At 70.1% G+C, this 55358-nt stretch carries 53 protein-coding genes and 2 tRNA genes (1 of these 55 running past the window's edge); 16 read left to right on the top strand and 39 right to left on the bottom strand.

Annotation, left to right across the window (positions count from 1 at the left end; all coding sequences use genetic code 11):
• Positions 1-449, top strand: the final stretch of a protein-coding gene (gene nhaA / locus C8P69_RS20460) for a Na+/H+ antiporter NhaA (protein ID WP_108179311.1). It extends 757 nt beyond the left edge of the window; only the last 449 of its 1206 coding nucleotides appear in the window; the start codon falls outside the window, past its left edge; the stop codon is at positions 447-449.
• Between the two features lie 4 nt (positions 450-453).
• Here nhaA and C8P69_RS20455 read toward each other — a convergent pair whose 3' ends face one another.
• From C8P69_RS20455 to C8P69_RS20445, 4 genes are all read right to left on the bottom strand, one after another.
• Positions 454-1677 (bottom strand): glycosyltransferase, encoded by a 1224-nt coding sequence (locus C8P69_RS20455; protein WP_108179310.1) that lies wholly within the window; start codon positions 1675-1677, stop codon positions 454-456.
• Positions 1674-2879 (bottom strand): glycosyltransferase, encoded by a 1206-nt coding sequence (locus C8P69_RS20450; protein WP_108179309.1) that lies wholly within the window; start codon positions 2877-2879, stop codon positions 1674-1676. The genes C8P69_RS20455 and C8P69_RS20450 overlap by 4 nt, the downstream gene beginning before the upstream one ends.
• Positions 2876-3052 (bottom strand): hypothetical protein, encoded by a 177-nt coding sequence (locus C8P69_RS23960; protein WP_170118321.1) that lies wholly within the window; start codon positions 3050-3052, stop codon positions 2876-2878. The genes C8P69_RS20450 and C8P69_RS23960 overlap by 4 nt, the downstream gene beginning before the upstream one ends.
• A gap of 140 nt (positions 3053-3192) precedes the next feature.
• The gene (locus C8P69_RS20445; protein ID WP_108179308.1) at positions 3193-5082 is read right to left on the bottom strand and encodes an extracellular solute-binding protein; all 1890 of its coding nucleotides are present in this window, start codon (positions 5080-5082) and stop codon (positions 3193-3195) included.
• 268 nt (positions 5083-5350) lie between these two features.
• Between C8P69_RS20445 and C8P69_RS20440 the strand changes: the two genes are divergently transcribed.
• The gene (locus tag C8P69_RS20440; RefSeq protein WP_108179307.1) at positions 5351-5779 is read left to right on the top strand and encodes a hypothetical protein; all 429 of its coding nucleotides are present in this window, start codon (positions 5351-5353) and stop codon (positions 5777-5779) included.
• A gap of 20 nt (positions 5780-5799) precedes the next feature.
• Here the strand turns inward: C8P69_RS20440 and C8P69_RS20435 are convergent, their stop codons facing one another.
• Positions 5800-6261: an Lrp/AsnC family transcriptional regulator gene (locus tag C8P69_RS20435; protein WP_108179306.1), complete on the bottom strand. Its 462-nt coding sequence runs from the start codon at positions 6259-6261 to the stop codon at positions 5800-5802.
• Between the two features lie 147 nt (positions 6262-6408).
• Between C8P69_RS20435 and C8P69_RS20430 the strand changes: the two genes are divergently transcribed.
• A complete protein-coding gene (locus C8P69_RS20430) occupies positions 6409-8799 on the top strand; it encodes a transketolase (RefSeq protein ID WP_108179305.1) in 2391 nt (796 codons plus the stop codon).
• A 757-nt stretch (positions 8800-9556) separates the two neighbouring features.
• On the opposite strand, the gene C8P69_RS20425 is transcribed toward C8P69_RS20430, so the two are convergent.
• The 5 genes from C8P69_RS20425 to C8P69_RS20405 all read right to left on the bottom strand — a co-directional run bounded on the left by C8P69_RS20425 (position 9557) and on the right by C8P69_RS20405 (position 13824).
• Positions 9557-10285, bottom strand: a complete 729-nt coding sequence (locus C8P69_RS20425; RefSeq protein WP_108179304.1) for a ribonuclease T2 family protein — start codon at positions 10283-10285, stop codon at positions 9557-9559.
• Between the two features lie 96 nt (positions 10286-10381).
• On the bottom strand, positions 10382-10924 hold the full coding sequence (locus tag C8P69_RS20420) for a hypothetical protein (protein ID WP_108179303.1): 543 nt from the start codon (positions 10922-10924) through the stop codon (positions 10382-10384).
• A 105-nt stretch (positions 10925-11029) separates the two neighbouring features.
• Positions 11030-11608, bottom strand: a complete 579-nt coding sequence (locus C8P69_RS20415) for a Smr/MutS family protein (protein WP_108179302.1) — start codon at positions 11606-11608, stop codon at positions 11030-11032.
• A complete protein-coding gene (gene mltA, locus C8P69_RS20410; RefSeq protein WP_108179301.1) occupies positions 11605-13080 on the bottom strand; it encodes a murein transglycosylase A in 1476 nt (491 codons plus the stop codon). The genes C8P69_RS20415 and mltA overlap by 4 nt, the downstream gene beginning before the upstream one ends.
• 21 nt (positions 13081-13101) lie before the next feature.
• Positions 13102-13824, bottom strand: a complete 723-nt coding sequence (locus C8P69_RS20405; RefSeq protein ID WP_108179300.1) for a Tim44/TimA family putative adaptor protein — start codon at positions 13822-13824, stop codon at positions 13102-13104.
• Between the two features lie 233 nt (positions 13825-14057).
• Here C8P69_RS20405 and C8P69_RS20400 point away from each other — a divergent pair, with 233 nt between their 5' ends.
• On the top strand, positions 14058-14345 hold the full coding sequence (locus C8P69_RS20400) for a PilZ domain-containing protein (protein ID WP_170118320.1): 288 nt from the start codon (positions 14058-14060) through the stop codon (positions 14343-14345).
• Between the two features lie 40 nt (positions 14346-14385).
• Here the strand turns inward: C8P69_RS20400 and C8P69_RS20395 are convergent, their stop codons facing one another.
• The 10 genes from C8P69_RS20395 to C8P69_RS20350 form a co-directional block, all read right to left on the bottom strand.
• Positions 14386-14664: a hypothetical protein gene (locus C8P69_RS20395; RefSeq protein ID WP_108179298.1), complete on the bottom strand. Its 279-nt coding sequence runs from the start codon at positions 14662-14664 to the stop codon at positions 14386-14388.
• 111 nt (positions 14665-14775) lie between these two features.
• Positions 14776-14860 (bottom strand) — tRNA-Leu (locus C8P69_RS20390).
• Positions 14861-14931: 71 nt separating this feature from the next.
• Positions 14932-15855 (bottom strand): tRNA pseudouridine(55) synthase TruB, encoded by a 924-nt coding sequence (truB, locus tag C8P69_RS20385; protein WP_108179297.1) that lies wholly within the window; start codon positions 15853-15855, stop codon positions 14932-14934.
• Positions 15852-16268 carry a 30S ribosome-binding factor RbfA gene (rbfA, locus tag C8P69_RS20380; RefSeq protein ID WP_108179296.1) on the bottom strand — a complete coding sequence of 139 codons (417 nt, stop codon included), beginning with the start codon at positions 16266-16268 and terminating at the stop codon, positions 15852-15854. Before rbfA ends, truB begins: the two co-directional genes overlap by 4 nt.
• Positions 16269-16353: 85 nt before the next feature.
• Positions 16354-17046 carry a nucleotidyltransferase family protein gene (locus C8P69_RS20375; protein WP_108179295.1) on the bottom strand — a complete coding sequence of 231 codons (693 nt, stop codon included), beginning with the start codon at positions 17044-17046 and terminating at the stop codon, positions 16354-16356.
• A gap of 17 nt (positions 17047-17063) precedes the next feature.
• Positions 17064-18572 carry a tRNA (adenosine(37)-N6)-threonylcarbamoyltransferase complex ATPase subunit type 1 TsaE gene (tsaE, locus tag C8P69_RS20370; RefSeq protein WP_108179294.1) on the bottom strand — a complete coding sequence of 503 codons (1509 nt, stop codon included), beginning with the start codon at positions 18570-18572 and terminating at the stop codon, positions 17064-17066.
• A complete protein-coding gene (locus C8P69_RS20365; protein WP_108179293.1) occupies positions 18569-21097 on the bottom strand; it encodes a sensor histidine kinase in 2529 nt (842 codons plus the stop codon). Before C8P69_RS20365 ends, tsaE begins: the two co-directional genes overlap by 4 nt.
• Positions 21098-21262: 165 nt before the next feature.
• Positions 21263-21766 (bottom strand): GNAT family N-acetyltransferase, encoded by a 504-nt coding sequence (locus C8P69_RS20360; RefSeq protein WP_108179292.1) that lies wholly within the window; start codon positions 21764-21766, stop codon positions 21263-21265.
• Positions 21763-22440 carry a tRNA (adenosine(37)-N6)-threonylcarbamoyltransferase complex dimerization subunit type 1 TsaB gene (gene tsaB / locus C8P69_RS20355; protein WP_108179291.1) on the bottom strand — a complete coding sequence of 226 codons (678 nt, stop codon included), beginning with the start codon at positions 22438-22440 and terminating at the stop codon, positions 21763-21765. The genes C8P69_RS20360 and tsaB overlap by 4 nt, the downstream gene beginning before the upstream one ends.
• Positions 22441-22502: 62 nt before the next feature.
• On the bottom strand, positions 22503-23063 hold the full coding sequence (locus C8P69_RS20350) for a NifU family protein (RefSeq protein ID WP_108179290.1): 561 nt from the start codon (positions 23061-23063) through the stop codon (positions 22503-22505).
• A 172-nt stretch (positions 23064-23235) separates the two neighbouring features.
• On the opposite strand from C8P69_RS20350, the gene C8P69_RS20345 reads away from it, so the two are divergent.
• Positions 23236-24579, top strand: coding sequence for a hydrolase (locus C8P69_RS20345; protein WP_108179289.1), 1344 nt, complete (start codon positions 23236-23238; stop codon positions 24577-24579).
• A 19-nt stretch (positions 24580-24598) separates the two neighbouring features.
• Here the strand turns inward: C8P69_RS20345 and C8P69_RS20340 are convergent, their stop codons facing one another.
• A complete protein-coding gene (locus C8P69_RS20340) occupies positions 24599-25096 on the bottom strand; it encodes a universal stress protein (protein WP_108179288.1) in 498 nt (165 codons plus the stop codon).
• A 163-nt stretch (positions 25097-25259) separates the two neighbouring features.
• On the opposite strand from C8P69_RS20340, the gene lepA reads away from it, so the two are divergent.
• Both lepA and C8P69_RS20330 read left to right on the top strand, forming a co-directional pair.
• A complete protein-coding gene (gene lepA / locus C8P69_RS20335; RefSeq protein ID WP_108179315.1) occupies positions 25260-27065 on the top strand; it encodes a translation elongation factor 4 in 1806 nt (601 codons plus the stop codon).
• Positions 27066-27140: 75 nt separating this feature from the next.
• Positions 27141-27749: a hypothetical protein gene (locus C8P69_RS20330; protein ID WP_146167392.1), complete on the top strand. Its 609-nt coding sequence runs from the start codon at positions 27141-27143 to the stop codon at positions 27747-27749.
• A gap of 7 nt (positions 27750-27756) precedes the next feature.
• Here C8P69_RS20330 and C8P69_RS20325 read toward each other — a convergent pair whose 3' ends face one another.
• Both C8P69_RS20325 and C8P69_RS20320 read right to left on the bottom strand, forming a co-directional pair.
• Positions 27757-28833, bottom strand: coding sequence for a class I SAM-dependent methyltransferase (locus tag C8P69_RS20325; protein ID WP_108179286.1), 1077 nt, complete (start codon positions 28831-28833; stop codon positions 27757-27759).
• Positions 28830-29693, bottom strand: coding sequence for a type 1 glutamine amidotransferase (locus tag C8P69_RS20320; RefSeq protein WP_108179285.1), 864 nt, complete (start codon positions 29691-29693; stop codon positions 28830-28832). Before C8P69_RS20320 ends, C8P69_RS20325 begins: the two co-directional genes overlap by 4 nt.
• Positions 29694-29862: 169 nt before the next feature.
• Here C8P69_RS20320 and C8P69_RS20315 point away from each other — a divergent pair, with 169 nt between their 5' ends.
• Complete coding sequence (locus tag C8P69_RS20315) at positions 29863-30597, top strand: IclR family transcriptional regulator domain-containing protein (protein WP_108179314.1); 735 nt, start codon at positions 29863-29865, stop codon at positions 30595-30597.
• Positions 30598-30862: 265 nt separating this feature from the next.
• Complete coding sequence (gene mutS, locus C8P69_RS20310) at positions 30863-33586, top strand: DNA mismatch repair protein MutS (protein ID WP_108179284.1); 2724 nt, start codon at positions 30863-30865, stop codon at positions 33584-33586.
• Here the strand turns inward: mutS and C8P69_RS20305 are convergent.
• The 13 genes from C8P69_RS20305 to trpS form a co-directional block, all read right to left on the bottom strand.
• Positions 33555-34346: a hypothetical protein gene (locus C8P69_RS20305; protein ID WP_108179283.1), complete on the bottom strand. Its 792-nt coding sequence runs from the start codon at positions 34344-34346 to the stop codon at positions 33555-33557. The two genes, mutS and C8P69_RS20305, sit on opposite strands and share 32 nt — an antisense overlap.
• A 63-nt stretch (positions 34347-34409) precedes the next feature.
• Entirely contained in the window at positions 34410-34967 is a 558-nt protein-coding gene (locus C8P69_RS20300; protein WP_170118319.1) for a tetratricopeptide repeat protein, read from the bottom strand.
• Positions 34968-35081: 114 nt separating this feature from the next.
• A complete protein-coding gene (locus tag C8P69_RS20295; protein WP_108179281.1) occupies positions 35082-35546 on the bottom strand; it encodes a PTS sugar transporter subunit IIA in 465 nt (154 codons plus the stop codon).
• 91 nt (positions 35547-35637) lie between these two features.
• Positions 35638-36225, bottom strand: coding sequence for a ribosome hibernation-promoting factor, HPF/YfiA family (hpf, locus tag C8P69_RS20290; protein WP_108179280.1), 588 nt, complete (start codon positions 36223-36225; stop codon positions 35638-35640).
• Positions 36226-36450: 225 nt separating this feature from the next.
• Entirely contained in the window at positions 36451-37368 is a 918-nt protein-coding gene (locus C8P69_RS20285; RefSeq protein ID WP_108179279.1) for an ABC transporter permease, read from the bottom strand.
• Positions 37368-38444, bottom strand: a complete 1077-nt coding sequence (locus tag C8P69_RS20280) for an ABC transporter permease (RefSeq protein ID WP_108179278.1) — start codon at positions 38442-38444, stop codon at positions 37368-37370. The genes C8P69_RS20285 and C8P69_RS20280 overlap by 1 nt, the downstream gene beginning before the upstream one ends.
• On the bottom strand, positions 38441-39946 hold the full coding sequence (locus C8P69_RS20275) for an ABC transporter ATP-binding protein (RefSeq protein WP_245902158.1): 1506 nt from the start codon (positions 39944-39946) through the stop codon (positions 38441-38443). Before C8P69_RS20275 ends, C8P69_RS20280 begins: the two co-directional genes overlap by 4 nt.
• A complete protein-coding gene (locus tag C8P69_RS20270; RefSeq protein ID WP_108179276.1) occupies positions 39946-40425 on the bottom strand; it encodes a nucleoside deaminase in 480 nt (159 codons plus the stop codon). The genes C8P69_RS20275 and C8P69_RS20270 overlap by 1 nt, the downstream gene beginning before the upstream one ends.
• Positions 40426-40680: 255 nt before the next feature.
• Positions 40681-41898: a CaiB/BaiF CoA transferase family protein gene (locus C8P69_RS20265; protein WP_108179275.1), complete on the bottom strand. Its 1218-nt coding sequence runs from the start codon at positions 41896-41898 to the stop codon at positions 40681-40683.
• Between the two features lie 83 nt (positions 41899-41981).
• On the bottom strand, positions 41982-43052 hold the full coding sequence (locus tag C8P69_RS20260; protein ID WP_108179274.1) for an amino acid ABC transporter permease: 1071 nt from the start codon (positions 43050-43052) through the stop codon (positions 41982-41984).
• On the bottom strand, positions 43049-44203 hold the full coding sequence (locus C8P69_RS20255) for an amino acid ABC transporter permease (protein WP_108179273.1): 1155 nt from the start codon (positions 44201-44203) through the stop codon (positions 43049-43051). The genes C8P69_RS20260 and C8P69_RS20255 overlap by 4 nt, the downstream gene beginning before the upstream one ends.
• 91 nt (positions 44204-44294) lie before the next feature.
• The gene (locus C8P69_RS20250; protein WP_108179272.1) at positions 44295-45332 is read right to left on the bottom strand and encodes an amino acid ABC transporter substrate-binding protein; all 1038 of its coding nucleotides are present in this window, start codon (positions 45330-45332) and stop codon (positions 44295-44297) included.
• 126 nt (positions 45333-45458) lie between these two features.
• Positions 45459-46496 carry a tryptophan--tRNA ligase gene (gene trpS / locus C8P69_RS20245; RefSeq protein WP_108179271.1) on the bottom strand — a complete coding sequence of 346 codons (1038 nt, stop codon included), beginning with the start codon at positions 46494-46496 and terminating at the stop codon, positions 45459-45461.
• Between the two features lie 173 nt (positions 46497-46669).
• Here trpS and C8P69_RS20240 point away from each other — a divergent pair, with 173 nt between their 5' ends.
• Positions 46670-46918, top strand: coding sequence for an AbrB/MazE/SpoVT family DNA-binding domain-containing protein (locus C8P69_RS20240; protein ID WP_108179270.1), 249 nt, complete (start codon positions 46670-46672; stop codon positions 46916-46918).
• Positions 46915-47316, top strand: a complete 402-nt coding sequence (locus C8P69_RS20235) for a type II toxin-antitoxin system VapC family toxin (RefSeq protein WP_108179269.1) — start codon at positions 46915-46917, stop codon at positions 47314-47316. Before C8P69_RS20240 ends, C8P69_RS20235 begins: the two co-directional genes overlap by 4 nt.
• Before the next feature lies 1 nt (position 47317).
• Here the strand turns inward: C8P69_RS20235 and C8P69_RS20230 are convergent, their stop codons facing one another.
• Positions 47318-51049, bottom strand: coding sequence for a PAS domain-containing sensor histidine kinase (locus tag C8P69_RS20230; protein WP_108179268.1), 3732 nt, complete (start codon positions 51047-51049; stop codon positions 47318-47320).
• Between the two features lie 261 nt (positions 51050-51310).
• On the opposite strand from C8P69_RS20230, the gene C8P69_RS20225 reads away from it, so the two are divergent.
• The 4 genes from C8P69_RS20225 to C8P69_RS20210 all read left to right on the top strand — a co-directional run bounded on the left by C8P69_RS20225 (position 51311) and on the right by C8P69_RS20210 (position 53641).
• Positions 51311-52150: an ion transporter gene (locus C8P69_RS20225; RefSeq protein WP_342750213.1), complete on the top strand. Its 840-nt coding sequence runs from the start codon at positions 51311-51313 to the stop codon at positions 52148-52150.
• 84 nt (positions 52151-52234) lie between these two features.
• Positions 52235-52615: a phasin gene (locus C8P69_RS20220; RefSeq protein ID WP_108179267.1), complete on the top strand. Its 381-nt coding sequence runs from the start codon at positions 52235-52237 to the stop codon at positions 52613-52615.
• Positions 52616-52776: 161 nt separating this feature from the next.
• On the top strand, positions 52777-53319 hold the full coding sequence (locus C8P69_RS20215; protein ID WP_245902157.1) for a phasin: 543 nt from the start codon (positions 52777-52779) through the stop codon (positions 53317-53319).
• Positions 53320-53564: 245 nt separating this feature from the next.
• Positions 53565-53641, top strand: a tRNA-His gene (locus tag C8P69_RS20210).
• 150 nt (positions 53642-53791) lie between these two features.
• Here C8P69_RS20210 and C8P69_RS20205 read toward each other — a convergent pair.
• Entirely contained in the window at positions 53792-54040 is a 249-nt protein-coding gene (locus C8P69_RS20205) for a hypothetical protein (RefSeq protein WP_108179266.1), read from the bottom strand.
• Positions 54041-54435: 395 nt separating this feature from the next.
• Here C8P69_RS20205 and C8P69_RS20200 point away from each other — a divergent pair, with 395 nt between their 5' ends.
• Complete coding sequence (locus C8P69_RS20200) at positions 54436-55059, top strand: pyridoxamine 5'-phosphate oxidase family protein (RefSeq protein WP_108179265.1); 624 nt, start codon at positions 54436-54438, stop codon at positions 55057-55059.
• A 39-nt stretch (positions 55060-55098) separates the two neighbouring features.
• On the opposite strand, the gene C8P69_RS20195 is transcribed toward C8P69_RS20200, so the two are convergent.
• Positions 55099-55358 (bottom strand): aldehyde dehydrogenase family protein (locus tag C8P69_RS20195; protein WP_146167391.1); only part of this gene is annotated, 260 nt, incomplete at its 5' end.

Here is a 55358-nt window from a genome sequence, read left to right as displayed (position 1 = left end):
ATCATTCGCCGCTGCACACGCTGGAACATGCCATCCAGCCCTGGGTGGCCTTCGCCATCGTGCCGATCTTCGGCTTCGCCAATGCCGGCGTTTCGCTGGCCGGCTTCTCGCTCGCCTCGCTGCTGGCGCCGCTGCCGCTCGGCATTGCCGCCGGCCTCTTCGTCGGCAAGCAGATCGGCGTCTTCGGCACGACCTGGGCGGCGGTTCGCCTCGGCTGGGCCGACCGACCGGAGCATGCCACCTGGCCGCAGGTCTATGGCGTCGCCCTGCTCTGCGGCATCGGCTTCACCATGAGCCTGTTCATCGGCCTGCTCGCCTTCCCGTCCAGCGCCGTGCTGCAGGACCAGGTGAAGGTCGGCGTCCTCGCCGGGTCGATCCTGTCGGCGGTGGTCGGCACGCTGGTCCTGCTGGTGGCGAGGCGCGAGGCGGTCCCCACCCCCAGCCGCTGACGGCTCAGGAGAGGTCGCGCTCGAAGGCGGCCAGCACCGCGTCGAAGCTCCCCGGTTCCGGCACGGTGGAAGCCCGGCGCGGCACCGGCGCCGGGCGGCCTTCCCGCCAGTCGGCATGGCGGGCGCGGATCACCGCCAGCAGCGCCTCGAACTCCTCCGGCGGGTCCACCGGCAGATGCGCCAGCGCCGCCTCCTCGCGGAAGGCCGCGAAGTCGGAGACCACCACCGGAATGCCGAGCGCCTGGGCGCGGGCGAGCGTGCCGGAGGTCTCGCCGCAGGAGGGGAAGCGCAGGTTCACCTGCAGGTCGAGCCGCTGCTGCCAGGCGGTCAGCGCGTCCTCGTCGACATAGCCGGTGAAGGTCACCCGGTCGCCGATGCCTGCGGCGGTGGCATGGGCCGTGGCGGCACCGCGCTGGTCCTCGTCGATGGCGCCGACGAAGACCAGCCGCGCCGCTGACCGCTCGGCCGCGGGCAGGCCGCGCAGGAAGGCGGCGAAGGCGTCGATCAGCACGTCGTTCCGCTTGGTGGGATTGAAGAAGCCGACCGACCCCACGGTGAACGGCGCACCAGCCTCGCGCTCCGGCACGTGCGGGGGCACGGCACCGAAGGGCGCGGGGTGGCGCGCCACGCGCACCGGCGGCAAGGGCTTGCCGGCGATCCGCTCCGTTTCGAGCCGCAGTTTCGCATAGTGGGAATGGACGATGAGGCCGGAGGCCTGCCGCGTGGCGAGCCCGAGCCCGAGGACGAAGTAGCGCGCGGTTTGCGGCAGGGCATCGAAGCCGGCGATGAGCCGCGCCGCTCCCGCGCCATGCTCCTCCATCAGGGCCGCCTGCTCGTCGGCGGGCCCAAGTCCGTGCAGCCCCGCGCGGGAGAGGCGCCGGATCAGCGGATAGGCGCTGAGGTCGTGGATGACGGCGATGACCGGCACGGGCAGGCCGCGGGCGAGGGCCCCCCAGATCCAGCCATGGAACATGTTGGCCGCGAGGAAAACCACGGCGAGGTCGCCCGGCGCCATGGCCCTCGCGCCGAGGCCGTCCGCGGGCTGCACGGGCAGCGGTCCGGCGCGGGTCATCAGGCCGGGATGGTCCGGGCCGACCTCGTCCCACAGCACGAGCCGTGACACGACATCCGGTCCGCGCGCGGTGATCAGCTCATCGACGAGCTGGCGCAGATAGTCGGCCGTTCCGGTGGGGGCCGGTGGCACGGGGGAGATGAGATGCAGCCTCATCGTCCGCCCCGCAGCACCGCGGTGATCAGCGGCTCCGCCGCGGCTGCAGCCAGCACGGCGTCCCAACTGCAGGCGACGACCTGCGGCCGGCGCGTCGCGGCCCGGGCGCGGATCGCGGCGCGGTCGGAGAGGTCGAGCGCCGCCAGTCGCGCGGCGAAGGCGTCCGGCGGGACGCAATGGACCCCCGGCGCGCCTGTCCGCTCCTCATGGCCGCGGAAGGCGATGGGCGTGCCCACCACCTCGCTCGGTCCGAGCAGGGCCTCGGCGGTCTTCAGATTGGTTCCGCCGCCGGTGGTGAGGGGGAGCACCACTCCATCCGCGAGGCGGAAGGCCGCGCTCCGTGTCGCCGCATCGACGCGGCCGAGGGCGTGGACGTTAGGCATCGTGCAGCCCGTCTGCCGCAGCCAGTCGGCATAGAGGCGGCAGACCTCGCCCATGATCAGGAGCTGGAAGCCGGCGAGCGGCCCGCCGGGCCGCATGGGCGTGACCACGAGGTCGCGCAGGCCGATCCAGTTGGGCTGGTAGTGGGCGCCGATGAAGGCGAGGACCGGACGGGCAGGGTCAAGCCGGGCCCGCAGCCGTGCCAGCGCCGCGGCGTCGCTGTCGTCCTCCACGACCGGCGGATCGGCGCCGTTCGGCACCTGCACGATGGCGGTCGCGCCCATGGCGGCATAGCCCGCCGCATCGGCCTCGCAGCAGGCGATGACCAGATCGGCGCGGGCGATGAGGGCGCGCTCCATCCGTGCCAGCTGCTCGACGACGGCCGGAGCGGTCCGGCCGAGGCGGGTGAGGAGGTCGCGGCGGGCGCGCCATTCGACATTGTGACCGCTGTAGACGACCCGGGTCGCGCGATCCTCTGCGACGGAGGCGACCAGCGGCCAGAGGAAGGGCTGCTCGCACCAGAGGATATCCGGCGCCAGCATGTGCAGGCGGGCGGCGAGCCTCTGGCGCAAGGCCGGGTCGCGCCGCACGGCATCCGCCAGGCGCAGCTCGAAGGCCTGGGGATCGGCCATCACCCAGAGGTCCGCATCGGGATCCAGGGCGATGTCGTCAGCGCCGACATCGTCGCGGTGGGGCGTCACGCAGACCGGCCGGCGATCCCCGCCCAGTCGGTCGATCAGGCTGCCGAGGCGGTCAACGCGGATCTGGCCGCCGGTGACGATCTCCCGAAGCGGAAAATTCGCCAGCTGGACGACGGTCATTGCCGCGCCATACGGGCCTCGCCACCGCCATCGGCTGCCGCGCGGGCCTCCATCTCGGCAAGCCGGGCGGTCAGCTGGTCGATCCGGCGCTCATACAGGGCGCTGGTGGCGTCGAGCCCGTGGCGCAGGTGCTCGACCTCCGCCTCCAGCCGTGCCATCCGCATCGACAGCACGCGACGGCGCCGCAGCCATCGTCGTCCCCGGCGCAACTGGTGTCGCAAGAACCCGATCACGCGGCGGCATGCCCTCTGTCCATGCAGGGTCGATAAGCCCAAACCAGAGCGGTTTGCAACTCTGGGGCGAGTGGCGCAGATCAGCTCCGCTCGATCCGCGCAGCCTTGGCCGGGTCGAACCACCAGGTGGAGGGCACACCCTTGGCATAGCGCGGCTTGGTCTCGGGGAAGCCGAACATGTCCCAGTAGGCCAGCCAGCTCGACGGCTTGTACCAGTTGGGCACCCAGTAGCGGCCCGACCGCAGCACCCGGTCGAGGCAGCGGCACAGCACGGTGAGCTCGGCGCGGCTGTTGGCGGCGAGGATCTTGTCGATCAGCGCGTCGATGACCGGGTCGGCGATGCCCGCGAGGTTCTGAGAGCCCGGCTGCCGGCCGCTCTGCGAGCCGAAGAAGGTGCGCAGCGACTCGCCCGGGGTCAGCGACAGCGAATAGCGGCGGATGGTCAGGTCGAAATCGTAGTCCTTGAGCCGCGCCTGGTACTGGGCCGAATCCACCCGGCGGATGTTCGCCTCGATGCCGAGGCGGCGCAGGTTGGCGACGAAGGGCTGGGTGTGGCGCTCCAGCGAATTGTCGAAATCGAGGAACTCGACCGTCATGGGCCGGCCCGCGGCATCGAGGAGCTTGTTGTCGCGCAGCGTAAAGCCGGCCTCGCGCAGGAGCTGGGTGGCCTGCCGCAACAGGTTGCGGTCCTGGCCCGAGCCGTTCGACACCGGCGGCACATAGGGCTCGCCGAAGACCTCGTCCGCCACCTTGCCGCGGAAGGGCTCCAGCACCGCCAGCTCCTCCGCCGAGGGCGCGCCGGTCGCCATGAGCGGCGAGTTCTGGAAGAAGGAATGGGTGCGCCGGTAGCTGTCGAACATGACGTTCTTGTTCGTCCATTCGAAATCGAAGGCGAGGCCGAGCGCCTCGCGCAGCTTCGGATGGGCGAATTTCTCGCGGCGGGTGTTGATGAACCAGCCCTGTGCGCCGGACGGCGTCTCGTCGGCAATCTCGCGGCGGACGACGCGGCCGTCCTTGGCGGCGGGGAAATCGTACTGCGTCGCCCAGGCGCGCGAGGTGAACTCCTCGCGGAACGTATAGGTGCGGCTCTTGAAGGCCTCGAAGGCGACGTCGCGGTCGCGGAAGAACTCGAGGCGGATGGTGTCGAAATTGTTCTGGCCGAGCCCGACGGGCAGTTTCTCGCCCCACCAGTCCCTGACACGGTCATATTCGATGAAGCGGCCGGCCTCGAACCGCCCGACCTTGTAGGCGGCCGAGCCCAGCGGAACGTCCATGGTCGAGGCCTCGAAATCGCGGTTCGCATACCAGGCCTTCGAGAGGATCGGCAGGCCGGCGACGGTGAGCGGCAGCGAGCGCGAGCGGCCGGGCGCGAAGCGGATGACCACCACCTTCGCGCTCTCCGCCTCGGCCCCGGCGAGGTCGCGCAGCACGACGCGCAGCAGCGGGTGGCCCTTCTCCTTCAGCGTCAGGAAGGACCAGGCGACATCCTCGGCGGTGATCGGCGTGCCGTCATGGAACCGCGCGACGTCGCGGATGGTGAAGCGGTAGGTGAGGCCGTCGGCGCTCATCCGCACGCGCTCGGCGACGAGGCCGTACATGGAATCCGGCTCGTCGCCCGACCCGGTCATGAGGCTCGCGAAAATGCCGTCGAGGCCGGGCGGCGCGTCGCCGCGCAGCACCAGCGTGTTCATCGTGTTGAAGGTGGTCGGGTTCTGGTTGAAGGCCCAGCTCGCCGCGGTGTGGACGAAGGTGCCGCCCTTGGGCGCCTGCGGGTTCACATAGTCGAAATGGCGGAAGTCGGCCGGGTATTTGAGGTCGCCGAAGGAGGACAGGCCATGGCTCTCGGTCTCGGCCTGGGCGCGCAGTGCCTGCGGTCCGAGGAGGCCGGCGCCGGCCGCGCCGGCGGCCAGGGTCAGGACGGTGCGGCGGGACAGGCGCGGGGTTCGGCGCGGAAGGATGGGTCGCTGCATGGTCGCTCGGCCTCCTGATGCGGTGAGCGAGAGGGTAGAGCCTGAAGGCGCGCTGTCAAAGGCGAGGGCCTGCGGCGCCGAAACGCAGCCTGTCTCATTGGAAACACAGCCTATTCGGTAACGGCACGGACGCACAGCGTTGCGCTGGCATAAGGCGATGCGTCAGGGGGGCGGTGGTCTCCACGGCCGATGCGGGGATCGACCCGCACGCGGCGGTGGAGGCGACCGTCGGGGACCTCGGACACCTCACCCGCAAGGACCCTCGATCATGTCATTCACGCGCCGCTTCTTCGCCACCGCCGCCGCCTTCGGGCTGGCCCTCGCCGTCCTCTCCGGCGGCCAAGCCCTCGCCCAGCGCGACCCGCCGGCGCCGCCGGCCACCCAGGCCGAATTCCGCACCTTCATCGCCGAGTTCCGCCAAGCGCTGCGCGCCAATGATGCAAGCGCCGTCGCCTCGCTCACGCGCATGCCGATCTACTATGACGATGCCTTCCGCGACCGGGCCTATTTCGAGACCCGGATCTATCGGCGCATGTTCACGCAGCGCGACCGCAATTGCCTGCAGACGGCGCGACCCGTTTACTACAAGGACGGCGAGGGCACCGAGGGATTCTCCCTGTTCTGCGGCCGGACCATTTTCATCTTCACGAAGAAGACGGACGGATTCCGCTTCGAGGGGACCCATCCTGACGACTGATGTCCCTCGGCCCGAGGCCCTCACCCGATCGGCAGCACGTTGGTGTGCTTCACCTGGGCGAGGGCGAAGGAGCTCTCGATCGAGGCGATGCCGTCGAGGCGGGTGAGCCGGGCCTTCAGGAAACGCTCATAGGCCGGAAGATCCGCGCAGACGACGCGCATCAGGTAATCCCGCTGGCCGGTCATCAGGTAGCACTCCATCACCTCGGGCCAGCGGGAGACGGCCTCGGCAAACCGGTCGAGGTCCTCCTCGCGCTGGCGCTCCAGCTTGATGGAGATGAAGACGCTGACCGGCAGGTCGACCGCCTTCTGGTCCACCACCGCCACATAGCCGCGCAGGATGCCGGCCTCCTCTAGCCGCTTCACCCGGCGCAGGCAGGGTGTCGCCGACAGTCCGACCTTCTCGGCCAGGGCCTGGTTGGTGATGCGCCCGTCGCGCTGCAGTTCGGCGAGGATGCGGCGGTCGATGGCATCAAGCGTCATGGCGATCTTCCACTCATGAGAGGCTCAAAATTAGCAGGATCTGCTGATTGTGTCCCATCTGTCGGATGATCTTTGGTGGGAATGCACCGGCGGCGCTTGGCATGATCGCGCACCCCCGCACCTCCCCGCCGCCGCCCGGAGACCGCCGTGACCGACCGCCTGAAGGCCCTCGCCGCGCTCGAGCAGAAGATCCTCTGGCTCGCCTCCTGGACGATCCACAATGCCAACCATCTGCGCGACAACCGCGACGGGCTGAAGGTCGGCGGCCACCAGGCCTCCTCCGCCTCGCTCGCCACCATCATGACGGCGCTCTACTTCGCCGTGCTGCGGCCCGAGGACCGGGTGGCGGTGAAGCCCCATGCGAGCCCGAACTTCCACGCCATCCAGTATCTCCTGGGCAACCAGACCCGCGAGAAGCTGGAGAATTTCCGTGGCTACAAGGGCGCGCAGAGCTATCCCTCGCGCACCAAGGACGGCGACGACGTCGATTTCTCCACCGGCTCGGTCGGCCTCGGCGTCGCCCAGACGCTCTTCTCCTCCCTCGCCCAGGACTATGTCCGCGCCCATGGCTGGGGCACCGAGCGGCCGGAAGGCCGCATGGTCGCCCTCATCGGCGATGCCGAGATGGACGAGGGCAATATCTACGAGGCCCTCATCGAGGGCTGGAAGCACGGTGTGAGGAACACCTGGTGGGTGGTCGACTACAACCGCCAGAGCCTCGATGCCGTGGTGCGCGAGGGCCTGTGGGAGCGCTTCGAGGCCATGTTCCGCAATTTCGGCTGGGACGTGGTGATCCTCAAATACGGCAAGCTGCTGGAGGCCGCCTTTGCCGAGCCCGGCGGCGAGCGGCTGCGCCAGTGGATCGACACCTGCCCGAACCAGCTCTATGCCGCGCTCTGCTACCAGGGCGGCGCCGCCTGGCGGAAGCGCCTGCAGGACGATATCGGCGACCAGGGCGCGGTGACAGCGCTGCTCGACCGGCGCTCGGATGCCGAACTGGCCCGGCTCATGACGAACCTTGCCGGCCATGACATGCCCTCGCTGCTCGAGGCCTTCGAGAGCATCGACCACGACCGGCCCGTCTGCTTCATCGCCTATACGATCAAGGGCTTCGGCCTGCCCTTCCAGGGCCACAAGGACAACCATGCGGGGCTAATGACGCCGGCGCAGATGGAGGCCTTCCGCACCGCCATGAATGTGCGGCCGGGGAAGGAATGGGAGCCCTTCGAGGGCCTCGCCGTGCCGGAGGCGGAGCTCAGGGCCTATCTGAAGCGCGTGCCCTTCGCCGCGCGCGGCCGCCGCCGCTTCTCGGCGCCGAAGCTGCCCGTCCCGGCGCGCCTGGCGGTGCCGGCCCAGGCCGCCATGTCGACCCAGCAGGGCTTCGGCCTCATCCTCAACGAGATCGCCAGGGGCAGCGAGCCCTTCGCCGAGCGCATCGTCACCTGCTCGCCGGACGTGACCGTCTCGACCAATCTCGGCGCCTTCGTCAATCGCCGCGGCCTCTTCGCCCGTGAGGCGCTGGCCGACACCTTCCGGCAGGAGCGCATTCCCTCGACCTTCGCCTGGGACTTCTCGCCGAAGGGCCAGCATATCGAGCTCGGCATTGCCGAGATGAACCTCTTCATCCTGCTCTCGGCCCTCGGCCTCACCCATTCCATCCACGGCGAGCGGCTGCTGCCCGTCGGCACGCTCTATGACCCGTTCATCCAGCGCGGCCTCGATGCCCTCAACTATGCCTGCTACCAGGACGCCCGCTTCATGCTGGTGGCGACGCCGTCCGGCGTGACCCTCGCCCCCGAGGGCGGCGCCCACCAGTCCATTGCGACGCCGCTCATCGGCATGGCGCAGGACGGGCTCGCCGCCTTCGAGCCGGCCTTCGTCGACGAGCTCGCGGCGATCATGCGCTTCGGCTTCGACTACATGCAGCGCGACGGCGAGGGCGATCCGGACGAGGAGACCTGGCTGCGCGACGAGACCGGCGGCTCGGTCTATCTGCGCCTGTCGACCCGCACCATCGACCAGCCACAGCGCGCCATGGACGAGGCCCTCTCGGCCGATGTCATCAATGGCGCCTACTGGATGCGCAAGCCCGGCCCGAACGCCTCGGTGGTGATCGCCTATATGGGCGCCGTGGCGCCCGAGGCCATCGCCGCCGCGGGCCTTCTCGCCGAGACGCATCGCGATGTCGGCGTGCTCGCCATCACCTCCGCCGATCGGCTCAATGCCGGCTGGACGGCGGTCGAACGCGCCCGCCAGCGCGGCCATCACGGCGCGACGAGCCATGTGGAGCGACTGCTCGGCGGATTATCGCGCGATTGCGGCCTCGTCACGGTGGTCGACGGCCATCCGGCGACGCTGGCCTGGCTCGGCGCCGTCCACGGCCATCGGGTGCGCTCGCTCGGCGTCGAGCATTTCGGCCAGACCGGCACGATCGACGACCTCTACCGGCACCACGGCATCGACGCCAACGCCATCCTGCACGCCGCCCAGGCGGTGATGGGCGCCCGTCCCGTTCGCTACCTGCGCCAACTCGCCTGAGCGGTCCCGGAGCGGGACGCAAGGGTTAACCGGCAGGCGGGGCGGCGGGGCTCGGCGCGTCGGCACATTGTTCCGGATGGCCCGATCCGGCCAGATTGGGCCGGGGGCAAAGCCGGAACGCGGCCGTTCTCCTGATTCGGACGCGATTCGTTCGCCGGCTGATCGAAGGGTTAACGGCGACGGGAATCGTGGGGTTGTCCGTCTTGCCCTGCGAGCCGGCGGCCTCACGCTTGCTCAGATGCCCCTCACCCTTCCCTCTCCCCGCAGGCGGGGAGAGGGGGCGACAGCGTCGCGCGTGTTCCGATCCGTCCGCTGGCAAGGCCCGCGCTGTCACAGACACGCCCACGCCGAAACGCTCTTCGCGCTGGCGGGTAGATGCGCCGACACGATCAAGCCTCACCGCCAACGGGCTGGGCCTGGCGTGACGCCTGTGGGCAGGACGGGACGTCGTCGTCCCCTCTCCCCGCCTGCGGGGAGAGGGAAGGGTGAGGGGCCGTGAGCCGCCTCCTCCCCGGCGACGCGCGCTTTCCGCGAACCTGCGCGCCGGTGCGTTGCCCCGAAACGGCACGCGCCGGTCATCTCCGGCAGGAGCACAAGCGCTCGTCCGCGCACCACACCCCGCGACACCCGTCGGCGAGCGGCCCGAAACCCCCGGCATTCCGCCGGAACGAAGCGCGATCCGGATCATGTCCGTGATTCGGACGGGATTCGTTCACCGCCCGGTCCGGAGGTTAACGCGCCGCGTCAGGTCGCCCTGTCAGCTGCGGCCCGACCGCACCGGCGGCATGACGAGGCGCTGCGCCCGGCATGCCCGCCGGTCGATCTCCTCGCAGGCCGTGAAGTTCATGTCGCGGCCGATGCAGATGCGCACCTCGCGCAAGCGGCGCTGGTCGCACTGCACCGCCACCATGTCGCGGCCAAGCCCGGGATTGGCGCGGATGAAGGCCTCCTCGACCTCGTCCGGCGTCACCGTCTTCGGCTCGGCGAGGGCCTCGAACTCCTGCGGGATGCGGATCTTGGCGCGGGCCTGGCGCACCAGCTCGAAATAGCTGCGCGGCGAGCGCGCATCCGCACAGGTGCCGTGCTTGGCCCACTGGTGCCGCACGAGGCCCGGTGCCGGCATGATGTCGAGCATGCCGTTGATCACCGAGCGGTCGAGATAGGGCGGCGGCACCTGGCAATATTCCGGGAAGCCGCGGGTGCGCTGCGGCCAGAGGCCGTGCACGACGAAGGCATAGGGCCTCTCGCCGGCGCATTGCATGGAGCGCTCGGTGCGGTCGGCATTGGCCTCACAGAACGAGGGCGACCAGGACAGCGCCAGCACGAAGAAGTCGAAGGAGCCGGGTGCCGCGCCTGGTTGGGCCTGGGCCCGGGCCGGTGTGGCGGCGGCGAGCCCCGCCGTTAGGCCCGCGGCCAGGAGCGCCGCCAGAAGCACGGCCGACCAGCCGCCACGCACTGCCCTCAGGACCTGCCGAACACCGACCATGGAACACCTCCCACGCTGCCGGCAGTCTCGCCGCTAGTCAGGAACGAAACAAGAACGGACTTTTCCGGATGCAGCTCAGCCCCGGCCGGATCGCGGTCAGGGCCGCGCCATCCGGCAGGCCGGGTCGAAGCTGCGGCCGCGGTCGAGGCCGGAGACGCACCATTCGACGCCGAAGCTCGCCCCGATGATGCCCTGGTCCTCCATGATCGCGTAGTCGATGCGGCGCACGCGGCCGTCGGACAGCACGGCGCGCGCGGTGCAGAAGCGGCGCGGGATCAGGTTCTGGTTATAGGGATTGGTGGTGACCAGCCGCACATGGTCGAAACCGCGGATGGAGAGGCTCGAATTCCAGAACCGCTCCTCCTTCTCGGCAAAGCGCCGCTGGATCTTCTCCAGCGCGGCGGTGTCGTCGCAGGGCAGCAGCTGGTTCTGGTAGCGCGGATCGCGGAACAGCAGTACGCCCGCCACGCCGCGCATCCTGAGGTCCTCGCCGAGGCCGGCAGCGTCGCCCGGCACGCGGCTCGTCGACCAGGTCGTGCCATTGAGGCCGCGCGGGCCGGCGGTCTGGGCCTCGGCCGGCGCGCCGGTCAGCAGGCCGGCGGCGAGGGCGACGAGGAGGGCGGAAAGGCGCGGGCGCATGGGGCGGCTCACTGCGGTTCGGATGCTTCAGCGACGATTCACGCGCGATGCCGCCCGGTCAAGGGCGCGATGGCCACAGCGGCGGGAAATCGACGGCTCGGGCGCTCAGGGCCGGCGGATGCGCACATAGAGCGCGCCAGCGCCGCCATGGCCGGGCGCCGCCTCCTCGAATCCGATCACCAGCGGCCGCATCTCCGGGAGTGACAGCCATTCCGGCACGACGCGCCGGAGCACGCCGCGCGGCGCATAGGGATCGGGGCGGAACATGTCCTCGTCGATGTCCCGCAGGCGCTTCGGCGCGCCCTTGCCGGTGATGACGATGACGAGCTGGTGGCCCTCGGCCTGGGCGCGGCGCAGGAAGGCGATGAGCCGGCGATGCGCCGCCTCCTGGGTCAGCCCGTGCAGGTCGATCCGCGCATCGGCATCGCGGCGGCCGCGCTGCAGCTGGCGCTTCAGGCCCTTCTCGAGGGCGGCCAGAGGTGGCGGCGCGGGTGGCGCGGGCGGGGCCGGCTTGGTCGCCGTGCGGCGGGCGGGCTTGGCCGGGGCGGCGACGACCACGGGGGGCTCGGGCTCCGGCTCGGGCTCGGGGGCCACGCGCGCCGGGTCCAGCGGCGTGACGGACCGCGCCACATGCGACCACAGGCGCTTGTCCTCGGCCGAGAGGTCCTTCTTGCGGCGGCTCACGGCCGTGGCTCCGGCACGGGCACCTGCGCCACCTCCGGCGAGAGGCTCCTTGGCAGCAGCACGAACCAGTTGGCGCGATGGCGGATGCGGCCGGCCACCGATCCCGCCTCCAGTCCCGTCCCGAGATAGAGGTCGCCGCGCGCCGGCCCGACAATGGCCGAGCCCGTGTCCTGCATCACCATCAGCCGCCGGAAAGGCTCGCCCGTCTCGCCGATGCCGGTGGGCAGCAGGCCGTCGATGAAGACCGGCGTGCCATAGGCATGGACGTTGCGGTCCACCGCGATGGTGCGCCAGTCCGTCACCGGCACGCCCTGTGCGCCGATCGGCCCGTCCTCGGCTGAGAGCTCGCTCTTCACCCGGAAGAAGACATAGGAGCGGTTCTGCCGACGCACGTCGCGGGCGGGCTCCGGATTGTCGGCCATCCAGGCGCGGATGAAGTCCATCGACATCTGCTCGCGCGTGGCGATGCCGCGTTCGATCATCACCCGGCCCACCGGCACGTAGCGGTGGCCGTTATGGGCGGCATAGCCGATGCGCAGCGTCGTGCCGTCGGGAAAGCGCAGGCGCGCCGACCCCTGGATCTGCGTGAACATGACGTCGACCGGATCGCGCGCATAGGCGATCTCGAGGCCCCGGCCGGCGAGCGCGCCCTCCTCGATCTCGCCGCGGTCGAAATAGGGCAGGAAGCGGCCGTTGACCCAGCGCCCGGCTCCGGAGCGGGCGTCGAAGCCGCTGCCGCTGCGCGCCGAGACGAGATCGTCCGGTTTGGCGTGGAAGGGCGCGGGGAAGGCGTCGGTCCGCTCCCGCGAGGCCAGCACCTCCGGCTCGTAATAGCCGGTGAGGAAGCCGTCGGCCTCGATGCGCTCGCCGAAGCGGGCGATGCGGACGGGACGGAACTCGCGCTCGAAGAAGGCGCGGGCCTCCGCCGCCGGAACGGGATCGGGCAGCGCCATGGCGCGCGGGCAGATCTCGCGCACCGCCTGCCAGACGCGCGGCGCCGTGCGCGGCGGGCCTGAGGCGGCGAGGATCGTGCGGCAGGAGATGCGGAAGGCCTTGAGCGCGAGGTCCTGCCGGTCCTCCGCCCAGCCGGGCAGGTCGGCGAAGCGGGCGGCCTCGCTCCAGGTCTCCGGATAGACGAAGGGGAAGCCGGAGGCGTGGGCTGCGGCCGGGTCAGCCTCGGGCTCCGCGGCGGGCGATGCCGCGGCGGTCGCAGGGGCCGGGGCCGGAGAGGGCGTGGGGGCTTCCGCCGCTGGAGCAGCCGGGGCCGGTTCGGGCGAAGCCGGCGGGGCGGGTGCAGCCGCGACATCCGGGGCAGCGGGCACCGCCGGCGCAGCGGGTGCGGGCGGAGGGAGCAGGAACAGCAGGTCGTTGGAGCCCGCGGTGGCTGGCGCGGCGGCGAAGAGGCTCGCCGCCAGGATGAGGCCCGCCGCGGCGGGCCGGATCAGGGACAGCCGTGTCGATCGCCATCGCATGGGCCGTCCCCCGGGAGAGGATCAGCCGCCGGCTTCGGTGGCGATCAGGCGCCAGTTCGGATCGCGGTCGGTGACGTTGCGGGCGAAGGTCCACACATCCGTCACGTCGACGACCTTGTCCGGCGAGCCGTCCACCACCGTGCCGCTGCGGTCGCGGGTGGCGGTGACGAGCTGGGAGACGAACTTCATCGTCACCTGCGCCTGGTCGCCGCGCAGCTGGGCGTCGACGATCTCGGCGCGCTCGATGCCGACGAAACGGGTCTCCACCTGCTCGCCGCGCGTCTCGCGATCGCGGATCGCCGCCTCGAAGCCGTCGAACACGTCCTTGGCGAGCAGGTCGCGCAGCATGCGGCGGTCACCCGAGGCGAAGGCGAGGACGATCATCTCATAGGCCGCCTTGGCGCCGCCGATGAAGCCGCCGGGCTCGAAGGAGGGATCGCGCGAGGCGATGCCGTCGAAGCCGCGGGCGAGCGGCGTGCCGGGGGCGGCAAAGGCGCCCCAGCGCGGCTCGGCCGGATCGACGGCCACGGGAGCCGGCGCGGGACCGCGGTTCGGCAGAGGGATCACCTCGCCGCCCTGCGGGCCGGGCGCACCCGGAGGCCGGGCACCGGGAGGAAGGTCGCGCGGCCGGAACGGATCCTGCTCCGAGCCGGTCTTCGTGCCGAGCACGCTCCGCAGCCGGAAGAAGATGAACACCGCGAGGGCGAGGAAAATGATCGTGTAGATGTCGAACACGTTGGTCATGTCGCCGTTGAGAGAAACAGGCCCGTCACGATCCGCAGCACGCCGCGAGGGACCTCCAGTGTAACTGCATCGTGGCCTTCAGATAAGGCCTTTTTCGGAGGCCGCCAGTCCGCTGCGGCATGCCGCCTCGCAGCCGGGTCCCGCCGCAGGGCGCCGGGCCACATTCCCTCGCGCGGAAAGCCTTTCGCAACGGAATGACGCTAGGTTGCAGATGGGAGGTGGGACATCCCGCAATGGCAAGGCAGAGCATCAGCGAGCGGCGGCGCGGCGGCCGGCGTCAGGATCTACGCTACAGCGCCCGCATCGAGAACCTCGCGGACGGTGTCGAGACGGCCTGCACCATTCTGGACGTGTCGCAGACCGGCGCGCGGCTTATCGCCCGCGATCCCGACCAGATCGGCGAGGAATTCCTCCTGCGCCTTGCCATCGGCCGCCAGGCCCAGCGCCATTGCGAGGTGGTCTGGCGCGACGGCGCCACCATGGGCGTCCGTTTCCTCGTCGCCCCGGAGCCGGGGCCCTGACGCAGCCCCGCCGCGCGGCGAGGCTGCGCGAGGCTTGAGGTCAGGAGCAGCGGCGCTCGCGGCGAATGACCACCGTGCCGTTCGGCCGCTCGGTGCGGATTACCACATTGCGGCAGCGCTCGCGGACGATGACGCGCGGGCCGCGCCGCTCACGGATGATGACCCGGTCCGGACCGCGATCGCGCCGCCAGCCGGCACGGCTGTCCTCGGCGCGGATGCGCACGCCGCCCTCGCCGGCGCGGATGCGCAGGTCCTGGGCGAAGCTCGGTGCGGAAACCAGAAGGGCGGCGGCGAAAGCGCCGAGGGCGAGACACTTCATCAGGAGGTCCTCGTTGAGGTCAGGACCCGTTCAACCCCGCGCCGCACCTGTTGTTCCTGGGGCCGGAAAAGCAAACGCCCGCGTGCGGGTGGCACGCGGGCGCTGCGAAATTGGTGCCCAGAAGAGGACTCGAACCTCCACGACTTTCATCACTGGTACCTGAAACCAGCGCGTCTACCAATTCCGCCATCTGGGCGAAGGCGGCTCTCATAGCGAGCCCGGCGGGGCACGTCAACGTGCCTTTGCCGGGAAAGCGCATCGCCGCCCTCAGGGGCCGAAGACGAAGACGCGGCGCGGCACGAGTTCGCCGGCCTCCACCTCGCAGAGCGCGATGGGATCGCCGCCGCAGGAGGCCCAGACCGTGCCCTCGATCGGCGCATCGCGGCCGCGCAGGATCGTGCTCTGGCCGCGCAGCAGCCGGCCCGCCACGTCGCGGTTCACCTTGACCTCCGGCACCTCCGACAGCGCCGCCTCGACGGGCAGGAGCGCGTCCTCCAGCGTCTGGTCGGCGATCTGGCCCTCGGCGAGCTCGCGCAGCTCCTCCAGCGACACCGTGTCGTCCTCGCCGAAGGGGCCGACGCGGGTGCGGCGCAGCTCGGTGACATGGCCGAGGCAGCCGAGGTCGCGGCCGATATCGCGGGCGATCGCCCTGACATAGGTGCCCTTGCCGCATTCGGCCTCGAAGGCGGCGCTCTCGGCGGAGAAGGCGACGAGCTTCAGGCTTTCCACCGTGATGGGACGGGCCTCCAGCGTCACCTCCTCGCCGTCGCGGGCGAGATCATAGGCGCGCTCGCCGCCGATCTTGATGGCGGAGAATTTCGGCGGCACCTGCATGATCGTGCCGGTATAGCGCGGCAGCAGGGCCTCGACGGCCTCGCGCGTCGGGCGGGTGTCGGAGCGCTGCGTGACCTCGCCCTCGGTGTCGTCGGTCGCGGTCTCGGCGCCCCAGGCGACGGTGAAGCGATAGGTCTTGCGGCCGTCCATGACGAAGGGGACGGTCTTGGTCGCCTCCCCCAGCGCGATCGGCAGCAGGCCCGTGGCGCGCGGGTCGAGCGTGCCGGCATGGCCGCCCTTCTTGGCGTTGAACAGGCGGCGGACCTGCGACACCGCATGGGTCGAGGTCATGTCGAAATCCTTGTCGAGCACCACCCAGCCGTGGACATCGACCTTCTTGGAGCGCGGCTGGTTCATGCCTCGTCGTCCTTGCCGCCGTCGCGGCGCACGTCGCGCTGCACCGCCTCGCTGTCGAGCAGGCGGTCGATGCGCGAGCCCTCCTCGAAGGAGGTGTCGATGCGGAAGCGCAGGTCGGGCGCGAACTTGAGGTTCGTGCGGTGCGCGAGCTCGCCCCGCAGGTAGCGCTTGTTGCGGGCGAGCGCCTGGATCACCGCCTCCTGGTTCTGGCCGCCGAGCGGCATGACGAAGCAGGTGGCGATCTTCAGGTCCGGCGACATGCGGACTTCCGGAACGGTGACGATGGTGGTCTCCAGCACCGGGTCCTGGATCTCGCCGCGCGACAGGATTTCGGCGAGACCGTGGCGCATCAGCTCGCCGACGCGCAATTGCCGCTGGGACGGGCCGGAGCCCGTGTCGAATCGTTTGGCCATGGTCGTGACGTCCTTCGCCCGGGATCGGACCGGGTGGAAGCGGATGGGAGGCGGGCACATACACCCGCGGGGGCGGAAAGGGAAGTCAGAAGGCGGCGAGTGCCGCTTCCGCCTCGCCGATGGCGGCGGGCGTGCCGACATGCAGCCAGAGCCCGTCGAGCACCAGGCCGAAGAGCCGCCCCTGCGCGAGGGAAGCGTTCCACAGCGCGTTGAGCGAGAAGATCTCGCCGGCCTGGCGTCCCGCGAAATCAGCCTTCCGCATCACCGCCGCGCCGGCATAGGCGAAGGGCGCGCGCGGCGCCGCGCCCCGCCGGGTGAGGCGGCCCGCCTCGTCGCGGAAGAAATCACCCGGCCCGTCGAAGCCGACGCTGCCCTCCATCGGCGCGAGCAGCAGCAGCGTGTCCATCAAGGCCGGATCGAAGGCCTCGACAAGCCGGGCGATGTTCGATCCCGCGCGGTCTCGCCAGAAGGAATCGGCGTTGCGGATGAGGAAGGTCTCGCCGAGATGATCGAGCGCCCGGGCGACGCCGCCGCCGGAATCGAGGATTTGCGCGCGCTCGTCGGAGATGGTGACTGCCGGCCTCGTCCGTCCCGCCACGGCCCGCTCGATCTGGTCGGCGAGGTGGTGGACATTGACCACGGCGCGGATCACGCCGGCCTCGGCCAGCGGGTCGAGCACATGGTCGAGCAGCGTCTTGCCGGCGACCTCGACGAGCGGCTTGGGAATGCGGTCGGTGATCGGCCGCATCCGCGTGCCGAGACCCGCCGCAAGCACCATGGCGCTGTCGATCGTTCTCACGGCGCCGTCACGCGGTCGTCGACCCAGCGCTTCACCCGCTCCAGCGCGGGATGGGCGAGGCAGCGCTGGAGATAGGCCCAGATGCGCGGCAGGTGGGCGAGGTACTGGGGCTTGCCGTCGCGCTTGTCGAGGCGGGCGAAGATGCCAAGGATCTTGGTGGCACGCTGCGCGCCCATGATGGCGTAGAGCCGGGCGAAGGCTGCCATGTCGAAGCTGGGATCGGCGGCGCGGCGGGCGGCCGCATAGCGCGACAGCAGCTGCAGCTCGAGGTCCTCCGGCACGGTGATGCGCGCATCCTGCAGCAGGGAGGCGACGTCATAGGCGGCGGGGCCCATGACCGCGTCCTGGAAGTCGATCAGGCCGACGCGCTCCACGCCCTCGCGGCCCTCCAGCCAGATGAGGTTCGGCGAGTGGAAATCGCGCAGGACCCAGGTCTGCGGCGCGCGCTCCACCTCCTCGAACAGCTCGGTCCAGCGCTGCAGAAAGACATATTTCTCGCTCGCCGGGATGCGGGCGCCCTTCATCGGCAGGTACCAGTCGAGGAGCAGCTCCACCTCGATGGTCAGCGCGTCGCGGTCATAGGCCGGCAGGGTATAGGGGCCCTTCGGCGTCGCCAGCTGCGAGGGCCGCGGCCGCGAATGGATCAGCGCCAGCACGTCGACCGCCGCCATGTAGCGCTCGGCGATCGGCGCGCCGTCGCGGATGACACCCTCGCGGCCGAGATCCTCGATGACCAGGAAGCCCTGGTCGAGGTCCACCGCCTCGATCTCCGGCGTCGACAGGCCGATGTCACGCAGGCCCTCGGCCATGGCGACGAAGGGCACCATGTCCTCGGCGAGATGGGCGATGCGGCTGTAGGGCAGGCCGTTCTTCACCACGGGCCCGTCGGGCTTCTTCGGCGCGTTCATCAGCACGGCGCGGCGCTGGCCGTCGAGCAGGCGCTCGTAGGAGCGCGAGGAGGCGTCCCCCTGCAGGTGCCGGCGCAGCGAGCCGCCCCAGCCGGCATTGTCGAGGAAGCCGCGCAGCGCCACGAGGCGCTCCAGCCGCGGGCCCCAGGTGCCGTGGCCGACGAGGACGGCGTTGCGGGCATTGGGGCCGCGCCCCGGCGCCAGCGTGAGGATGATCTCCAGGCGGTCGCCGGAGAGCGCGCCGTCGAGCCGGTCGGGCCATTCGACGATGAGCAGGGCCCGGTCGGAGACCTCGTCCCAGCCGATCTCGGCGATCTCGTCGGGGGAGGTCAGGCGGTAGAGGTCGGCATGGACCACCGGCAGTCGGGCGAGGTCGTAGGGCTGGACGATGGCGAAGGTCGGGCTCGGCACCTCCAGCATGTCGTCCTCGGCGATGGCGCGGATCAGCGCCCGGGCGAGGGTGGACTTGCCGGCGCCGAGATCGCCCTCCAGCGTCACCACGTCGTTCGGCTGGACCGCCATGGCGAGGTCCATCGCGAGCTGGCGCGTCTCGGCCTCGTTGGCGAGCAGGCGGGCGTGGCGGAAGGCGTCTGTCATTCGGCGGCTTTCGAGAGATCCTCGAGATTGGCGGGCAGCGACACCTTGACCTGCGTGCCAGCCCCCGGCGCGCTCTCCACCTCGATCCGGCCGCGATGCAGGTGGACGAAGCTCTGGACGATGGACAGGCCGAGCCCGGCGCCGCGGTGGCGCGTGCCGCTGGTCCGCGTCTCGAAGCGCTCGAACATGCGGCCGACCAGATCGGGCGCGATGCCCCGGCCCTGGTCGCGCACCTTGAAGATGATCTCCTCGCCCTCGCGCGCCGCGTCGAGCACCACCAGCCCGCCCCGGTCGGAAAAGCCGATGGCATTGGTCAGCAGGTTGAACAGCACCTGGCGGATGCGTTGGGCATCGGCCTTGAACGTGCCGATATCGCGGGCGATGCGGGTCTCGAGACGGATCTGGTTCTCGGCGATGCGGTCGCGCACCGCGTCCACCGCCGCCTGAATCGCCGCCCGGATGTCGACCTCGGACAGTTCGAGTTGCATGACGCCAGCGTCGATGGTGGCGAGGTCGAGCACGTCGTCGATGATCGACAGCAGCGATGTCGAGGAGGCGCCGATATAGCCGAGATATTCGCGCTGCTTGTCGTTGAGCGGGCCGATGGACGGGTCGTCCAGCACCTGGGCGAAGCCGATGATCGTCGTGAGCGGCGTGCGCAGCTGGTAGGAGACGTGGTGCACGAAGTCGTTGCGCAGCTTGGCCGCCGATTCCAGCGCCTCGTTGCGCTCGGTCAGCGCCCGCTCGACCATGACCATGTCGGTGACATTGCGGAAGGTCACCAGGGTCGCGCCGCCGGGCAGCGGCGCCGTGCGGGTGTCGATCACCGAGCCGTCGTTGCGGTCGATGCGTACCGAGCGCGGCTGGCGCTCGTCGGCCACCGCGGTGACGGCGCCGCGGATGTCGGTCCACACACGCGCATCGCGGACATAGGACAGGCAGAGGGCCGCCACATGCTCGATGGTCGGCCGTCCCTCGAGCAGCGTGTCCTTGATCTCCCAGAGCGCCGCGAAGGCGCGGTTCGACAGCGACAGCCGGCCGTCCGGACCAAACACCGCGACCGCCTCGTCGAGATTGTCGATGGTCTCGCGCTGGACGCGGCCGAGTGCCTGGACCTGCGTCTCCAGCTGCAGGCGCTGGGTGAGGTCCTCGAAGACATAGGTGACGCCGCCGGCGGGATCGGGGTTCTGCACGACGCGCAGGAAGCGGCCATCGGGGAGCGGCCATTCGAGGATGCGCGGCTCGGTGTCCACGGCCTCGTAGATCTGGTGCAGCGCGCGCTTCCACTCGCGGAAATTCGACTGCTCGGGCAACAGCCTGCGCTCGCGCAGCCGGTCGAGGATGTCGCCGTCGGTCGGCGCCTGGTGCAGGAAGGCGGGTTCGAGGTCCCAGAGCTGGCGGAAGGCCTCGTTGTTGAAGACCAGGCGCTTGCCGGCATCGAAGATGGCCACCGCCGTGGCGAGCTGGTCGAGGGTGCGCTTGTGCGTCTCCATCTCGACCGAGAGCTCGGAGCGGATGGTCTCAAGTTCGGTCACGTCCACGGCCATGCCCGCCGAGCCGAGGCCGGCCGGCCGCTCCACCACGTCGAAGATGCGCCGCTGCCCGGCCGCCACAGCGGCGACGCGGCGGGCGAAGGGCGTGCGGGCGCTGCGGGCCTTGGCGGCTTCGTTGCGGTCGGCGGCGGCGAGGAGCTCGGCGCCCGAGGAGACCGCCTGTTCGCCGTCGGCGGCGTCGGTGGCCGCGGCATAGGCGGTGTTGACCCAGGTGATGCGGCCGTCGGCGTCGCGCAGCCAGACGGGCAAGGCGAGGCTGCCGAGGAAAGAGCGGACAGCCGCCGTCTCGCGCACCAGCGCGTCGTGCTCCGCCCGCAACCGCACGAGCTCGGCGCGGGCGCCGGCGACATGGCGCAGCCGCAGCACGGCCCGCCCGCCGATGGGACGGCCCTCCGCCTCGATGGGCTGGCCGCCCTGGCTGACGAGGTCGAGGATGAAGGGCGTTCCGGACTGGCGCAGCGCGTCGACGGCGCGCTCCAGCTCGGCGGCGGGCTCCGGCGGCAGCCAGGCGCCGAAGGCGAGCACCCGCCGCGGCGAGGGCAGGTCGGTCACCAGCGTCACGTCGCCGGCAATGTCGGGTTCGTCACGGTCGCCGCCCCAGACGACGATCACATGGGGGTCGAGGCTGAGCAGCTCGGCGCTGCGGTCGAGGGCGAGGCGCAGCTCGTTGATCTCGCGCCGCGCGCTCTGGGCGTCGGCGGCGGCGCTGGCGCGCGAGCGCAGGAGGCCGATGGCGGTGACCACGCCGAAGACGACGACGCCGACATTGAGCCCGAAGGCGGCCCATTCATGGGCGCGGATCGTACCGAGGACCTCGGAAAGGGCCGGCCCGGCGATCTCGGCCGAGGCAAGCGCGGTGGAAGCGAGAAGCGTCGCGGTGGCTGCGGACAGCGTCGCGAGCCCTTTCGGCAGGCGCCGCGCCGATGATCCCGGCTGGTCGGATGCGTCCTCGACCCTGCTGAGGCCCGGCATCGCCTGTCCTTGTCGTCCGCGGTTCGGCACCTCTTGCCCCAGGAGCGATCCGCGATGGTGCCGCCCGCATCGCGAATCACGCTCACCATACCCTCGGGGTGACTCTGCGTTTAAGAGTCCAGAACGTGAACGGTCCGAGGAAAATCGCGGGAGCCTGCCGTGGGGTCACAAAGCCGGCAGGTCGCGCCGCATGGTGATGGCGTCGGTGGTGCCCGCCTCGGTGCGGTAGTACCCCTTGCGGCGGCCGATCGTGACGAAGCCAGCGCGCTCGTACAGATGGAGGGCCGGGCTGTTGCCGACCTCCACCTCAAGGAAGAGGGTGCGGACCCCGGCGCGCATCAGGTCGGGGACATGGGCCTTGAGCAGCCGGGCGCCGTAGCCTCGCCCGCGCAGCCGCGCCGCAACCGCGACGGTGAGGATTTCCGCCTCGTCGGCGGCGATGCGGCTGAGGATGAAGCCGGCCGGCGGCGCCGCGGGCCGGCGCCGGATGACATGGGCGAGGACGTTGCGCTCGGCCAGCATGGCGGCGATGTCCTCGGCGCCCCAGCCGCGGTGGAAGGCGGCCGCGTGGATCGTGGCGAGGTCGTCGCAATCGGCGCGTTCGGCGCGGCTCACCACCGGTTCGGGTCGCGGCCACCACCACAGGCCCACATCGTAGATCGACGTCATGCGCGGCGCTCCGCGCTGGTCTTGGCGTCGACCGCCTTGAGGTAGAGGGGGCGGCAAGGCGCGAGCGCGGGGTCGACCGTCGCGCCGAGCCGCGCCAGGACGGTGATGTCGGGCGCCGGGCGGCCATCGAGCGCGACGGGAGCGGCGGCGCCATCGGGCCAGGCCGCCATCACGGCCTCCACGCCGGGGCCGACCAGCGCGACGGGACCGGCGGCTGCCGCCAGGGCGGCCGCGGCCTCGCGCGGTAGATAGGCCGACGGTTGCAGGATGGAGCGGTCACCGGCGGTGAGCGCCGCATAGACATGGCCGTGCCGGGCGTCGATGGCGGCGAGCACTGCGGCCGGCTCCGGGGCGGCGAGAAACGGTTCGGCCAGAACGGCGAGGGTGGAGAGGCCCACCGCCTCGCCATCGGCGGCGAGCGCCATGGCGCGGGCGGCCGAGAGCGCGACGCGCAGGCCGGTGAAGCTGCCGGGACCGGTGGTCGCGACGAAGCGGCGACAGTCGCGCGGGGCGATTCCGGCCCTTGTGCAGGTCTCGGCGACAAGCGGGATGAGGCGCTCGGCATGGCCGCGTTCCATCGCCTCGCAGGCCGAGGCGAGGATCACGTCACGGTCGGCGTCGAAAACGGCGACCGAACAGGCACCGAGCGCCGTGTCGAGGGCGAGAACCAACATGGGGCGGTGCTACACCGTCGCGCCCCGGTGGTGAAGGCCGACTTGCGGCTGAAGCCGCCGCGTCAGATGGCCTGGACCTCGCGCACATCCGGCAGGAAGTGGCGCATCAGGTTCTGGATGCCGTGCTTCAGCGTCGCGGTCGAGGACGGGCAGCCCGAGCAGGACCCCTGCATGGCGAGATAGACGATGCCGTCCTTGTAGCCGCGGAAGGTGATGTCGCCGCCATCGGCCGCCACAGCCGGGCGCACCCGCGTCTCCAGCAGCTCCTTGATCGTGTCGACCGTGCCGGCATCGGACGGATCGAAGAACTCCGCATCGCCCTCGGCCACCGTCACCTCGCCGCTGCGCACCAGCGGCTGGCCCGACATGAAGTGCTCCATGATCGCGCCGAGGATGGCCGGCTTCAGGTGCGGCCATTCGGCCGAGCCCTTCGTCACAGTGATGAAATCATTGCCGTAGAAGACACCCGCGACGCCGTCGATCGCGAAGAGCTTCTCGGCCAGCGGCGACTGGCGGGCCGCGTCCGCGTTCGGCATGTGCAGGGTGCCCTCGGGCAGGACGGTGCGGCCGGGCAGGAACTTCAGGGTCGCCGGATTGGGCGTGGCTTCGGTCTGGATGAACATGCTGCTCTCCCCGTACGCCGGTTCAAGGCCGGGCCGATTGGAATGATTCAAAAAACTGCTCTGCCCCAATGATGTGGCGATCCGCGGGTCTCGCGTCAACTGGAAAGCGGCCGCTTGGCCGGGTTGACGCCGCTTGCCGCTCCGCCAGTCTCACCCCCCGGGAGAAAACGCCATGCCGACACGCCGCCAGATCCTTGCGACGGGCTCAGCCCTCGCCGCCGCCGCGATCCTTCCCGCCCGCGCCCAGCCGCGCCCGATAACGCCGATCCTCTTCGTCCACGGCAATGGCGACCATGCCGCCCTCTGGATGACGACGCTCTGGCGCTTCGAGGCCAATGGCTGGCCGGCCGATCGCCTGCGCGCGCTCAATTTCACCGATCCGCTGTCGCGCAACGACGATGCGGTGACCCAGGCCGGCCGCTCCGGCACGGCCGACCAGCTGCGCGAGCTCTCTGCCGAGGTCGATGCCCTGCTCGCCCGCACCGGCGCATCGCGGCTGGCGCTGGTGGCGAGCTCGCGCGGCGGCAATGCCGTGCGCAACTTCGTCGTCGAGGCCGGCGGCGCTCCGAAGGTCAGCCATGCCGTGCTCTGCGGTACGCCGAACCGCGGCGTCTTCGCCTGGGATGCCAATCCCGGCAGCGAGTTCAACGGCCGCGGCCCCTTCCTGACCATGCTCAACCGCCGCGACACGGATGTGGTGGAGGGCACCGCCTTCCTCACCCTCCGCAGCGACGGCAACGACAAGTTCGCGCAGCCCGACGGCCGCTTCGTCGGCCGTCCGGGCGTTGCGACCGGCATCGATGCGGACGGCCCGACCCTGCGCGGGGCGACCAACATCGCCCTCGGCCAGCTCGACCACCGCGAGGTGGCCTTCCATCCCCGCGCCTTCCGCGAGATCCACCGCTTCATCGCCGGCACCGAGCCCTCGACCCTCGCCGTGCCGGCGGAGGCGCAGGTGCGGCTCTCCGGCCTCGTCACCGGCAATCCCGGCGGCGTGCCGACCAACCGCCCGGTGGAGGGCGCCAAGGTCACGGTCTTCCGCGTCGATCCGGCGACGGCCGAGCGCCGCGGCGAGGCGCTGCTCGACATCACCACGGCCGCCGATGGCCGCTGGGGCCCCGTGACCGTCGCGCCGACCGATGCGCTGGAATTCGTCCTGGCCGCGCCGGGCGCGCCCGTCACCCACATCTACCGCTCGGCCTTCCCGCGCTCCTCCAGCGTCGTCCATCTGCGCCCGGGCCGGCCGCTGACGGACGCCGACCGCGCCGCCGGCGCCGTCGTGCTGATGACGCGGCCGCGCGGCTATTTCGGCATTCCGCGCGATGTGGTGCTGCTCGACGGCCGCGAACCGGCCGACGTGACCAAGGGGGTGGCCACCGACGCGACCACGACCCTGCGCCTGCCCGCCGCCGAGATCGGCCGGCCGGTCGCCGGCCTGTTCAATGAGGAGCGCGTCGTGGCGCGCGCCTGGAGCGTCGCCGAGAACCGCATCGCGATTGCCGAGCTGACGTGGTGAGTGACTTTGGTGAGGCGCGTCAGGCCAGCGCCTCGATCTCCTCGTCGGAGAGCTGGCCCGGCACGATGGCGACGGGGATCGGATAGGAGCCGGCGGTGCGGGCGAGGCTGGAGACCAGCGGTCCCGGCCCGTCCTTCCCCGTTCCGGCGGCGAGGACGAGGATGGCGACGTCCGGGTCCTCCTCGATCTGGGTGAGGATCGCCTCGCTCAGCTTGCCCTCTCGCACCACGAGCTCCGGCTCGACGCCCACCAGGGTCATCGTCCGGTCGGCGGCGGCGTCGAGCTTGGCGCGGGCTTCCGCATGGGCCTCGGCCCGCATCACGTCGGCGACGCCGAACAGCGCCTGCCCGTCGCCCACCTTCGGCTCGATCACGGCGAGCATGAGCAGGCGGTGGCCGGTGCGTGCGGCGCGGCGGGCTGCGAAGACGATGGCGCGGTCGCATTCGGCTGTCTCGTCCACCACCACCATGAATTTGGGGGTGTGGCCGGACTGGTAGGCTTCGCGCTTGCGGGTCATTCGGGGCCTCTCCTGCGCACCGCAACGGCGCTATGTCGCACCCCCGCCGCAGCCTTGGCAAGCGGGGCCGGAAGGCCCCCGATGGGGCAATCCGCTATCACAACGCGGTGGCATTGCGTCGCAATCCTTGGAAAGACGGGGGTGTGCTGCTATGTGCCAGCACATGACCGACACGCCGCTCGACCTCATCCGCAACTTCTCGATCGTGGCCCATATCGACCACGGCAAATCGACGCTTGCCGACCGCCTCATCCAGGTCACCGGCGGCCTGTCCGAACGCGAGATGACCGAACAGGTCCTCGACAACATGGACATCGAGAAAGAACGCGGCATCACCATCAAGGCGCAGACGGTGCGCCTCGACTACACGGCGAGCGACGGCAAGACCTATGTCCTGAACCTCATGGACACGCCCGGCCACGTCGACTTCGCCTATGAGGTGTCGCGGTCGCTCGCCGCCTGCGAGGGCTCCATCCTGGTCGTCGACGCCTCGCAGGGCGTCGAGGCGCAGACGCTCGCCAATGTCTACCAGGCGCTCGATGCCGGCCATGAGATCGTGCCGGTGCTGAACAAGATCGACCTGCCGGCCGCCGAGCCCGAGCGCGTCAAGCAGCAGATCGAGGACGTCATCGGCCTCGATGCCTCGGACGCGGTCGAGGTCTCGGCCAAGACCGGCCTCAACATTCCCGCGGTGCTGGAGGCCATCGTCCAGCGCCTGCCCGCGCCGAAGGGCGACAAGTCCGCCCCGCTTAAGGCCATGCTGGTCGACAGCTGGTACGACCCCTATCTCGGCGTCGTCGTCCTCGTGCGCGTCATCGACGGCACGATGAAGAAGGGCCAGCGCATCAAGATGATGGGCACGGACGCCGTCTACGACATCGACAAGATCGGCGTCTTCACCCCGAAGATGCGCGACGTGACGGATCTCGGCCCCGGCGAGGTCGGCTTCATCACCGCCTCGATCAAGGAGGTCGCGGATACACGCGTCGGCGACACCATCACCGACGAGAAGAAGCCGACCGCCGCGGCCCTGCCGGGCTTCAAGCCGGCCCAGCCCGTGGTCTTCTGCGGCCTCTTCCCCCAGGACGCCGCCGATTTCGAGGACCTGCGCGCCGCCATGGGCAAGCTGCGCCTCAACGATGCCAGCTTCTCCTTCGAGATGGAGAGCTCGGCCGCCCTCGGCTTCGGCTTCCGCTGCGGCTTCCTCGGGCTCCTCCACCTCGAGATCATCCAGGAGCGTCTGGAGCGCGAGTTCAACCTCGACCTCATCGCCACCGCGCCCTCGGTCGTCTACCAGATCCTCCAGCGCGACGGCACGCTCATCGAGCTGCACAACCCGGCCGACATGCCGGATCCGATGAAGATCGAGATCATCTCGGAGCCGTGGATCCGCGCCAAGATCATGACGCCCGACGACTATCTCGGCTCGGTGCTGAAGCTCTGCCAGGACCGCCGCGGCGTGCAGATCGACCTGACCTATGTCGGCTCGCGCGCCATGGTCACCTATGACCTGCCGCTCAACGAGGTCGTCTTCGACTTCTACGACCGGTTGAAGTCGATCTCGAAGGGCTATGCCTCCTTCGACTACCAGATCACCGACTATCGCGAGGGCGACCTCGTGAAGATGTCGATCCTGGTCAATGGCGAGCCGGTCGACGCGCTGTCCATGCTCGTCCACCGCAACCGCGCCGAAAGCCGCGGCCGCGCCATGTGCGAGAAGCTGAAGGACCTCATCCCGCAGCACCTCTTCAAGATCCCGATCCAGGCCTCGATCGGCGCCAAGGTCATCGCCCGCGAGACCATCTCGGCCCTGCGCAAGGACGTCACCGCCAAGTGCTACGGCGGCGACATCTCCCGCAAGCGCAAGCTTCTGGACAAGCAGAAGGAGGGCAAGAAGAAGATGCGCCAGTTCGGCAAGGTGGACATCCCGCAGGAAGCCTTCATCGCCGCGCTCAAGATGGACGCGTGAGAACCCGTCGATCCCGCCAGTTTCGCGGGATCGCCTTCACGCTTTCTTCGCTCGCCCCTGGGTAAATGTGGGCCGATGACGTTGCCATCGGACCTTCCCGCCGACCTGGCCCGGGCCGCCGCCGGGGCCTTTCCCGGCGAACCCATCCGGTGGGCCGGACGGCCCTCATCCCGCGCCGCCTTCTGGCGGGCGCTGCCGATCTGGCTCTTCGCCATCCCCTGGACGGCCTTCGCCCTCTTCTGGGAAGCCATGGCCATCGGCGGGGCCCTCGGCCTTGCCGGGCGCGGCAGCGAGGCCAGTTCAACCTTCGGCCTCGTCTTCACGCTGTTCGGACTGCCCTTCATCGCGGTCGGTATCGTCCTGATGGGCCTTCCCTTCTGGACGGCGCGGCGCACGGCGTGCACCCTGTGGCTGGTCACCACGCGCCGCGTCGGCTCGGTGACGCTCACCGCCAGCGGCGTCACCATTCGGACGGTCTGGCCGCACGATCTCCTCGCCATGGAATGCCGGGAGCGCCGCGACGGCTCCGGCACCCTCAAGCTGATCTTCGGCGAGGGGCGGGACTCCGACGGCGACAAGGTCGAGCGGTCCGAGACCCTCGGCCACATTCCGGAGGTCAGGCGCGTCGAGGCGCTGGTGCGTCAGCTGGCCGATGACGCGAAGGCTGCGGCCGCGGCGACGTAGGGCGCCTTCAGTCCTTCATCAGCACCAGCCGGTGCAGCGTCGCCTTGCCGAGGTTGAAGAACGACCAGGAGGTGGCGAAGAAGGCGAGATACTTGTTCACCACCTGCACCCCGACGAGCCGCTCGGCCTCGGCGCGGTTCTCGACCAGGCGGTCGAACCAGGCGCGCAGCGTCGGCCGGTAGTCGTGGGATGAATCGTGGGTGAGGCGGAAGCCGGCCTCTCGTGCCCAGGCGAGGTGGTCGGTGTGCAGCGCCAGCACCGAGCCGGGGAAGAAGGCCTGCGCCCCCAGCATCGAGGTCGGCCAGCGGTCGGTGCCGTTCAGCGAGAAGAAATGGAAGACCGCGCGGCCGCCGGGCCTCAGCGCCGCATGGAGGCGCCGGTAGAGCGGCAGAGCCTCGTCCGGCTTGATGTGCTCGAAGGAGCCGATCGAATAGACCTTGTCGAGCGTCTCCACCCCGTAGTCGCGGGTGATGAAGTCGTCGTACTCGGCCCTGAGGCCGAGGTTGTCGCGGATATAGGCGAGCTGGTCGTGCGAGAGGGTCAGGCCTGAGAGGTTCTCGGCATCGCCGGTCGCGGCATGGATATGCCTGAGCATCGAGCCCCAGCCGCAGCCGAGTTCGAGGATGCGCTCGCCCGGCTTCGGGTCGAGAAGGCCGAGGATGTGGTTCGCCTTGGCGAGCTGGGCATCCTCGATCGTGTCGCCGGGCGCGTGGAAATCGGCGCAGGTGTAGAACATGAAGCGCCGGTCGAGGAACAGCGCGTAGAAGTCGTTCGACAGGTCGTAATGGTACTGGATGCCGTCGGCATGGCTGACCGAGAGGGCTTCGCGCAGCAGGCGCTCGCGCCGCGCCGCCAGCGGCCAGTGATCGACCAGCGCCTGGATCGGCGGGAGCTGGGGGCGGGTGAGGAACTGCCAGATCGTCTCGGCCGGCACGGGAGTGGGTGACCGCGCGAACCACAGCGGCGTCGCATAGGCGAGGCCCATGGTCAGGGCCTCGGTGGCGGCAAGGCGCATCCGCGTGGCGAGCCCGGCCGGTTCAAGGCCGAGCTGACGGCGGACGATGGCCTCCCGCTCCCCGGTCATGCCCGCCCGCGCCTGCTTTTGGCCGGCCGCACCACCGTCGCCAGCCAGTTGGCGATTTCGGTGCGGCGGCGGCTGGTATCGAGCAGCTGCTCGTCGAAGCCGTGACGCCAGGCCGCCGGCTGGTGGGACGGGTCGGCGTCGAGCGCCTCGAGGTCGGCGCGCCAGCGGGAGAGCGCCTCCATATCCTCGAAGAAGCCCTCGTCCACGAGGCGGGGTCCCAGCGCCCCGCCGATGGCCGCGACCTCGGCGAGCGAGAATTCCGGATGGTACTGCACCGCCCAGGCCAGGCCCTCGCCGACACGGATCTCCACGGCCTGAACCTCGCTCATGCCGTTGGAGGCGAGCAGGGTGGTGCCGGGCGCCATGGTCTCCACCTCGTCCTGGTGAACCGCCGGCGCGTCGAAGGCGATGGGCCGTCCCGCCAGCATCGGATGGGCGCGGCCGGCCTCGTTGGGGACGATCTTGCGGGCAAAGCCCATTTCGCGGCCCTTGGGGTTCCGGCGCACCACGCCGCCGGCAGCCGTGGTGAGGACCTGCAGGCCCCAGCAGGAGCCGAAGACCGGCGTGCCCGAGGCGAAGATCTGCCGGGCGAGGTCGATCTGCGAGCGGATCTCGGGGGTCATGTCGTAGAGGTTGAGCGACGAGCCGGTCAGCGCCACGCCGTCATAGCCCTCCAGGCCGCCCGCATCCGGCAGGTTGGCGCCGGGATCGGCGGGGAAGGCGATGTCGCAGACGGCATCGGGCGCGAGCTCCCGCAGCACCTCCGCATAGGCCTCCGACGGCGTCGCGCCGCGGCTGGCGGCATGGCGGGCGCGATCGGCGGCGGTGTTGCCTTCGACGACGAGGAGGCGGAGCGACATGGGAGGCCTTCGGGAGAACGGGCGGCACGACGCCCCGTGACATGACGGCAAAACGGGGCGGAATTCCGTTGCCCCATCCGCGCAAAAACGGCAAGATGTGCGGTGACCGCACAATCGCGTGAGGCCGACCCTGGACGCCGCTCCTTTCCGCCAGATCGACCGCGACCACATGCTGGGCCTCGAAAAAGGCCTCGCCGTGATCGCCTGTTTCGATGCCGGCCATCCGCGCCTCACCATTGCCGATGTGGCCCGCATGACGGGCCTCAGCCGCGCCACCGCGCGCCGCTGCCTCATCACCCTCGCCCGCATCGGCTATGCCGAGACCGACGGCCGGCATTTCGCCCTGACACCGCGCGTCCTCCAGCTCGGCTACGCCTATCTGTCCTCGACCCCGCTGACCGCCGTGCTGCAGAACGCGCTGGAGCGCCTCAGCGAGGAGATCGGCGAGAGCTCGTCGGCCTCGCTGCTGGACGGCCGCGACATCGTCTATGTCGCCCGCGCCGCCACCAAGCGGATCATGTCGGTGGGCCTGTCGGTCGGCTCGCGCCTGCCGGCCTATTGCACCTCGATGGGTCGGGTGCTGCTCGCAGCCCTTCCCGAGGATGAGGCGCGCCGCCGCGTCGAGGCCTCCGACCGGCGAGCGCTGACCCGTGCGACGGCCACCAGCGTCGAGGCGGTCATGGCGCGGGTCGCGGCCGCGCGCACCGCCGGCTATGCGGTGATCGACCAGGAGCTGGAGGTGGGGCTGACCTCCATCGCCGTGCCGGTCATCGACCGCGAGGGCAAGGTGGTCGCGGCGATCAATGTCGGCACGCAGGCGACACGCTTTCCCCCTGGAATCATCGTGGCGGAGATCCTGCCGAAGCTCTTGAAGGTGCAGGCGGAGCTGGCGCGGATCGTGTGAGAGCCAGCGCTATCGATGCCCCTCACCCTTCCCTCTCCCCGCTCGCGGGGAGAGGGTTCAACAGCGTCCAGCCATCGTGACGGCCGTCCTGCCAGGCACGACGCCTGAGGCTCCGCACAACGTCGAAGTCCCCCTCTCCCCGCCTGCGGGGAGAGGGAAGGGTGAGGGGCCGAGGGCAGCCAATCCCGCCGCAGCCTCCAAACCCTGTGGGCGGCGCCTGCCGCGCGGTTGAATTCCCCCGCCTCACCTGCGAGCGTCCCCGGCGATGCTCGACCCCGCGCCCCCTCCCGCTGCCGCCAGCCCGCCCGCCGAGGCGGAGGGCCGCGTCACGCCGCTGATGGAGCAGTACATCGAGATCAAGGCGGCGAACCCGGATTCGCTGCTGTTCTACCGGATGGGGGACTTCTACGAGCTGTTCTTCGACGATGCCGTGGCCGCCTCGCGCGCCCTCGGCATCGCGCTGACCAAGCGCGGCAAGCATCTCGGCGAGGACATCCCCATGGCCGGCGTGCCGGTCCATGCGGCGGATGACTATCTCCAGCGCCTCATCCAGCTCGGCTTCAAGGTCGCCGTCTGCGAGCAGGTCGAGGACCCGGCGGAGGCGAAGAAGCGCGGCTCGAAATCGGTGGTGAAGCGCGACGTGGTGCGCCTCGTCACGCCGGGCACGCTCACCGAGGATTCGCTCCTCGATGCCCGCCGCAGCAACTTCCTGCTGGCCGTCGCCCGCGCCCGCACCTCCTCCATCGCCGGCGAGGGCTTTGGCCTCGCCTGGGTCGACATCTCCACCGGCGAATTCCGGGTCGCTGAGACCGATGGCGGGCGACTTGCCGCCGACATTGCCCGCGTCGACCCGCGCGAGATCGTTCTCTCCGACGCGCTCTATGCCGATACGACGCTCGCCGATTTCTGGCGCTCCTTCCGCGCTGTCTCGCCGGTGCCGCGCGACCTGTTCGACGGCGCGACCGCCGAGCGCCGGCTCGCCGGCTATTTCGGCGTCGGCACGCTCGACGGCTTCGGCGCTTTCTCCCGGCTCGAACTCACCGCCGCGGCGGCGGTCGCCACCTATGTCGAGCGCACGCAGATCGCGACGCGCGCGCCACTCACCCCGCCGGTGCGCGAGGCGGCGGGCGCCGCCATGCTCATCGACGCGGCGACGCGGGCCAATCTCGAGCTCGTCCGCACCCTCGGCGGCGAGCGCCAGGGCTCGCTGCTGGCCGCCATCGACCGCACTGTGACCGCCGCCGGCGCGCGCCTCCTCGCCGTACGGCTAGCGAGCCCCCTGACCGACCCCGCCGCCATCGCCGCCCGGCTCGACGCGGTGGAGGCGCTGGTCGCCGCGCCGTCCCTGCGCGCCGAGATCCGCTCCCGTCTCGCGGAAGCTCCCGACATGGCGCGTGCGCTGACCCGCATCGCCATGGATCGCGGCGGGCCCCGGGACCTTGCCGCCATCGGCCAGGGGCTCGTCGCCGCCGTCAGCCTCGCGACCCTGCTGGGCGATGTCGCCGCCGGTGAACTCGGCGCTGCGGCGCAAGGCCTCGCCCGCCCCTCGCCGTCCCTTGCCGACCGGCTGGCGCAGGCGCTCGACGACGAGCTGCCGCTCCTGAAGCGCGACGGCGGCTTCGTGCGTGCCGGCTACCTCCCCGCCCTCGACGAGACGCGGGCGCTGCGCGACGAGAGCCGCCGCGTCATCGCCTCGCTTCAGGCGCGCTATGCCGAGGAGACCGGCATCCGCACCCTCAAGGTCAAGCACAACAACGTGCTCGGCTATTTCGTCGAGGTGGCGCAGCAGCACGGCGAGACCTTCCTGAAGGCCCCGCTGAACGAGACCTTCATCCACCGCCAGACCATGGCGGGGGCGATGCGCTTCTCCACCACCGAGCTCGGCCAGCTCGAGGCGAAGATCGCCGGCGCCGCCGACCGCGCCCTCGGCCTCGAACAGGAGGTCTTCGCCGATCTCGCCCGCGCCACTCTCGCCATGGCCGAGGACATCCGCGCCGCGGCGGAGGCGGTGGCGGTGCTCGACGTTGCGGCCTCGCTGGCGACGCTGGCGGCCGAGGAGAGCTATTGCCGGCCGCTGGTCGACACCTCGCTCGCCTTCGCCGTGAAGCAGGCGCGCCATCCCGTGGTCGAGCAGGCCATCCGCGGCAAGGCGCCTTTCGTCGCCAATGACTGCGACCTCTCAGGGCATGACGGCCGCTCGGAAGCGCCTGCCGGCCGTATCTGGCTGATCACCGGCCCGAACATGGCGGGTAAGTCCACGTTCCTGCGCCAGAACGCGCTGGTGGCCGTGCTCGCCCAGATGGGCTCCTTCGTGCCGGCGGCCTCGGCCCATGTCGGTATCGTCGACCGGCTGTTCTCGCGCGTCGGCGCGGCCGACGACCTCGCGCGCGGGCGATCGACCTTCATGGTCGAGATGGTCGAGACCGCGGCGATCCTCAACCAGGCGGGCCCCCGCGCCCTCGTCATTCTCGACGAGATCGGCCGCGGCACGGCGACCTTCGACGGCCTCTCCATCGCCTGGGCGGCCGTGGAGCACCTGCACGAGACCAACCGCTGCCGGGCGCTCTTCGCCACCCATTTCCACGAGCTCACCGTGCTGTCGCGGCGGCTGCCGCGCCTGTCCAACGCCACCATGCGGGTGAAGGAATGGCGCGGCGACGTCATCTTCCTCCATGAGGTGGGCGAGGGCGCCGCCGACCGCTCCTATGGCATCCAGGTGGCGAAGCTCGCGGGGCTTCCCCCCGCTGTCGTCGAGCGCGCGCGGCAGGTGCTGGCGGAGCTGGAGGCGACCGACCGCACCGCCCCGGCGCGCCGGATGATCGATGACCTGCCGCTCTTTGCGGTCGCGCCCCGGCCGGCGCCGGCCGCGCCGCCCCCCGATCCCGCGCTCGACCTGCTCGACACCATGGACCCGGACGATATGACGCCGCGCGAGGCCCACGAGGCGCTCTACGCCCTCAAGGCGCGGCGCGGGCGCCCCGCCGGCTGAGCACCAGCAGCAGCGCCGACCAGGCCACGGGAATGGCGAGGCCCACGCCAAGGCCGGTCCAGACGGCGCCCTGCGCGGCGAAGAGATGCAGCGCCAGCAGGAAACCGGTGAAGCCGAAGATCATGGTCATGCCGTTGACGAAGGCGGAGGCCACCGCCGGCCCGCCGAGCCGATGGTGCATCAGCAGGATGAAGCTGGTGAAGCTCGCCGGAAAGAGCGCGGCGATGCCGGTGGCCGCCGGGCCGAGGCGCTCGGACACGAGGATCACCGAAATCACCACGGAGACGACGATCGCCGCGCGCAGCGGCAGGTCGTACCAGCGCCGCTGCATCGGCGGCGGCTTTTCGCCACCCCGCCAGCGCCGGGTGATGGCCGTAGCGAGGGCGAAGACCACGAGGTTGAGGATCACCGCCGAGACGGTGGTCCAGGCGAAGGCCTTCACGGCCAGCGCCGCGGCGAGCCAGGCCGCGATCATCGCGAGATAGGACGGCAACAGGCCGGCGCCCCGTCGCGCCAGCACTGCATAGGCGATGGCGGCCGGCGCAATGGCGACATTGCCGGCAAGGCTCGACAGCGCGGCATCCGCGATGAAGGCGGCGTCGTGGTCGAGGGCGAGGATGACATAGGCCGGGCCGGTGGAGATCGGCAGGGCCAGCACCAGCGCCGCGAGGAAGGGCCGCGCCCGCTCGGCGACGAAAGACGCGGCGAGCACGATGACGGCCGTCGTCAGGGCCTTGGTGAGGAGAGCGATGAGGAACACGGAACCGGCCGCGGCGAGAGGGGCAGCCGGTCTAGCGCGCCGCGGGCCGCGGCGGCAGCCGTCTCAGTGCAGGACGCGTCCGCCCTTGGCGTGCATCTCGGCGACGAGGGCGGCGACGCCCTCCAGGTGCGGGTTGATGGCGAGCGCCGCCTCGAAGGCCACCAGGGCCTCGGCCTCGCGGCCATGCTTCAGGCAGATCTGCGCGAAGCCGGACAGGGCGCCGAAATGGCGCGGCTCGCGCTTCAGCGTCTCCATGACGTCGCGGACGGCATAGGCGTCGTCGCCGCGGATAAAATGCAGCGTCGCGCGCTTGTTCCAGGCCTCGGACCATTCGGGGCGGGCGTCGACGAGCGCGTCCAGCACCAGCTGGGCGACGTCGTAGTCCTTCAGCGCGATGGCGTTGATGGCCTGCTCCATCGCCTGGTCGGCGAACTCGTCCTCGTGGTTGGTCCACACCGCCCAGATGAGGTCCTGCAGCTCATAGGCGGGCTGCTGCGGCTTGAACCGCGACAGGTCGCGGAACAGGGCGTCCAGCCGCTTGGGCTGCGCCGGCGCCGGAACCATGGCGTCGAGCTTCAGCACCAGCTGCAGGCAATCGTCGAAGGCGATTCGGTCGGACACGCTCACTCCGGGGCTGCGCCGCTTCCCAGTCATCCAGGAGTTTAGGCCGCCCGGTCCGCCGGGCCAAGGCGCTTTCACGCAGACGTGTCGCGGCAGATCGCGACAGGGTGCCGTTCAGGCCGCGTGGGTGGCCGGGGACTGGGCGAGCAGCACGCGCAGCGTCGCTTCGTCGCGGGCGGCGCGCAGCTTCTGCACATTGGCGGGATCGCGGGTGAGCCGGGCGATGCGCGAGAGCGCCTTCAGGTGGTCGGCGCCGGCGCCCTCGGGCGCGAGCAGGGTGAAGACCAGGTCCACCGGCTGGCCGTCGATCGAATCGAAATCCACCGGCTTCTCCAGCCGGGCGAAGAGCCCGAAGACCCGCGGCAGCTTCGGCAGCTTGCCATGGGGGATGGCGATGCCGCCGCCCGCGCCGGTCGAGCCGAGATTCTCGCGCTCGGACAGGGTGGTGAAGATCTCGTCGGCGGCCCGGCCGGTGAGGGCCGCGGCCCGTGCCGCCAGTTCCTTGAGCAGATGGGTCTTCGACTCGGCGCGGAGCGAGGGGATGATCGCGCCATCGGCGATGATGTCTGGAAGCGGCATTGTCTGCCTTCTCCGAGGGGGGCGGTGCGATTCTACGGGAAACGCACTACTCGCTATGCAATGACGGTGCCATGACGACCGCGGTTGCGGGTCAGGCGGCCCCGTTGGCGGTGGCCGGCGGATCGATCCAGCCCACATGGCCGTCCGAGCGTCGGTACACCACGTTCACGCGCCCATGCACCGCATGGAGGAAGACCAGCGCGGAAGCGCCGGTGAGGTCGAGTTCGAGGACGGCCTCGGCCACGGTCATGCGGCGCAGCGAGGTGGTCTGCTCGGCAATGATGACCGGCTCGAAGGCGCTTTCGGCCTCGTCATGCACGGCTTCCTTCGGCGTCTCGATGACCACATAGGGCATCTCGACCCCGGCCGGCGCGGCCTGGTGGCCGGCACGGTCCTTGAGGCGGCGGGCATAGCGGCGCAGGCGCTTCTCGATGCGTTCCACGCCGAGATCGCAGGCGGCATAGGGATCGGCGGCGAAGGCCTCGGCCTGCAGCGACATGCCGGTGGGAAGATGCAGGGCCGCGACCGTGCGGAAGCCGTGGGCCTCCTTCTCGACCGTCACGTGGCCATTGACCCGCCCGTCGATGTAGCGCTGGGCGGCGTCCCCGACGCGGCCGGCGATCCGCTCGCGCAGGGCCTCGCCGATGTCGAGATTCTTCCCCGAGATGCGCAGAGCCATGGGGCTCCTCCGATGCTTCTTGATCCAGGGTCGGCGCCTCCTTTCGGAAGCGTCGCCAAGCCGGCTTATTGACCTCAAGGCGTAAGGAGTGCCCCCAGACAAGTCAATGCGACCGCCCGACACGCGTGCCTCGCAGCCGATGCGCGGAACCGTTGCTGGCCCGGCGCAAGTGTCTGGAATCATTGGGCTCGAAAAACGGCCTTCTCCAGCGTCAGTGACGCTGCATCAACGGTCGGGCACGAAAGGCGTCCCCAGGGAAGCCGGTCCCTGCGACTCGCCGCGGCGCCTCAGGCTGATGACGACGAGGACGAGAATGGTGGCAAGGTAGGGCAGCGCCGACATGGCCTGGCTGGGAATACCCCAGCCGCGTGCCTGGGCGTGGAGCTGCAAGACCGTGACACCGCCGAAGAGATAGGCACCGATCATGGCGCGCAGCGGCAGCCAGCTGGCGAAGACGACGATGGCAAGCGCGATCCAGCCGCGCCCCGCCGTCATGCCCGGCGACCAGAACGGCGTATAGGCGAGCGAGAGATAGGCCCCGGCCATGCCGGAGCAGGCGCCGCCGAACAGGACGGCGAGGAAGCGGATCCGCAGAACAGGATAGCCGAGCGCATGGGCGGAGGCGTGGCTCTCGCCGACCGCCCGCAGCACGAGGCCGCGGCGGCTCTTCCTCAGGAACCACCAGACGCCGATGGCGAGCACCACCGAGAAATACACGATCGGGTCCTGTGCAAAGAGCACCTTGCCGACCACCGGCAGGTCGGAGAGGCCGGGGATGACGATCTTGGCCAGCGGCTCGCGGCGGGCGCCGACGAAGTCGCGGCCGATCAGGCCGGAGAGGCCGATGCCGAGGATGGTGAGGGCGAGCCCCGTCGCCACGTGGTTGGCGGCAAGTCCCAGCGCCAGGGCGGCGAAGACCGCGGCGAGCAGCATCCCCGCCGCCATGCCGGCGAGGAAGCCGAGAAGGGTCGAGCCGGTGACGATCGCGGCGGCGAAGCCTGTGGCCGCGCCGATGATCATCATGCCCTCGACGCCGAGATTGAGGACGCCCGAGCGCTCGACGACGAGCTCGCCAAGGGCCGCGATGGCGAGCGGCGTCGCCGCAGTGATGATGGTGAGAAGGATCGCCTCGACGATGCCCATCAGGCGGCCCTCGCGGAGGAGACGAGGCGCAGCCGGTAGAGCAGGAACGTGTCGCAGCCCAGCACGAAGAACAGCAGCAGGCCCTGGAAGACCCGCGTCACGTCGAGCGGGATGCGCAGGGCGATCTGGGCATTCTCGCCGCCGATGAAGGTCAGGGCCAGGAACAGCGCGGCAACGAGCGCGCCGATCGGGTTCAGCCTTCCGAGGAAGGCGACGATGATGGCGGTGAAGCCATAGCCCGGCGAGATCGACGGCTGGAGCTGGCCGATGGGGCCGGCCACCTCGATGATCCCGGCAAGGCCGGCGAGCGCGCCCGACACGGCGAAGACGAAGAGCACGGTGCGCTTGTCGTCGAAGCCGGCGAAGCGGGCAGCGCGCGGCGCCTCGCCCGCAAGCCGGATCTCGAAGCCCTTGAGGGTGCGCCCGAGGATCAGCGCCGCCACCAGCGCGACGATCACGGCGATGAGGAAGCCGATATGCAGCCGGCCGGCCTCGAAGAGCAGCGGCATGGTCGCTTCCGGCTCGAAATTGACCGATTGCGGGAAGTTGAAGCCCTTGGGGTCGCGCCAGCGGCCGCGCACCAGATAGTCGAGGGTCAGTTCGGCCACATAGACCAGCATCAGGCTGGACAGGATCTCGTTGACCCCGAGCCGGGCCTTGAGCAGGGCCGGGATCAGCGCCCACACCATGCCGCCGAGGGCGCCGAGCGCCAGCATGGCGACGAGGACCCAGCGCCCGTCCGGCGCGCCATGGGTGGCGAGCGCCAGCCATGAGCCGAAGATGGCGCCCATGACCAGCTGGCCCTCGGCGCCGATGTTCCAGACATTGGCGCGGTAGCAGAGGGTGAGGCCGACCGCGATGAGGATGAGCGGCGTCGCCTTGACGCCGAGCTCCTGCAGCGCCCAGCCGTCTGAGAGCGGATCGAGGAAGAACACCTTGAGCGCCGCCACCGGGTTCTTGCCGATGGTGATGAACAGGAGCGCGCCCGCGACCAGCGTCAGCACCACGGCGGCCAGCGGCGAGGCGAGCGCGAGCCAGGCCGGCCGGTCGTCACGGCGTTCGAGGATGAGCTTCATGCGGCGGCCCCATGGATGCCGCCCATCATCAGCCCGACCGTCTCGCGGTCGAGCTCGGCTGTCGGCCGCGCTGCGCTGAGCCGCCCCTCGGAGATCACGGCGAGACGGTCCGCCAGTTCGAACAGCTCGTCGAGGTCCTGGCTGATGACCACAACGGAAGCGCCGCGCGCCGCGAGATCCACCAGCGCCTGGCGGATGGTCGCCGCCGCCGCCGCATCGACGCCCCAGGTCGGCTGCGCGACGATGAGCAGGCGCGGCTCGCGCAGCAGCTCCCGTCCGACGACGAATTTCTGCAGGTTCCCGCCTGACAGCGCCCGCGCCTCGGGATCGGGACGCGCAGTGCGCACGTCGAAGGTCGCGACGACCCGCTTCACCCAGTCGGCCAGCGCCTTGGTGTCAACGAGGCCGGCGCGCACGAAGCCATTGGTGGCATGGCCGGAGAGCAGCGCGTTCTCGCTGAGCGGCAGGCGCGGCGCTGCGCCATGGCCGAGCCGCTCCTCCGGCACGAAGGCGGCGCCGAGCTTGCGGCGCGCGGTGATGCCGAGGGCGCCCACGGCCTTGCCGTCGATGGTAACGGCCTCTGCCGCCGTCGTCCGCTCGCCGGACAGGGCGGCGAAGAGCTCGTCCTGGCCGTTGCCGGCGATCCCCGCGATGCCGACGATCTCGCCGGCCCGCGCCGCCAGCGCGATGTCCTTCAGCGTCGTGCCGTGGCTGTCGGCGGCGGGCAGCGACAGGCCGCGCACCACGAGCCGGTCCTCGCCGGTGGCGTGGCTCACGGCGCGCAGCTGCTTCACCTCCATGCCCACCATGAGGCGGGCAAGGCCGCTGGCGCTCTCGGTGCGCGGGTCGAGGCTCGCCACCACCTTGCCGAGGCGCAGGATCGTCGCGCGCTCGCAGAGCCGACGCACCTCCTCCAGCTTGTGGGAGATGTAGAGGAGGCTGCGCCCCTCCGCCTTCAGCCGGTCGAGGGTCGCAAAGAGCTGGTCGGCCTCCTGGGGTGTGAGGACCGAGGTCGGCTCGTCGAGGATCAGAAGCTTCGGGTTCTGCAGGAGGGCGCGGACGATCTCGATCCGCTGGCGCTCGCCCACCGACAGCCGCCAGACCTCGCGGCGCGGCTCCAGCGGCAGGCCATAGGCCCTTGAGAGGTCGGCGACCTCCGTCTCGATCCGCGCCATGGGCATGCCCGCCGGCAGCGACAGCGCCACGTTCTCCGCGACGGTCAGCGCCTCGAACAGCGAGAAATGCTGGAACACCATGCCGATGCCCAGCCTGCGGGCGCTCGCCGGGCTGTCGATGGTCACCGGCGCGCCCTGCCAGGCGATGGTGCCAGCACTGGGCTGGAGCAGCCCGTAGAGCATCTTCACCAGCGTCGACTTCCCCGCGCCGTTCTCGCCGAGCAGCGCGTGGCTCTCCGCCTCCGCGATGACGAGATCGACCTTGTCGTTGGCGGTGAAGGCGCCGAAGCGCTTGACGATGCCGCGGGCCTCCAGCAGCGGCGCCATCAGTATTCGACCTTGTCGGGTTTGGCCGCCCATTCGCGGAACACCTCCCAGGCCTCGTCGGAAGGGGCGTGGTCCATCCGCGCCATGGTCACGGCGGGGGCGCGCACCATCTCGGCATAGAAGGGCGCGTCATCGAAGCCGATGGCGGCGGCATCGTCGCGGGTATTGGCATAGACGATGCGGTCAACGCGGGCCCAGAGCGCCGAGCACAGGCACATCGGGCAGGGCTCGCAGCTGGTGTAGAGCGTCGCGCCGCGCAGGTCGAAGCGGTTGAGGGCGGTGCAGGCGCGGCGGATGGCGACGACCTCGGCATGGGCCGTCGGGTCATTGGTGGAGGTGACCTGGTTCCAGCCCTCGGAAACGACCTTGCCGTCCAGCACGACCACGGCCCCGAAGGGTCCGCCATGGCCGGCGCGCATATGCTCGCGCGACAGGGCGATGGTGCGGGCCATGAACAGGGCGTCGAGATCGGTGCTCATGGGCCGATCTCACGCGGGGCGATGGGGGAAGTCAATTCGGGGTGAATGCCGGGACATATTGAGTCGCGATTGACCAAATAGCTTGCCCCTCACCCTTCCCTCTCCCCGCAAGCGGGGAGAGGGTGCAACAGCGTCACGTCTTTTCCGGCAACGGTTGTGCCTGGCGCCGGGGGTAAAAAGCGAGGCGGGAGGTCGTAGTCCCCCTCTCCCCGCTTGCGGGGAGAGGGAAGGGTGAGGGGCAAGGCTGAGGCTCCTTCAGAGCACCCCGCCATCGCGCAACGTCGCGATCTCCTCCGCCGAGAACCCCGCCGCCTTCAACACCGCCTCCGTATGTTCCCCCAGCCTTGCGCCGGGCCAGCGGATGGCGCCGGGGGTGCGGGCGAGCTTCGGCACGACGCCCTGCATGAGCATCCGCCCGAACTCGGCCGTCTCGACCTCCACCACCATGTCGCGGGCGCGGAAATGCGGGTCGGCGGCAACCGCCGCCGCATCGTTGACGCCGCCGGCCGGCACTGCCGCGCCGTCGAGCAGCTTCAGCAGCTCGTCACGCGGCTTGGTGCGCGTCCAGTCGGCGATGATGCGGTCGATCTCCGCCTGGTTGTCAGGCTGGCCGCGGGCCGAGTGGGTTGCGAAGCGCGGGTCCTGCCCCAGGAACTCCATGCCCATCACGGCGAAGAGCCGCTTGCAGATCGTGTCGGCATTGGCGCCGATGACGATGTGGTGGCCATCGAGCGTCGGATAGATGTTGGAGGGCGCAAATCCCGGCGAGGTCAGGCCGGTGCGGCCGCGCACGTGGCCCGTCACCGAATATTCCGCGACGATCCCCTCGATCGAGGCGAGGATGGCGTCGGTCAGGCCGACATCGATGACCTGGCCCTTGCCGTCGCGGCCGCGCTGGTGCAGCGCCGAGACGATGCCGAAGGCGGTGTAGATGCCGGCGAGCGTGTCGCCGATGGACAGGCCCGTGCGGGTCGGCAGCCGGTCGGGATAGCCGTTGATGGTGCGCATCCCCGCCATGGCCTCGGCAACGGCGGCAAAGCCCGCCTTCTCGGCATAGGGGCCGTACTGGCCGTAGCCGGAGACGCGGGCGATGATGAGCTTCGGATTCATCTGGTGCAGCGCCTCGACGGTGAGGCCCCATTTCTCCAGCGTGCCCGGCCGGAAGTTCTCCAGGAGCACGTCGGCGTCCTTCAGGAGCCGGCGCAGGATCTCCTGGCCCTGCGGCGTCCGCAGGTCGACGGTGACGCTCATCTTGTTGCGACCGATGACCGGCCACCAGACCGAGGCGCCGTCCTTCTTGGCGAAGCCCCACTGGCGCATCGGGTCGCCCTTGCCGGGGTCCTCGAACTTGACGAGGTCGGCGCCCATGTCGGCGAGGAGCTGGCCGCAATAGGGCCCGGCGATGAAGGAGCCGAGCTCGACGACCTTGATGTCGGAGAGCGGGCCGGTGGCCGTCGGAGTGGGGGCGGTCATGGCGAGGTCCTCCTGATGCGGAGGCAAGACCTAGCCGCGCCGGCCCGGGCCGGCAAGGACGCGCCGGCAGGGCTCGGTTGTGCTCAGTGCGTCGTCTTGCGCGACGTCTCGAGATGCCGCGACCAGCGCGACAGGCCGAAGCAGATCAGCCAGTAGACCGCGCCCGAGAAGGCATAGGCCTCCATGTTCATGCCGACCCAGTTGGGGTCGGCGAGCGAGGCCTGGGCGATGCCGAGCAGGTCGAAGATCGAGACGATGGAGACCAGCGAGGTGTTCTTCACCAGCGCGATGAACTCGTTGGTCATGGCCGGCATGGAGATGCGCAGCGCCTGCGGCAGGATGATGAGGCCGGTGGTCTGCCAGTAGCCGAGGCCGCTCGCGGCCGCCGCCTCGCCCTGGCCCTTCGGGATCGCCTGCAGGCCGCCGCGCACGGCCTCCGCCATGTAGGCGGCGATGACGAAGGCAAGGCCGACGAGCGCGCGCACCAGGCGGTCGATGTCCCAGCCCGCCGGCATGACCAGCGGCAGCAGCAGCGAGGCGAGGAAGATCACCGTGATGATCGGCACGCCGCGCCAGAACTCGATGAAGATCGTCGCGACCAGCCGGATGACGGGGAGCTCCGACTGGCGGCCGAGCGCCAGCAGGATGCCGAGCGGCACGGCGAGGACGCCGGCATAGACCGACAGGAAGACGGTGAGCATCAGCCCACCCCACTGGCGCGTCTCGACCCGCGGCAGGCCGAGGCCGCCGGCGAGCAGCCAGGCATCGACGACGAGCAGCACGGCCCAGAGCGCCGGAACGGTGAGTGCGCGCCGCGGCAGGCCGCGCCAGAAGGACAGCGCCACCGTGCCGATCAGCAGCAGTGCGGCAAGGTCCACCCGCCAGCGCTCAGCCGGCGGGTAGAAGCCATACATGAACTGGCCGAACCGGGCCTTGATGAACACCCAGCAGGCGCCGCCCGCCGTGCAATCGGCGCGGCTGGTGCCGGAGAAATTGGCGTTGATCACCGCCCAGCGCAGGAGGGGCCAGGCGATGGCGATGATGGCCGCGATGCAGGCGAGCGAGATGAGCGCATTGATGGGCGTCGCGAAATAGTCGCTGCGCAGCCGGCGCAGCAGCGAGGGGCGGGCGGGTCGGACGGCGGCGGCGGTCATCGCGTCACCAGCTTCGTTTTGGCGTTGTACCAGTTCATGAAGCCCGACACCGCAAGACCGATGACGAGGTAGATGGCCAGGGTGATGGCGATGATCTCGATCGCCTGTCCGGTATTGGTCAGTGCCGAGCCGACGAAGACCGAGACGAGTTCGGGAAAGGCGATGGCGGCGCCGAAGGACGAGTTCTTCAGCACGTTGAGATACTGGCTGGTGAGCGGGGGGATCATCACCCGCATGGCCTGCGGGATGACGACGAGGTTCAGCGCGCGGTTCGGCCGAAGACCGAGCGCATAGGCCGCCTCCCATTGGCCCTTCACCACCGACAGGATGCCGCCGCGGACGATCTCGGCGATGAATCCGGCGGTGTAGGTGGTGAGCGCGGCGAACAGCGCGACGAATTCCGGCACCAGCACGAAGCCGCCGCGGAAATTGAAGCCGCGCAGCGCGGGGACGTCCCAGGAGCTCGCCATCGCGGCGATGCCGAAGGCGATGACCGGCACGGCGACGAGCAGGGCGAGGCCGGTCGCCCAGACCGGGAAGATGGCGCCCGTCGCATCGCGCCGGCGCTTCGCCCAGATGGCGATGACGAGCTGCGCGATGAGGGCGAGGACGACGATCAGCGCGGCGATGCGGAAGGCGGAACCGTCGGTCGCCACCGGCACGATGAGGCCGCGATTGTTGAGGAAGGCGACCGAAAACAGGCTGATGGACTGGCGCGGGCCCGGCAGGGCGGCGATCACGCCGAAGTACCAGAACAGCACGAAGAACAGCAGCGGGATGTTGCGGACGAACTCGATGAAGGCGCCGGCAAGGCCCGAGAGCAGCTTGTTCGGGGAGAGCCGGGCGATGCCGATCACGAAGCCGAGCAGCGTCGCGGCGATGACCGAGAAGAGCGTGATGACGAGGGTGTTGGTGACGCCCACCCAGAGCAAAGCGAGGATGTTGGAATCCGGCGTGTAGCTGGTCAGCACGAAGGGCACGTTGATGCCGGAGGTGCGCCACAGGAAGTCGAAGCCGGTGGCCATGCCGGCATTGAGCATGTTCTGCGAGGCATTGCGGACGATGAGCACGATGGCCGCGGCAAGCCCCGCCAGCAGGGCCACCTGCCAGAAGATCTCACGCACGCGCTTGTCGTAGAAATAGCGGGTCACGGGGCTCGCCGGGTGGGGAAGGACAAAGGCCTCCCGCGGGGTGCGGGAGGCCGGGTGTCAGGCGCCGGGATGCGACAGCATCCGCGTCAGATCACTGGAACGGCGAGGTGAAGAGGATGCCGCCGCGGGTCCAGAGCTGGTTCTGGCCGCGCTCGAGGCCGAGCGGCGAGCCCTTGCCGACGGTGCGCTCGTAGCTCTCGCCGTAATTGCCGACCTGCTTGATGGCGTTGAACATCCAGTCGTTCGACAGGCCGAGCATGGCGCCGAAGCCGCCATCCGCGCCGAGCAGGCGGCGGATCTCGGCGCTCTTCGAATTGGCGCGCATGTCATCGACGTTCTTCGAGGTGACGCCGAGATATTCGGCGGCGATCATGCCGTTGAGCACCCAGCGCACCACGGCCTGCCAGCGCTCGTCGCCCCAGCGGGTGACCGGACCCTGTGGGTCGTTGGAGATGGTCTCGGTCATGATGAAGTGCTCGCCCGGCGTCTTCAGCTTGATGCGCTGGCCGGCGAGAGCGCCGATGCCCGCGGTGTAGCTGTCGCAACGGCCGGCGTCATAGGCGGCGATGGCGTCGTCGTTCTTCTGGAAGTTGATGATGGTGACCTTGATGTTCCGCTCGCGGAAGAAGTCGGCGGCGGTGCGCTCCTCGGTCGAGCCGGCAGCGACGCAGATCGAGGCGTTCTCGAGGTCGGCCGGCTTCTTGGCGCCCGAGGCGGTGCGCACGATGAAGGTCTGGCCCTCGTAGAAGTTGATGCCCTGGAAGTTCACGCCGAGCGTGACATTGCGCGAGAAGGTGATGGTGGTGTTGCGCGACAGCAGGTCCACTTGGCCCGACTGCAGCACCGGCCAGCGCTGCTGCACGGAGGTCGGCGTATAGCGGACCTTGTTGGCATCGCCGAGGACGGCGGCGGCCACGGCACGGCAGAAGTCGACGTCGAGGCCGGTCCACTCGCCCTTGTCATTGGCGAAGGAGAAGCCGGGCAGGCCGAGATGCACGCCGCACTCGACATGGCCGCGGGCGCGGATCGCATCGAGGGTCGGCGAGGGAGCGAGCTGCTGGGCCCCGGCGGCGCCGGCGCCGAACGCGAGAAGGGCGGCGCCGAGGGCGCCGCGGGCGAGATGGGTCATGGGACTGGCTCCGTCTGGCCCCGGCGGAAGGTCCGCCGGAGAAAATCCGTCGTCACACTCGGAAGGCGAGCGGAAAGAGTCAACTGCCTGTCAGGCAGGCGAGGGACGACGACCTACGCCGCGGCCTCAGCCGCGCACGAAGCCGACGATGTCCTTGACCTGGTCCATCACCGGCCGCGCGATCGCCCGCGCCCGGGCCGCGCCATGGGCAAGGATGCGGTCGATCTCGGCCGGGTCGGCGACGAGGCGCTTCATCTCGGCGGTGATCGGCGAGAGCTTGGCCACTGACAGGTCGGCGAGCGCCGTCTTGAAGGTGGAGAACTGGCCGCCGCCGAACTCCGCCAGCACGTCCGCCTTGGTGCGGCCGGCGAGCGCCGCGAAGATGCCGACGAGGTTGTCGGCCTCGGCCCGGCCCTTCAGGCCCGCCTCCTCGCTCGGCAGTGCCTCCGGGTCGGTGCGGGCCTTGCGGACCTTCTGGGCGATAGTGTCGGCATCGTCGGTGAGCGCGATGCGCGAATAGTCGGAGGGGTCCGACTTCGACATCTTCTTGGTGCCGTCGCGCAGGCTCATGACGCGCGTCGCAGGTCCCATGATCACCGGCTCGGTGACGGGGAAGAAGGCGTCGCCATGGCCGAGCTCGGCGATGCGCTCGGCATAGTCGTTGTTGAACTTGATGGCGATGTCGCGCGTCAGCTCCAGATGCTGCTTCTGGTCGTCGCCGACCGGCACATGGGTGGCGCGATAGGCGAGGATGTCGGCGGCCATCAGGCTCGGATAGGCGAAGAGCCCAAGCGAGGCGTTCTCCTTGTCCTTGCCGGCCTTCTCCTTGAACTGCGTCATGCGGTTCATCCAGCCCATGCGCGCGATGCAGTTGAACACCCAGGCCAGCTCGGCGTGCTCGTGCACCTGGCTCTGGTTGAACAGGATGGAACGCTTGGGGTCGATGCCGGCGGCGATATAGGCGGCAGTGACCTCGCGAATGGCCTTCTGCAGCGCCTTCGGATCCTGCCAGACGGTGATCGCGTGCAGGTCGACGACGCAATAGATGCAGTCGTGGGTCTCCTGCATGGCGACCCAGTTCACCAGCGCGCCGAGATAATTGCCGAGGTGCAGGTCGCCGGACGGCTGCATGCCGGAGAAGACGAGCGGCTTGAAGGTCGCCATGGTGGTGGAATCCCAAAGCAGGGGCGGCCGTCTGCCGCGCCGAAGGCGGGCTTCCTCGCATGAGGCGCAGGGGGATTCAAGGCTCGCGGCACGCTGGCCTGCGGGGGCGCGTGGCAGGACGAGCACCGGCATGGTAATACTTCGGCCAGGACAGGTATGACTGGAGCTTCGCCATGGCGACGACCGTGACGCAGAAGGGCCAGGTGACGATCCCCAAGCGGGTTCGCGACGCGCTCGGCATCGTCCCCGGCAGCAAGGTCGAGTTCACGCCCGCATCCGACGGTCGCATCGTCTTGACCAAGGCCGGCGACACGTCCGGATCGGCCGGGTCGAGCCGATTTGCGAAGATCCGCGGTAGCGCCGACCTCGGCATGTCGACCGATGAGATCATGGCCCTCCTGCGCGGGGGCCCTGACGAATGATGCTCGTCGACTCCAATGTTCTCATCGATCTTGTCACGAACGATCCGGTGTGGGCGGAGTGGTCGCAGACGAAACTCGAAACCGCCGCCCGGTCCGGTCCCGTTTTCATCAATGACGTCGTCTATGCGGAGGTGTCTGCGGGCTATTCGGCTATCGAGCTCTTCGAGGCCGTCCTCGCCGCCGCCCAGTTGACCGTCGATCCGATCCCGCGCGAGGCCCTTTTCCGGGCGGGCAAGGTCTTCCAAGTTTATCGTCGCTCTGGCGGATCGCGCACCGGCGTGTTGCCGGATTTCTTCATCGGCGCGCACGCTGCTGCGAGAGGCTGGCCGCTGCTGACCCGCGACGCTCGCAGGTATCGGGCCTACTTCCCCAATCTGGAGATCGTTTCTCCCGACTGAACTATTCCGCCAGCACCCGCGTCGGCGGGAAGACCACCTCAACCAGCGTCCCCTGGTTCGGGGTCGAGGAGATGGCGAAGGAGGCGCGGTTCGCCTCCACCAGCGCCTTGGTCAGCGGCAGGCCGAGGCCGGTGCCCTTGTTGCCGCGCGGATTGGCGGTGAGCACCTGGCGGAACGGCTCCATGGCGGCCTTCAGCTCGGTCTCGGTCATGCCGATGCCGGTGTCGCGGACCCTCAGCACCGCCTCGCCGAGGTCGGACAGGCCGGTCGAGACGATGATCTGGCCGCCGGCGGGCGTGAACTTCACCGCGTTGGACAGCAGGTTCAGCACGATCTGCCGCAGCGAGCGGGAATCGGCGACGACGTTCGGCAGGCGCGGCTGCAGCGAGGAGCGGATGATGACGCGCTCGCGGTTCGCCTGGGGCTGCATGATCGCCACGCTCGACTGGATCATGTCGTTCAGGTCGACGCTGGTGAAGGCGAGCTCCAGCTTGCCGGCCTCGATCTTGGAGAGGTCGAGCAGGTCGTTGATCAGCGACAGGACATGGCCGCCGGAGGCGTGGATGTCCTTGAGGTAGTCGCGGTAGCGCTCATTGCCCATGGGGCCGAACCGCTCCTCCATCATCACCTCGGAGAAGCCGATGATGGCGTTCAGCGGCGTGCGGATCTCATGGCTGATCTTGGCGAGGAAGTCCGACTTCTGCGACGAGGCCTGCTCGGCCTGGCGCTTGGCGGCGATGAGGTCCTCCTCGGCCTTCTTCCAATGCGTCATGTCGCGGAAGACGGCGGCGAGCTTCGGCTTCGCGGCAGGTCCCGTGCGGCCCATGGTCATGTAGAGCGGGATGAGGCCGCCCTGCTTCACCCGGCCGATGACCTGCCGGCCGTCGTTGAGCACGCTGGCGACGCCGTTCGAGAGCAGCCCGTCGCAATAGTCGAGCGCCGAGCGGTGGCTCTCGGGCGCGAAGAGGGCGGTGATGGGCCGGCCCTTCACCTCGGCGGCCTCGTAGCCGAACAGCGCCTCGGCGGAGCGGTTCATGCTCTCGATGGAGGCGTCGGCATTGACGATGACGATGCCGTCGGTGGCCGTGTCGAGGATCTGCTCGACCTCGTCGAGGCGGCCACGCAACTCGGTGAGGGTGGACGACTCGTGCTCTGCTGCGGCCTCGACGGCGCGGCGGGTAAGCGTGAAGAGGAAGGCGGCCTCGCCGGCCCAGGCCACGCGGGAGAGATGCGCGTCGACCGGCACGGCATCGCCGGTGCGGGTGGTCAGCGCCACGGCGCCGGCATGGTCGTCAGGACCGCCGGCGAAGAGCCGCGCCACGCCGCCGGCCTCCTCCAGCTCGGCGGCGGAGGCAAAGCCGATCCAGTCGAGCAGGGTGCGGTTGGCGAAGAGAACGGCGTTGCCGCGATGGACCACGAGGCCGGCCGGTACCTTGTCGAGCAGCGCCACGGCATCGGGCAAGGCGTCGAGGCCGGCGGCGGCGAAGGCGCTGGGCAGCGGACCATGCGGCGTGCCGGAGGCGACGAAGGCCGGCTCACGCGGCGCCGGGACGGGCGTTTCCGGCTCCACCGGAGACACGGACGGTGCGCCGGCGATCTCGGCAGGCGGCGTCTCGGAGGAGGGCGCTTCCGGTGCATCGGCCGGGGGCGTGTCCGTGGACGAAGCCTGGGCCTCGTCCGCCTGCGGCAGATCGGCAGCGGGCTCGGCCACCGGCTCGCGCGCCTGTTCGGCCGGCGGCGGCAGCGGCGCCGGAGCAGGGGTGCCGGTCTCCGTGGCGCCGTCCTCGGTGCGCACGCCCAGGGCCCGCGCGATCTCGCGGAAGGCATTGCGCTCGCCGGGCGACAGGCCGGGCCGCTTCGGGTCCTGGCCGACCGTGCTGCGCAGGGCAACGACATTGGGCGGCGTCGTGACGACGGTCAGCATCGGCCGGACATCGCCGGCTGAACGCGGCTCGGCCTCAGCGGCGTCGGTGGCATCGGGGGCCGGCGCGTCGGGAGCGGGAGTGTCGGTGGCCGTATCGAGCGTGTCGGAGGGCTCCTCCGTCACCTCGGTCGCGACGGCATCGTGCTCGGCTTCCGCCACCAGCTCATCGGGCGCGGTCGCCAGATCGGCCGTGGGCGTCGGGACCTCGGCAGACGGGGTCTCTTGGTCCGCGGCTTCGGCGTCGAGCGTCTCGTCTGCGGTTTCGGTCTCCGCAACCGCTGCCTCGGGCGTCGCCTCTAGCGCCGTCTCGGCGATGGCCGGAGTCTCCGGCATCGGCGCATCGGCAAGAGTCTCGGTCACCACCGGGGCCGCAATCGCAGCCTCATCACTGGTGGTCTGCTCGGCCGCTTCGATGGCCTCGGCGACCTCTGTCTCAGGGCGGGGGGCGGGCGCGGCTTCCTCGACCACCAGGCCGAAGCCGGCATAGCCCTGGAAGCTGCCGTCGCGCAGGGCCGGGAAGGCCGCGAGCGTCACAGCAAGCCGGCGGCGTCCCTGGCCGAGCGGCCAGAGAGCGGGCACACCGCTGAAGGGGCGGCGCGCGGTCACGGCGCGGCTGAGGGCGCCATCGGGGTCCATGCCGAAGCGGGCCACGGCTTCGTCGAGCGTCAGCCCGGCGGGACCGGCGACCTCGTCCGGGGAAATCCCGTGGAAGCGGGTCTCGCCGTCCATCTTCCAGGCGAAGCGCTGCGGCGGCGCGAGCGAGGCGTCCTCCTCCGGCTCCTCCGTGGCGGCGGCCGTGGCGACATTGTCATCGGTGGAAGGCACATCGGCCACGACCGCGTCGGTGGGCGCAGGCTCGGCGCTGGCGATGGTCTCGGCCACGACGGCCGGTTCGTCGACGATCGTATCGGCGGCGGGCGGCTCGGCCAGGGTCGCGGGCTCCGCGGCGACCGCCGGGGCTTCCTGCAGGGCCGGAGCCTCGATCACGGGCTCTTCGGCGACCGGCTCGGTGGCTTCAGTCTCGGCGACGACCGGCTGCGGTGCGGCGGGCTCTTCCACCACCGTCTCTTCCACCACCGGCGCTTCTGCGGACGGGGCGGGCTCCTGCGCCGGTGCCTCCGGCGCTCCGGCAACGAGCCGGAGGCCCGTCGGCGCCTCGTCGGCGACATTCGCTGCAGGCAGCGCCAGCAGCAGGCCGGTGCCGGGCACCGCGATGATGGCCATGGGGCCATTGACGAGATGGACCACGGCCCGGCCGTCGGCTGCGAGCTGCGCCGTCAGCGGTTCATGGGCGGGGCCGACGAGGTCGCGCAGCGCCGCGCCGGCGAGGGGGTGGGAGGCATCGCTCGAGGCCAGCGGGGTGCCGTCCGCCTCGAAGGCGAGGGCGGGAACGCGCAGGTCGGCGACGAAGCCGAGCACCGCCTCGCGCGGCGTGCCGCGGCGAAGCGCGGGAATGCGGACCGCGAGAAGGCCGACATCCCCGGCGCGGAGCCGGAAGGCCTCCGCCGTGACGCTCTCCGACCCGAAGCGGCCGGCAATGCGCAGCCGCTCGTGGCGGGGCGTGCCATCGGCCGGCAGGGTCGGGGCGAGCCGGGCCACCTGGCCGGCAAAGGCGTGGCTGGTCGAATAGGCGCGCTCAAGCGCCGGGCCGACGCCGGTCGCCCCCATGGCGCGGGCGCCTGTCGTGTTGGCCGCCACCAGGCGGGAGGCATCCGCCGTCCACAGCCACCACGGACCCGGCTCGGCCACGAGGCGCGCGACCTCCGGCTCCGACAGGATCGTGGACAGGCTGGGGAACGAAGACGTCATGCGGTCGATCCCGTGGACAGGACGATGGGCCGGCGCGACGGGCGCGACCCATTGGTGAAGGATGTGTTGATGGATTGTGTCGGAACAGAGCCGAAAGGTCCACGGCGCGACCGGGCTCACCGAGCGTCAACCGCCGATTAGGGTTAACCCTGCCCGCGACGCGTGATGACCTGTGACATCTGTTCCGTGGCGGCAGTCAAGGGGTCCGTGGTAGCCGGTCACCTGCGTCCCCTCCAGAACCTCCGAGCCCCTCGCCGCGTCATGATCGACACGTTGCGCCGCCTCATCGAAAACCCGCGCTTCGAGCGCTTCATCATCGCGTTGATCATCATCAACGCCGTCACCCTGGGCCTGGAGACCAGCCCCACGGCGATGAGCCAGTTCGGATCGACGCTGGTCGCCATCGATACCGTGATCCTTGCCATCTTCGTGGCCGAGCTCGTGGCCCGCATCGCGGTGCGCCGCGGCGCCTTCTTCCGCGACCCCTGGAGCCTGTTCGACCTCTTCGTCGTCGCCATCGCGCTGATACCGGCCACCGATAGCCTGTCGGTGCTGCGCGCGCTCCGCGTCCTGCGGGTCCTCCGGCTGATCACCTCCATTCCCTCGCTGCGGCGCGTGGTCGGCGGCCTCATCGCCGCCATGCCCGGCATGGGCTCGATCGGCCTGCTGCTCGGCATCATCTTCTACGTCTTCGCCGTGGTGGTGACGAAGCTCTATGGCGAGGCCCTGCCCGACCAGTTCGGCTCGCTCGGGGCCTCGGCCTATACCCTCTTCCAGGCCATGACCTTCGACGACTGGTCGAACGGCATCGTCAAGCCGCTCACCGAGAAGGGATTCACCTTCGGCTGGTTCGTCATCATCCTGTTCATGGTGGTCTCCGCCTTCATGGCGCTCAACCTCTTCATCGGCGTGGTGGTGACGGCGCTCGACACCGATGCCGCCGAGACCAGCGGTGCCACGTCCGCCGGTCCGCCCGCCGACATGGCCCAGCGGCTCGACGCGGTCATGGCGGAGCTCGCCTTGCTCAGGGCTCAGCTGGCCGAGCAGGGCGCCGCCACGGCCGCAAGTTCCATTGCATCCACAAGCCCGCCTCGTGCGTAGTCCTTCCGGAGGCTTTCGTCCGCCGCCGACCGGGGCTTAGGATGCCCCTGCGGCAGGCGACCGTGAGCGATTCGGGAGGTTTGCATGAGCGGCAAGGCCCCTGGCGGCTATGAGATCCCGCAGGAAATGCGGGAGTTCGCCGAAAAGAGCGTCGAACAGGCGCGCAAGGCCTTCGACGGCTTTGTCGGCGCAGCGCAACGCACGGTCTCGGCCATGGAGACATCCGCCGGGACGGTGCAGGCCAATGCCCAGGAAGTCGGCCGCAAGGCGATTTCCTTCGCCGAGACCAATGTGGCCGCGAGCTTCGAACATGCCCAGCGCCTCGTCCAGGCGCGCGACATGGCCGAGGTCATGGAGATCCAGCAGCAATTCCTGAAAGACCAGCTGAAGACCATGGAGGAGCAGGCCCGCGAACTGGGCCAGGCCGCCAAGCGCAGCCGGCCGGATTCCTCGGAACCGGTCTGATGAATTGTGCGATGCAATAGTTTGTTGCAACGCACAACAGTTTTTGCTAAAGGAACCGGCATTGGGATGGCGGCGCCGCTGCCTCCCGGCGCCGGCCCGGCTCCTGCGGGGAAGTGGACCGGTGGCTACAAAGCCAAGGCTCCCCGCGAGGATTGCCCACCATGAGCCAGGCTGCCAAAGCCCCCAAGACCGAGAAGCCGGCCACCGCCGCCCAGGTCTTCCCCTTCCCGACCTTCGACATGACGAAGTTCGAGATGCCCAAGTTTGAAATGCCGAAGTTCGACGGCGCTGCCTTCGACCTCTCCAAGATGGAGGTCCCGGCCGCCATGCGTGAGGCCGCCGACAAGGCGGTGGCGCAGATGAAGGACGGCTACGCCAAGATGAAGGCCGCCGCCGAGGAGACCACGGACCTCGTCGAGGACACCTACGTCACCGCCTCCGCCGGCATGAAGGACTTCCACCTGAAGAGCCTCGAGGCCGCCCGCACCAACATGAACGCGAGCTTCGACCATGCCCGCGACCTCATGGGCGCCAAGTCGCTCGCCGAGGTGATCGAGCTGCAGACCGCCTTCGTCCGCAAGGCCTTTGAGACCATGCAGACCCAGGGCAAGGATCTCACCGCCCTCGCCCAGAAGACCGCCACCGAGACCATCGAGCCGGTCAAGGAGAAGGTCGGCAAGGTCCTCAAGACCGCCACGGCCTGAGCCATTCGCCTCCTCGTTCGCGAGGAGGCCCTGTTCTCCCCGGGCCGCGTCCTTGCAGCCGCGGCCAGAACCTTGAGCCCGGGCTTCGGCCCGGGCCTTTTCATGTGAGGCGGTGAATCCGCTTGGCCGTTCAAGGCTTTGCGATTTTCTCCGGGCCTTCCGAAAATGCGTCGCGCGCGCCTTGCATTGCCGAACCCTTCGGACTAGGTTGCGCGCCGCTCGCAGGGCTTGCCCCTCCGGGCCGTGCAGCCGTAGCTCAGTTGGTTAGAGCGCCAGATTGTGGCTCTGGAGGTCCCCCGTTCGAGCCGGGGCGGCTGTACCATTCTTCCCCGTCACCCCTTCGCCTGACTGTCCCGGCGCAGATCCTCTTCGGCCGCCCGGGGATTCTGCCGCCCTGCGACCATGTCGGTCGACGCACGAAAAAGCCGGGGCGCGAGCCCCGGCTTTTCCATGTCAGGCGTTGAGCCCGCGATTACTGGCCAGCGGAGGAGAAGGACTCCGGAACGTTGGCGCGGTCATAGGCGCGGGTCGCATCGACCTGCTCGGCGCGGTTGGCCGAACGATAGGTCACGCGCGGGGCGGTGAACTCGCGGGGCGAGGCGGTGTTGACGATGTCACGCTCCGGCGAGCCAGCGAAGGGCGAACCAGCCTCCTGGGCGAGGGCGCCGGTGGCGAGGGGAGCGATGGCGAGGGCGGCGAGAGCCAGGGTGCGGAAGTTCATGATGATCTCCTGATCGGTTGAGGTGCGGGCGGCATATCGGGACACGCGTCGCCTGCGGAAGGTTGGTGTCGGCGGGAGGTGTCCGCCGTCGACAGGGAGACAGATGGACCTTCGCCCGATCACTTGCCAATCACGAACTTGAGAAAATGCAATGATGAATGCCGTCTTAATATTGCATCCGTGCACAATCGCACATCCGTGATCAATGGTCGCGAAACCGTGAGCCGGCAAGCCTTGCGGATCCCGAACCGATGACGGGTTCCCGCGGCATGCTTTCGCGATCCTGCAGCGACGCGAAGGGGCGCCCTGCGCAACCCCCACTGGCGCTTTGCGGCGATTGGCTGTTGTCTGCCCGCACTCTGCGGCGCCGCGAGGCGCGATCCGAGGAGACAGCCATGAGCGAGCCTTCCCCCGTCATCGCCGATACCGGCACCCTGCGCGACCTCTATGGCGAGCCGGGCGAGACTGCGGCCCGCAAGATCCGGGACAGGCTGGATGCCCATTGCCGCCGCTTCATCGCGCTGTCGCCCTTCCTGACCATCGCCAGCACCAGCGAGACCGGCACGGACTGCTCGCCGCGCGGCGATGCGCCGGGCTTCGTCCATGTCGTCGACGACAACACGCTGATGCTGCCCGACCGGCGCGGCAACAACATCCTCGACACGCTGCAGAACGTGCTGGCGCGTCCCGAGGTTGGCCTGCTGTTCTTCGTCCCCGGCCTCAACGAGACGCTGCGCGTCAACGGCCGGGCGCGGATCGTCACCGATCCCGCGGTGCTGCAGTCCATGGCCATCAAGGGCACGATCGTGCCGAGCTCCGCCATGGAGATCACCATCGACCAGGTCTACTTCCATTGCGGCCGGTCGATCCTGCGCGCCGACCTCTGGAATCCCGAGAAGAAGGTGGGCCGGGACGCTTTCCCGACGCTGGGCGTGGTCCTGGCCGACCAGATTGCCGGCGTCGATGCGGGTGCGACCGACAAGCGGCTCGAGGCCGCCTACACGACCAATCTCTACTGAAGACGAAAGGGGCGGCCTTGCGGGCCGCCCCCTCGTGTCTCAGGCCGCGCCGTAGCCGACCGTGCCCTTGATCTCCAGGAACTCCGCGAGGCCGAAATCGGCATATTCGCGGCCGTTGCCCGACTGCTTGTAGCCGCCGAAGGGCGCACCGGCGTCCCAGGCGGGATAGTTGATGTAGACCGTGCCGGCGCGCATCCGCGCCGAGACCTTGCGGGCCTTCTCGATGGAGCCCGACTGGACATAGGAGGCGAGGCCATAGGGCGTGTTGTTCGCCCGCTCCACGACCTCTTCCTCGTCCC

It is taken from the genome of Phreatobacter oligotrophus (assembly GCF_003046185.1).
In the GTDB taxonomy this organism is placed as follows: Bacteria; Pseudomonadota; Alphaproteobacteria; order Rhizobiales; family Phreatobacteraceae; genus Phreatobacter; species Phreatobacter oligotrophus.
This window is presented reverse-complemented; position numbering and strand designations above follow the sequence as displayed.

Excerpts from the sequence above, each read along its gene's own strand:
- C8P69_RS20455 (WP_108179310.1), bottom strand. The coding sequence starts at position 1,677 with ATGAGGCTGCATCTCATCTCCCCCGTGCCACCGGCCCCCACCGGAACG.
- C8P69_RS20450 (WP_108179309.1), bottom strand. The coding sequence starts at position 2,879 with ATGACCGTCGTCCAGCTGGCGAATTTTCCGCTTCGGGAGATCGTCACC.
- C8P69_RS20445 (WP_108179308.1), bottom strand. The coding sequence starts at position 5,082 with ATGCAGCGACCCATCCTTCCGCGCCGAACCCCGCGCCTGTCCCGCCGC.
- C8P69_RS20440 (WP_108179307.1), top strand. The coding sequence starts at position 5,351 with ATGTCATTCACGCGCCGCTTCTTCGCCACCGCCGCCGCCTTCGGGCTG.
- C8P69_RS20435 (WP_108179306.1), bottom strand. The coding sequence starts at position 6,261 with ATGACGCTTGATGCCATCGACCGCCGCATCCTCGCCGAACTGCAGCGC.
- C8P69_RS20425 (WP_108179304.1), bottom strand. The coding sequence starts at position 10,285 with ATGGTCGGTGTTCGGCAGGTCCTGAGGGCAGTGCGTGGCGGCTGGTCG.
- C8P69_RS20420 (WP_108179303.1), bottom strand. The coding sequence starts at position 10,924 with ATGCGCCCGCGCCTTTCCGCCCTCCTCGTCGCCCTCGCCGCCGGCCTG.
- mltA (WP_108179301.1), bottom strand. The coding sequence starts at position 13,080 with ATGCGATGGCGATCGACACGGCTGTCCCTGATCCGGCCCGCCGCGGCG.
- C8P69_RS20405 (WP_108179300.1), bottom strand. The coding sequence starts at position 13,824 with ATGACCAACGTGTTCGACATCTACACGATCATTTTCCTCGCCCTCGCG.
- C8P69_RS20400 (WP_170118320.1), top strand. The coding sequence starts at position 14,058 with ATGGCAAGGCAGAGCATCAGCGAGCGGCGGCGCGGCGGCCGGCGTCAG.
- C8P69_RS20395 (WP_108179298.1), bottom strand. The coding sequence starts at position 14,664 with ATGAAGTGTCTCGCCCTCGGCGCTTTCGCCGCCGCCCTTCTGGTTTCC.
- truB (WP_108179297.1), bottom strand. The coding sequence starts at position 15,855 with ATGAACCAGCCGCGCTCCAAGAAGGTCGATGTCCACGGCTGGGTGGTG.
- rbfA (WP_108179296.1), bottom strand. The coding sequence starts at position 16,268 with ATGGCCAAACGATTCGACACGGGCTCCGGCCCGTCCCAGCGGCAATTG.
- C8P69_RS20375 (WP_108179295.1), bottom strand. The coding sequence starts at position 17,046 with ATGGTGCTTGCGGCGGGTCTCGGCACGCGGATGCGGCCGATCACCGAC.
- tsaE (WP_108179294.1), bottom strand. The coding sequence starts at position 18,572 with ATGACAGACGCCTTCCGCCACGCCCGCCTGCTCGCCAACGAGGCCGAG.
- C8P69_RS20365 (WP_108179293.1), bottom strand. The coding sequence starts at position 21,097 with ATGCCGGGCCTCAGCAGGGTCGAGGACGCATCCGACCAGCCGGGATCA.
- C8P69_RS20360 (WP_108179292.1), bottom strand. The coding sequence starts at position 21,766 with ATGACGTCGATCTACGATGTGGGCCTGTGGTGGTGGCCGCGACCCGAA.
- tsaB (WP_108179291.1), bottom strand. The coding sequence starts at position 22,440 with ATGTTGGTTCTCGCCCTCGACACGGCGCTCGGTGCCTGTTCGGTCGCC.
- C8P69_RS20350 (WP_108179290.1), bottom strand. The coding sequence starts at position 23,063 with ATGTTCATCCAGACCGAAGCCACGCCCAATCCGGCGACCCTGAAGTTC.
- C8P69_RS20345 (WP_108179289.1), top strand. The coding sequence starts at position 23,236 with ATGCCGACACGCCGCCAGATCCTTGCGACGGGCTCAGCCCTCGCCGCC.
- C8P69_RS20340 (WP_108179288.1), bottom strand. The coding sequence starts at position 25,096 with ATGACCCGCAAGCGCGAAGCCTACCAGTCCGGCCACACCCCCAAATTC.
- lepA (WP_108179315.1), top strand. The coding sequence starts at position 25,260 with ATGACCGACACGCCGCTCGACCTCATCCGCAACTTCTCGATCGTGGCC.
- C8P69_RS20330 (WP_146167392.1), top strand. The coding sequence starts at position 27,141 with ATGACGTTGCCATCGGACCTTCCCGCCGACCTGGCCCGGGCCGCCGCC.
- C8P69_RS20325 (WP_108179286.1), bottom strand. The coding sequence starts at position 28,833 with ATGACCGGGGAGCGGGAGGCCATCGTCCGCCGTCAGCTCGGCCTTGAA.
- C8P69_RS20320 (WP_108179285.1), bottom strand. The coding sequence starts at position 29,693 with ATGTCGCTCCGCCTCCTCGTCGTCGAAGGCAACACCGCCGCCGATCGC.
- C8P69_RS20315 (WP_108179314.1), top strand. The coding sequence starts at position 29,863 with ATGCTGGGCCTCGAAAAAGGCCTCGCCGTGATCGCCTGTTTCGATGCC.
- mutS (WP_108179284.1), top strand. The coding sequence starts at position 30,863 with ATGCTCGACCCCGCGCCCCCTCCCGCTGCCGCCAGCCCGCCCGCCGAG.
- C8P69_RS20295 (WP_108179281.1), bottom strand. The coding sequence starts at position 35,546 with ATGCCGCTTCCAGACATCATCGCCGATGGCGCGATCATCCCCTCGCTC.
- hpf (WP_108179280.1), bottom strand. The coding sequence starts at position 36,225 with ATGGCTCTGCGCATCTCGGGGAAGAATCTCGACATCGGCGAGGCCCTG.
- C8P69_RS20285 (WP_108179279.1), bottom strand. The coding sequence starts at position 37,368 with ATGGGCATCGTCGAGGCGATCCTTCTCACCATCATCACTGCGGCGACG.
- C8P69_RS20280 (WP_108179278.1), bottom strand. The coding sequence starts at position 38,444 with ATGAAGCTCATCCTCGAACGCCGTGACGACCGGCCGGCCTGGCTCGCG.
- C8P69_RS20275 (WP_245902158.1), bottom strand. The coding sequence starts at position 39,946 with ATGGCGCCGCTGCTGGAGGCCCGCGGCATCGTCAAGCGCTTCGGCGCC.
- C8P69_RS20270 (WP_108179276.1), bottom strand. The coding sequence starts at position 40,425 with ATGAGCACCGATCTCGACGCCCTGTTCATGGCCCGCACCATCGCCCTG.
- C8P69_RS20265 (WP_108179275.1), bottom strand. The coding sequence starts at position 41,898 with ATGACCGCCCCCACTCCGACGGCCACCGGCCCGCTCTCCGACATCAAG.
- C8P69_RS20260 (WP_108179274.1), bottom strand. The coding sequence starts at position 43,052 with ATGACCGCCGCCGCCGTCCGACCCGCCCGCCCCTCGCTGCTGCGCCGG.
- C8P69_RS20250 (WP_108179272.1), bottom strand. The coding sequence starts at position 45,332 with ATGACCCATCTCGCCCGCGGCGCCCTCGGCGCCGCCCTTCTCGCGTTC.
- trpS (WP_108179271.1), bottom strand. The coding sequence starts at position 46,496 with ATGGCGACCTTCAAGCCGCTCGTCTTCTCCGGCATGCAGCCGTCCGGC.
- C8P69_RS20240 (WP_108179270.1), top strand. The coding sequence starts at position 46,670 with ATGGCGACGACCGTGACGCAGAAGGGCCAGGTGACGATCCCCAAGCGG.
- C8P69_RS20235 (WP_108179269.1), top strand. The coding sequence starts at position 46,915 with ATGATGCTCGTCGACTCCAATGTTCTCATCGATCTTGTCACGAACGAT.
- C8P69_RS20230 (WP_108179268.1), bottom strand. The coding sequence starts at position 51,049 with ATGACGTCTTCGTTCCCCAGCCTGTCCACGATCCTGTCGGAGCCGGAG.
- C8P69_RS20225 (WP_342750213.1), top strand. The coding sequence starts at position 51,311 with ATGATCGACACGTTGCGCCGCCTCATCGAAAACCCGCGCTTCGAGCGC.
- C8P69_RS20220 (WP_108179267.1), top strand. The coding sequence starts at position 52,235 with ATGAGCGGCAAGGCCCCTGGCGGCTATGAGATCCCGCAGGAAATGCGG.
- C8P69_RS20215 (WP_245902157.1), top strand. The coding sequence starts at position 52,777 with ATGAGCCAGGCTGCCAAAGCCCCCAAGACCGAGAAGCCGGCCACCGCC.
- C8P69_RS20205 (WP_108179266.1), bottom strand. The coding sequence starts at position 54,040 with ATGAACTTCCGCACCCTGGCTCTCGCCGCCCTCGCCATCGCTCCCCTC.
- C8P69_RS20200 (WP_108179265.1), top strand. The coding sequence starts at position 54,436 with ATGAGCGAGCCTTCCCCCGTCATCGCCGATACCGGCACCCTGCGCGAC.